This is a genomic window from Bilifractor sp. LCP21S3_A7 (assembly GCF_052118825.1).
Taxonomy (GTDB): Bacteria; Bacillota; Clostridia; order Lachnospirales; family Lachnospiraceae; genus Bilifractor.
Genome location: NZ_JBQKGL010000008.1, coordinates 115,343 through 173,013, shown reverse-complemented (window position 1 = coordinate 173,013; position 57,671 = coordinate 115,343). Strand labels below are relative to the sequence as shown.

Annotated in this window: 53 protein-coding genes and 1 tRNA gene (2 of these 54 running past the window's edge); 43 read left to right on the top strand and 11 right to left on the bottom strand. The window is 50.8% G+C overall.

The genetic code is table 11. The features are described 5' to 3' along the window. The 13 genes from accC to ACTQ1O_RS09165 form a co-directional block, all read left to right on the top strand. Positions 1-647: the 3' end of an acetyl-CoA carboxylase biotin carboxylase subunit gene (accC, locus tag ACTQ1O_RS09225; protein ID WP_441487029.1), read on the top strand. The gene continues 730 nt to the left of window position 1, outside the view; only the last 647 of its 1,377 coding nucleotides appear in the window; the start codon falls outside the window, past its left edge; its stop codon occupies positions 645-647. Positions 648-674: 27 nt separating this feature from the next. Continuing rightward, on the top strand, positions 675-2,474 hold the full coding sequence (locus ACTQ1O_RS09220; protein ID WP_441487028.1) for an acetyl-CoA carboxylase carboxyltransferase subunit alpha: 1,800 nt from the start codon (positions 675-677) through the stop codon (positions 2,472-2,474). A gap of 65 nt (positions 2,475-2,539) precedes the next feature. Beyond that, positions 2,540-3,586, top strand: coding sequence for a beta-ketoacyl-ACP synthase III (locus ACTQ1O_RS09215; RefSeq protein WP_441487027.1), 1,047 nt, complete (start codon positions 2,540-2,542; stop codon positions 3,584-3,586). A gap of 121 nt (positions 3,587-3,707) precedes the next feature. Continuing rightward, positions 3,708-4,673, top strand: a complete 966-nt coding sequence (locus tag ACTQ1O_RS09210) for a nitronate monooxygenase (RefSeq protein WP_441487026.1) — start codon at positions 3,708-3,710, stop codon at positions 4,671-4,673. Positions 4,674-4,939: 266 nt separating this feature from the next. After that, the gene (locus ACTQ1O_RS09205) at positions 4,940-5,917 is read left to right on the top strand and encodes an ACP S-malonyltransferase (RefSeq protein ID WP_441487025.1); all 978 of its coding nucleotides are present in this window, start codon (positions 4,940-4,942) and stop codon (positions 5,915-5,917) included. Positions 5,918-6,072: 155 nt separating this feature from the next. Continuing rightward, a complete protein-coding gene (fabG, locus tag ACTQ1O_RS09200) occupies positions 6,073-6,816 on the top strand; it encodes a 3-oxoacyl-[acyl-carrier-protein] reductase (RefSeq protein ID WP_441487024.1) in 744 nt (247 codons plus the stop codon). A 34-nt stretch (positions 6,817-6,850) separates the two neighbouring features. Further along, positions 6,851-7,000, top strand: coding sequence for a hypothetical protein (locus ACTQ1O_RS09195; protein ID WP_441487023.1), 150 nt, complete (start codon positions 6,851-6,853; stop codon positions 6,998-7,000). Then, positions 6,997-8,229, top strand: a complete 1,233-nt coding sequence (fabF, locus tag ACTQ1O_RS09190) for a beta-ketoacyl-ACP synthase II (RefSeq protein ID WP_441487022.1) — start codon at positions 6,997-6,999, stop codon at positions 8,227-8,229. The genes ACTQ1O_RS09195 and fabF overlap by 4 nt, the downstream gene beginning before the upstream one ends. A 219-nt stretch (positions 8,230-8,448) precedes the next feature. Continuing rightward, complete coding sequence (fabZ, locus tag ACTQ1O_RS09185; protein ID WP_441487034.1) at positions 8,449-8,886, top strand: 3-hydroxyacyl-ACP dehydratase FabZ; 438 nt, start codon at positions 8,449-8,451, stop codon at positions 8,884-8,886. 239 nt (positions 8,887-9,125) lie between these two features. After that, the gene (locus ACTQ1O_RS09180; protein ID WP_441487021.1) at positions 9,126-9,644 is read left to right on the top strand and encodes a MarR family winged helix-turn-helix transcriptional regulator; all 519 of its coding nucleotides are present in this window, start codon (positions 9,126-9,128) and stop codon (positions 9,642-9,644) included. A 499-nt stretch (positions 9,645-10,143) separates the two neighbouring features. Further along, positions 10,144-11,031 carry an AraC family transcriptional regulator gene (locus tag ACTQ1O_RS09175; protein WP_441487020.1) on the top strand — a complete coding sequence of 296 codons (888 nt, stop codon included), beginning with the start codon at positions 10,144-10,146 and terminating at the stop codon, positions 11,029-11,031. Between the two features lie 125 nt (positions 11,032-11,156). After that, positions 11,157-11,594 (top strand): MarR family winged helix-turn-helix transcriptional regulator, encoded by a 438-nt coding sequence (locus tag ACTQ1O_RS09170; RefSeq protein ID WP_441487019.1) that lies wholly within the window; start codon positions 11,157-11,159, stop codon positions 11,592-11,594. 26 nt (positions 11,595-11,620) lie between these two features. Next, positions 11,621-11,806, top strand: coding sequence for a 4Fe-4S binding protein (locus tag ACTQ1O_RS09165; protein ID WP_441099675.1), 186 nt, complete (start codon positions 11,621-11,623; stop codon positions 11,804-11,806). A gap of 275 nt (positions 11,807-12,081) precedes the next feature. Here ACTQ1O_RS09165 and glgD read toward each other — a convergent pair whose 3' ends face one another. Continuing rightward, positions 12,082-13,197 (bottom strand): glucose-1-phosphate adenylyltransferase subunit GlgD, encoded by a 1,116-nt coding sequence (gene glgD, locus ACTQ1O_RS09160; RefSeq protein WP_441487018.1) that lies wholly within the window; start codon positions 13,195-13,197, stop codon positions 12,082-12,084. A gap of 3 nt (positions 13,198-13,200) precedes the next feature. Continuing rightward, positions 13,201-14,340, bottom strand: a complete 1,140-nt coding sequence (locus tag ACTQ1O_RS09155) for a glucose-1-phosphate adenylyltransferase (protein ID WP_441487017.1) — start codon at positions 14,338-14,340, stop codon at positions 13,201-13,203. A gap of 692 nt (positions 14,341-15,032) precedes the next feature. Between ACTQ1O_RS09155 and ACTQ1O_RS09150 the strand changes: the two genes are divergently transcribed. Both ACTQ1O_RS09150 and ACTQ1O_RS09145 read left to right on the top strand, forming a co-directional pair. Beyond that, entirely contained in the window at positions 15,033-16,976 is a 1,944-nt protein-coding gene (locus ACTQ1O_RS09150; RefSeq protein WP_441487016.1) for a glycoside hydrolase family 2 protein, read from the top strand. A 187-nt stretch (positions 16,977-17,163) separates the two neighbouring features. Continuing rightward, positions 17,164-17,397 carry a hypothetical protein gene (locus ACTQ1O_RS09145; RefSeq protein WP_441487015.1) on the top strand — a complete coding sequence of 78 codons (234 nt, stop codon included), beginning with the start codon at positions 17,164-17,166 and terminating at the stop codon, positions 17,395-17,397. Between the two features lie 124 nt (positions 17,398-17,521). Here the strand turns inward: ACTQ1O_RS09145 and ACTQ1O_RS09140 are convergent, their stop codons facing one another. Genes ACTQ1O_RS09140 through ACTQ1O_RS09130 form a run of 3 tightly spaced genes read right to left on the bottom strand, consistent with a single transcriptional unit; the run spans position 17,522 to position 19,631 of the window. Beyond that, positions 17,522-18,301, bottom strand: coding sequence for a DUF4097 family beta strand repeat-containing protein (locus tag ACTQ1O_RS09140; protein ID WP_441487014.1), 780 nt, complete (start codon positions 18,299-18,301; stop codon positions 17,522-17,524). Then, positions 18,298-19,299, bottom strand: a complete 1,002-nt coding sequence (locus ACTQ1O_RS09135; RefSeq protein ID WP_441487013.1) for a permease prefix domain 1-containing protein — start codon at positions 19,297-19,299, stop codon at positions 18,298-18,300. Before ACTQ1O_RS09135 ends, ACTQ1O_RS09140 begins: the two co-directional genes overlap by 4 nt. Beyond that, positions 19,296-19,631: a PadR family transcriptional regulator gene (locus ACTQ1O_RS09130; protein WP_441487012.1), complete on the bottom strand. Its 336-nt coding sequence runs from the start codon at positions 19,629-19,631 to the stop codon at positions 19,296-19,298. The genes ACTQ1O_RS09135 and ACTQ1O_RS09130 overlap by 4 nt, the downstream gene beginning before the upstream one ends. 490 nt (positions 19,632-20,121) lie before the next feature. On the opposite strand from ACTQ1O_RS09130, the gene ACTQ1O_RS09125 reads away from it, so the two are divergent. The 12 genes from ACTQ1O_RS09125 (at position 20,122) to trmB (ending at position 39,020) form a co-directional block, all read left to right on the top strand. Then, positions 20,122-21,291, top strand: coding sequence for a bifunctional lysylphosphatidylglycerol flippase/synthetase MprF (locus ACTQ1O_RS09125; RefSeq protein WP_441487011.1), 1,170 nt, complete (start codon positions 20,122-20,124; stop codon positions 21,289-21,291). Between the two features lie 52 nt (positions 21,292-21,343). Then, a complete protein-coding gene (locus tag ACTQ1O_RS09120) occupies positions 21,344-22,045 on the top strand; it encodes an alpha/beta fold hydrolase (protein WP_441487010.1) in 702 nt (233 codons plus the stop codon). Between the two features lie 393 nt (positions 22,046-22,438). Beyond that, the gene (locus tag ACTQ1O_RS09115; RefSeq protein WP_441487009.1) at positions 22,439-22,906 is read left to right on the top strand and encodes a GNAT family N-acetyltransferase; all 468 of its coding nucleotides are present in this window, start codon (positions 22,439-22,441) and stop codon (positions 22,904-22,906) included. A gap of 304 nt (positions 22,907-23,210) precedes the next feature. Continuing rightward, on the top strand, positions 23,211-25,817 hold the full coding sequence (gene clpB / locus ACTQ1O_RS09110; RefSeq protein ID WP_441474268.1) for an ATP-dependent chaperone ClpB: 2,607 nt from the start codon (positions 23,211-23,213) through the stop codon (positions 25,815-25,817). A gap of 240 nt (positions 25,818-26,057) precedes the next feature. Next, the gene (locus tag ACTQ1O_RS09105; RefSeq protein WP_441099687.1) at positions 26,058-26,231 is read left to right on the top strand and encodes a DUF4250 domain-containing protein; all 174 of its coding nucleotides are present in this window, start codon (positions 26,058-26,060) and stop codon (positions 26,229-26,231) included. A gap of 235 nt (positions 26,232-26,466) precedes the next feature. After that, positions 26,467-27,258 (top strand): class I SAM-dependent DNA methyltransferase, encoded by a 792-nt coding sequence (locus tag ACTQ1O_RS09100; RefSeq protein ID WP_441487008.1) that lies wholly within the window; start codon positions 26,467-26,469, stop codon positions 27,256-27,258. Between the two features lie 151 nt (positions 27,259-27,409). Beyond that, positions 27,410-28,303 carry an Hsp33 family molecular chaperone HslO gene (hslO, locus tag ACTQ1O_RS09095; RefSeq protein WP_441487033.1) on the top strand — a complete coding sequence of 298 codons (894 nt, stop codon included), beginning with the start codon at positions 27,410-27,412 and terminating at the stop codon, positions 28,301-28,303. A gap of 81 nt (positions 28,304-28,384) precedes the next feature. Then, a complete protein-coding gene (gene addB, locus ACTQ1O_RS09090; protein ID WP_441487007.1) occupies positions 28,385-31,831 on the top strand; it encodes a helicase-exonuclease AddAB subunit AddB in 3,447 nt (1,148 codons plus the stop codon). 1 nt (position 31,832) lies between these two features. Continuing rightward, complete coding sequence (locus ACTQ1O_RS09085) at positions 31,833-36,140, top strand: UvrD-helicase domain-containing protein (protein WP_441487006.1); 4,308 nt, start codon at positions 31,833-31,835, stop codon at positions 36,138-36,140. 144 nt (positions 36,141-36,284) lie between these two features. After that, complete coding sequence (locus ACTQ1O_RS09080) at positions 36,285-37,478, top strand: pyridoxal phosphate-dependent aminotransferase (RefSeq protein WP_441487005.1); 1,194 nt, start codon at positions 36,285-36,287, stop codon at positions 37,476-37,478. 674 nt (positions 37,479-38,152) lie between these two features. Further along, entirely contained in the window at positions 38,153-38,275 is a 123-nt protein-coding gene (locus ACTQ1O_RS09075; RefSeq protein WP_441487004.1) for a hypothetical protein, read from the top strand. Continuing rightward, the gene (trmB, locus tag ACTQ1O_RS09070) at positions 38,259-39,020 is read left to right on the top strand and encodes a tRNA (guanosine(46)-N7)-methyltransferase TrmB (RefSeq protein WP_441487003.1); all 762 of its coding nucleotides are present in this window, start codon (positions 38,259-38,261) and stop codon (positions 39,018-39,020) included. The genes ACTQ1O_RS09075 and trmB overlap by 17 nt, the downstream gene beginning before the upstream one ends. A gap of 213 nt (positions 39,021-39,233) precedes the next feature. On the opposite strand, the gene ACTQ1O_RS09065 is transcribed toward trmB, so the two are convergent. From ACTQ1O_RS09065 to trxA, 3 genes are all read right to left on the bottom strand, one after another. After that, complete coding sequence (locus tag ACTQ1O_RS09065) at positions 39,234-40,355, bottom strand: DnaJ C-terminal domain-containing protein (protein WP_441487002.1); 1,122 nt, start codon at positions 40,353-40,355, stop codon at positions 39,234-39,236. A 396-nt stretch (positions 40,356-40,751) separates the two neighbouring features. After that, positions 40,752-41,174: an Hsp20/alpha crystallin family protein gene (locus tag ACTQ1O_RS09060; RefSeq protein WP_441487001.1), complete on the bottom strand. Its 423-nt coding sequence runs from the start codon at positions 41,172-41,174 to the stop codon at positions 40,752-40,754. 365 nt (positions 41,175-41,539) lie between these two features. Further along, a complete protein-coding gene (trxA, locus tag ACTQ1O_RS09055; RefSeq protein WP_441487000.1) occupies positions 41,540-41,920 on the bottom strand; it encodes a thioredoxin in 381 nt (126 codons plus the stop codon). Between the two features lie 632 nt (positions 41,921-42,552). Here trxA and ACTQ1O_RS09050 point away from each other — a divergent pair. The 8 genes from ACTQ1O_RS09050 to ACTQ1O_RS09015 all read left to right on the top strand — a co-directional run bounded on the left by ACTQ1O_RS09050 (position 42,553) and on the right by ACTQ1O_RS09015 (position 49,916). Beyond that, complete coding sequence (locus ACTQ1O_RS09050; RefSeq protein WP_441486999.1) at positions 42,553-44,070, top strand: L,D-transpeptidase family protein; 1,518 nt, start codon at positions 42,553-42,555, stop codon at positions 44,068-44,070. A 179-nt stretch (positions 44,071-44,249) separates the two neighbouring features. Then, the gene (locus tag ACTQ1O_RS09045; RefSeq protein ID WP_441486998.1) at positions 44,250-44,411 is read left to right on the top strand and encodes a hypothetical protein; all 162 of its coding nucleotides are present in this window, start codon (positions 44,250-44,252) and stop codon (positions 44,409-44,411) included. Between the two features lie 28 nt (positions 44,412-44,439). Beyond that, positions 44,440-45,003, top strand: coding sequence for an NUDIX hydrolase (locus ACTQ1O_RS09040; protein WP_441486997.1), 564 nt, complete (start codon positions 44,440-44,442; stop codon positions 45,001-45,003). A gap of 157 nt (positions 45,004-45,160) precedes the next feature. Beyond that, positions 45,161-45,772 (top strand): DUF3786 domain-containing protein, encoded by a 612-nt coding sequence (locus ACTQ1O_RS09035; protein WP_441486996.1) that lies wholly within the window; start codon positions 45,161-45,163, stop codon positions 45,770-45,772. Continuing rightward, positions 45,769-46,704, top strand: a complete 936-nt coding sequence (locus tag ACTQ1O_RS09030) for a M15 family metallopeptidase (RefSeq protein WP_441486995.1) — start codon at positions 45,769-45,771, stop codon at positions 46,702-46,704. The genes ACTQ1O_RS09035 and ACTQ1O_RS09030 overlap by 4 nt, the downstream gene beginning before the upstream one ends. A 36-nt stretch (positions 46,705-46,740) precedes the next feature. Next, positions 46,741-47,355 carry a YesL family protein gene (locus tag ACTQ1O_RS09025; RefSeq protein ID WP_441474254.1) on the top strand — a complete coding sequence of 205 codons (615 nt, stop codon included), beginning with the start codon at positions 46,741-46,743 and terminating at the stop codon, positions 47,353-47,355. Between the two features lie 206 nt (positions 47,356-47,561). Continuing rightward, on the top strand, positions 47,562-48,965 hold the full coding sequence (locus ACTQ1O_RS09020; RefSeq protein WP_441486994.1) for a TrkH family potassium uptake protein: 1,404 nt from the start codon (positions 47,562-47,564) through the stop codon (positions 48,963-48,965). A 297-nt stretch (positions 48,966-49,262) separates the two neighbouring features. Next, entirely contained in the window at positions 49,263-49,916 is a 654-nt protein-coding gene (locus ACTQ1O_RS09015) for a potassium channel family protein (RefSeq protein ID WP_441486993.1), read from the top strand. Positions 49,917-50,155: 239 nt separating this feature from the next. Here ACTQ1O_RS09015 and ACTQ1O_RS09010 read toward each other — a convergent pair. Beyond that, positions 50,156-50,228: transfer RNA gene (locus tag ACTQ1O_RS09010), tRNA-Lys, on the bottom strand. A 461-nt stretch (positions 50,229-50,689) separates the two neighbouring features. Here ACTQ1O_RS09010 and ACTQ1O_RS09005 point away from each other — a divergent pair. The 6 genes from ACTQ1O_RS09005 (at position 50,690) to ACTQ1O_RS08980 (ending at position 54,676) form a co-directional block, all read left to right on the top strand. Further along, entirely contained in the window at positions 50,690-50,911 is a 222-nt protein-coding gene (locus tag ACTQ1O_RS09005; protein ID WP_441487032.1) for a hypothetical protein, read from the top strand. Beyond that, positions 50,908-51,108 carry a hypothetical protein gene (locus ACTQ1O_RS09000; protein WP_441486992.1) on the top strand — a complete coding sequence of 67 codons (201 nt, stop codon included), beginning with the start codon at positions 50,908-50,910 and terminating at the stop codon, positions 51,106-51,108. Before ACTQ1O_RS09005 ends, ACTQ1O_RS09000 begins: the two co-directional genes overlap by 4 nt. Before the next feature lie 117 nt (positions 51,109-51,225). Next, positions 51,226-52,050, top strand: coding sequence for a DNA-3-methyladenine glycosylase family protein (locus ACTQ1O_RS08995; RefSeq protein ID WP_441486991.1), 825 nt, complete (start codon positions 51,226-51,228; stop codon positions 52,048-52,050). 638 nt (positions 52,051-52,688) lie between these two features. Then, a complete protein-coding gene (gene rhaD / locus ACTQ1O_RS08990) occupies positions 52,689-53,537 on the top strand; it encodes a rhamnulose-1-phosphate aldolase (RefSeq protein ID WP_441486990.1) in 849 nt (282 codons plus the stop codon). Positions 53,538-53,717: 180 nt separating this feature from the next. Beyond that, positions 53,718-54,038, top strand: a complete 321-nt coding sequence (locus ACTQ1O_RS08985) for a hypothetical protein (protein WP_441486989.1) — start codon at positions 53,718-53,720, stop codon at positions 54,036-54,038. 227 nt (positions 54,039-54,265) lie between these two features. Continuing rightward, positions 54,266-54,676 carry a hypothetical protein gene (locus tag ACTQ1O_RS08980; protein WP_441486988.1) on the top strand — a complete coding sequence of 137 codons (411 nt, stop codon included), beginning with the start codon at positions 54,266-54,268 and terminating at the stop codon, positions 54,674-54,676. Between the two features lie 106 nt (positions 54,677-54,782). Here ACTQ1O_RS08980 and ACTQ1O_RS08975 read toward each other — a convergent pair whose 3' ends face one another. Further along, positions 54,783-55,778 carry a uroporphyrinogen decarboxylase family protein gene (locus ACTQ1O_RS08975; protein WP_441099710.1) on the bottom strand — a complete coding sequence of 332 codons (996 nt, stop codon included), beginning with the start codon at positions 55,776-55,778 and terminating at the stop codon, positions 54,783-54,785. A gap of 143 nt (positions 55,779-55,921) precedes the next feature. After that, complete coding sequence (locus ACTQ1O_RS08970) at positions 55,922-56,533, bottom strand: manganese efflux pump MntP (protein WP_441099711.1); 612 nt, start codon at positions 56,531-56,533, stop codon at positions 55,922-55,924. A 445-nt stretch (positions 56,534-56,978) separates the two neighbouring features. Here ACTQ1O_RS08970 and ACTQ1O_RS08965 point away from each other — a divergent pair, with 445 nt between their 5' ends. Both ACTQ1O_RS08965 and ACTQ1O_RS08960 read left to right on the top strand, forming a co-directional pair. Continuing rightward, on the top strand, positions 56,979-57,236 hold the full coding sequence (locus tag ACTQ1O_RS08965; RefSeq protein ID WP_441486987.1) for a hypothetical protein: 258 nt from the start codon (positions 56,979-56,981) through the stop codon (positions 57,234-57,236). Positions 57,237-57,490: 254 nt separating this feature from the next. After that, a protein-coding gene (locus ACTQ1O_RS08960; RefSeq protein WP_441486986.1) for a homocysteine S-methyltransferase family protein crosses the window boundary here: on the top strand, positions 57,491-57,671 show its beginning. It continues 698 nt past the right edge of the window; only the first 181 of its 879 coding nucleotides appear in the window; it begins with the start codon at positions 57,491-57,493; the stop codon falls past the right edge of the window.

The following is a 57,671-nucleotide window of genomic DNA, read 5'->3' as shown; positions in this document are numbered from 1 at the left end:
CGAGGATCCTGAATTCCAGACAGAGGGAAGCAATTCACAAGGCCGCGCTCAAGGCCGCTCGTGCTGTTCACTACGTGAGCGCGGGAACGGTGGAGTTCGTTCTTGACAGAGAGAATCATTTCTATTTCATCGAAATGAATACGAGGATTCAGGTGGAGCATCCGGTGACAGAGGAGGTGACAGGCGTGGACCTGATCCGGGAACAGATCCGGATCGCCGCGGGCCTGTCCCTCGGGTACAAGCAGAGTGACATTCATTTGAACGGGCATGCCATTGAATGCAGGATCAATGCGGAAAATCCCGCGAGGAACTTCGCTCCGTGTCCCGGGGATGTACCTTTTGTTCATTTTCCTGGCGGCAACGGGGTACGCATCGAGAGCGCGATTTATTCCGGATGCACGGTAAGCCCGTACTATGATTCGATGATCGCGAAGGTGATTGTTCATGCGCCGGGAAGGCTTGAGGCGATCCGGAAGATGAGGGTTGCGCTTGAGGAAATGACGGTCGAGGGAATCGACACGAACATCGATTTTCTGTATCTGATCCTGTTTAATAATGATTTTCTGACCGGGAATGTCGATACGGGATTTCTGGAGAAAAATACGGATGCCATCATCCGCTGGGGTGAAGAAAGCCGGAAAGCATAGGATCCGATTTAGGAGAGCAGAGAAATCATGAGTAAGAGTATCTTGGGAACAGTATTGCTTGATGCCAGGGTCAACACGGCGGACGGTATTTTTTTCGGCAGAAGAAAAACTCTTCTGGGTTTCCGGAAGATGCGCGAAAAGAAGACTGCCCGCCGTCCGGTCGGTGAACACCTGACAGCCCTCTTTGACGGAGGAAAATTTTCAGAAGAGTTTGCGCCGGATCTGAAGACAGACGATCCGCTGAGTTTTCCCGGGTATGACAGGAAGCTTGAGGAGAACCGGAAAATCTCGGAGAAACAGCAGGGATGTGTCGCGGGAGTCGGAAGGATCAACGGAATTCCGGCAGTCGGAGCAGAGCTCAGCAGAAACTTCATGATGGGCAGCATGGGAAGCGCTGAGGGAGAAAAACTGACGATTGCGATTGAAGAAGCGGACAGGAGAAAACTTCCGCTGATTATTTTTTCTGCAAGTGGCGGAGCGAGAATGCAGGAGGGAATGATTTCCCTGATGCAGATGGCGAAGACGAGTGCCGCGGTGGAACGACTGCGGGAGCACGGAGGGCTGTATATATCGGTGCTGACGAATCCGACTACCGGAGGTGTGAGCGCGAGTTATGCGAGCCTGGGTGATATTACACTGGCAGAGCCGGGTGCGCTGATCGGGTTCGCCGGGCCGCGGGTGATCGAACAGACCATTGGCGAGAAGCTTCCAAAGGGATTTCAGCGGTCTGAGTTCCAACTGGAACATGGCTTCGTGGATAAAATTGTGCCGAAGCAGGATCAGAAGAAAGAAATCACCCTGATTCTGAAGCTTCACGGGTTCAAGCCGGAGAGAAACGGAGACGGAGAATCTGTACAGGAGCGGGAGGACGGGAACCGGAATGCCGGAACTTGCGAGGACACCGTACTCGCAGATACCGAAGCTTCGGAGAAGACTGCCGTGTCAGGGAAGCCGGAAGCTGCAGGCATGGGAGAGTCAGCGGATTCTGCGGAGACGGCATCTTTATATACGGAAGCCACACCGAAGATGGATGAGCCCGGTAAGCCCGGCGCATATGACCGGGTGCGGCTCGTGAGAGACAAGAACCGCCCGAAGATCACGGATTATATCGAGGGGATCTTTGAAGAATTTCTTGAGCTCTCCGGAGACCGGACCGGAAAAGAGGATCCTGCGATTCTCGGGGGTATCGGACTCCTGAATGGTAAACCGGTTACGGTGATCGGACACAGAAAAGGCAAAAATCTGGCCGAGAACATGAAATGCAACTTCGGAATGCCGGAGCCCCAGGGATACCGGAAAGCACTGCGCCTGATGAAGGAAGCTGAAAAGTTCGGACGTCCGGTCGTAACCTTTATCGATACGCCGGGGGCTTATCCCGGGAAAGAGGCGGAGGAAAACGGGCAGAGCGCGGCGATTGCCGAAAATCTTGCGGCTATGAGTGCGCTTAGAGTTCCGGTGATCAGCATTGTCACCGGGGAAGGAAACAGCGGAGGAGCCCTGGCAATCGGTGTCGGAGATGAGATATGGATGCTGGAGAATGCCGTGTATTCGGTGTTATCTCCGGAAGGATTTGCCAGTATTCTCTGGAAGGATGCCTCGAAATGCAGGGAAGCCGCGGAGGTTATGAGGATGACCGCGGAAGACCTTCTGAATCAGGGAATTGCCGATCGTGTGATTCCGGAGCCGGAAGGCGGTGCGCAGCGGGATCTTCCGGGAATGTGCCGGATTCTCCGGGAAAATCTGGAGACGGAGCTTGAAAAGCTGGAAGAAGAGGATCGCGATTCTCTTGTGGAGCAAAGATACCGGAAATACCGTGAAATCGGCTAGAGAAGCTGATATGGAACAGATGGCGGCATGCGGAAAAGAAAAAAGACAGGAAATCATACAGACATATGAATGGTATTGAAATCATTGGTCTGGGAAAGGCAGTGCCGGAAACCAGACTGACTAACGAGGATCTCAGGCAATATATGGATACTTCAGATGAGTGGATCCGCAGCAGAACCGGTATTGTGTCGCGGCATTTTTGCACAGGTGAGGAAAGCCTCACGGATCTGGCGACGGAGGCGTCCCGGAAGGCCATGGAGGACGCCGGCATCGCCCCGGAGGAAGTCGGACTTGTGATCTGTGCAACCTGCACCACGGATTACATGGTTCCGTCCGTAGCCTGTGCCGTACAGGAGAATATTGGAATTCCGGGCGGTGTTCCCGCATTTGACATTAATGCGGCGTGTTCGGGATTTGTGTATGGACTCCAGCTGATTTATTCGCTGATGAATGCGGAAGCCGCCTGCCGGTCAGAGCGGAAGTACGCGCTGATGATCGGAGGAGAACAGCTCTCCAAGATGCTGGATTTCTCGGAGAGATCCGTGAGTGTGCTGTTTGGCGACGGAGCGGCTGCGGCGATTGTGCGCGGCTCGTCTCAAAAAAGATTTTTCTGCCACACTGCAGCGGAGGGAGACCGCAGTGCTCTCTATGCGCATACCGTCGGAAGAAACCAGATCCCAGCCATGGAGTACAGGGGAAAAAGGATTGTATCCGAAAACCCGCTTCAGATTATGGAATCGTATGCGGCAGGAATCATGAAAGACGGCTATCTCAGGATGGATGGCAGGAAGGTATTCCGCTTTGCGGTGCGTGTACTTGCTGCCGAGATCGATCAGATGGCGGAACAGAGCAAAGTCCCTGCGGAAGAGATTGACTACATCGTCTGTCATCAGGCAAACAGCAGAATTATCGACTATGTTCGGAAACAGAAAAATCTTCCGGAGGAGAAGTTTTTTATGAATCTGCAGGAATATGGCAATACGTCCGGGGCCAGCATTCCCCTGGCATTGGCAGACATGAAAGACAGAGGAATGCTGAAGCCGGGAACCAGGATCTTCTGCATCGGATTTGGCGCAGGTCTTACCTGGGGAGGCTGCTATCTGGAATTCTGAAGAATCAATGTATAGTGAACCGGCGGGAAAAAGGTCAGAGGTCAGCCTGGCTGTGGCAGACCGCAGGTGAAAAAGTGGTTTTGTCAGCGGCAGGCATGTATACAGAAGAAAGGCACAGAACATGAAATTTCTGAATGAAATAACAGGAACAAAATATCCGTTTATTCAGGGCGGAATGGCAAATATTGCTACAGGGGAGTTTGCGGCGGCATGCTCGAATGCGGGCGCGCTCGGCATCATCGGCTCAGGTGGAATGAATGCTGAAAAACTGGAAGAAAATATTCACATCTGCCGTTCTCTGACGGATAAGCCTTTCGGAGTAAATCTGATGCTGATGAATCCGGACACCGATCAGATGGCGGATCTGGTCGCACGGGAGAAGATCCCCGTCATCACAACAGGTGCGGGAAACCCCGGAAAATACCTTTCCAGATGGAAGGAAAGCGGAAGCCTGATTTTTCCGGTATCTGCCAGTGTGCTTCTTGCGCTTCGTCTGGTACGGGACGGCGTTGACGGAATTATCGCAGAGGGAACGGAGAGCGGAGGCCATGTCGGTGAGATGACGACAATGACGCTTGTGCCCCAGATGCGGGACGCTCTTCCAGAGGATGTTCCGGTGATTGCAGCCGGAGGAATTGCGGACGGAAGACAGCTTGCGGCTGCTTTTGCTCTCGGTGCATGCGGAGCGCAGATGGGAACCTGCCTTCTGGTGAGCAGCGAATGTCCGATACATAAGAATTACAAGGAAGCAATCCTGAAGGCGGGGGACAATGCCACGGTTGTTACGGGGCGGACGGTGAATTCGCCGACCCGTATCCTGAAAAACAAGATGGCCCGGCAGTATATCCGCAGGGAAAAAGAGGGAGCTGAACAGATGGAGCTGGAAAAATTCACGCTCGGTTCTCTTCGAAAAGCGGTGTTTGATGGAAATACATCTGAGGGATCGCTGATGGCGGGTCAGGTCTGCGGACAGCTGAAGGAAATCCGTCCAGTCGCGGAAATCTTCGAGTCTATCATGCGCGGGGCACAGGAAACAGCACGGAGTCTTTCAAGGAATATCGCATCCGGGAGCGTGGATCATCAATAAGAGATATAAGAGAAATAAGAGATCAACAAGAGAGCAACGAGATAAAACACGCTGCGCGAGTTTTATCTCGCTATCGCGACGCTCGCCGCACACGAATACTTCGCATTCGGCTGCGGCTCACTGTTCGCGTAAATAAGAGAAATACGGGATCACTAAGAAGAATAAGAAATCAGCAAGCGATCACTAGGAAAAATAAGAAATCAGCAAGTGATCACTAAGAAGAATAAGAGATCAGCAGGAGTTCAATAAGAGAAAGGGAGTCAGTCATGAAAACAGCATTTTTGTATGCCGGTCAGGGAAGCCAGCATGCCGGTATGGGCAGGGATTTGTATGAGGCATATCCGGCATTTGCCGAAGAAGTGGACAAGGCGGACGCGGTGCTGAATTTTGATCTGAAGAGAATGATGTTTGAGGGGCCGGAGGAGGAGCTCTCGCGGACTGCTTACACCCAGCCATGTCTGGCTGCCTTTGCCGCGGGAATGACAGCGGTTCTTACCGAACGTGGAATCCGTCCGGATTATGTGGCAGGACTCAGCCTTGGCGAATACAGCGCGCTGCATGCGGCGGGCGTTTTTTCCACCAAGGAGCTGATCCGGATTACGGCATTCCGCGGGCAGGCGATGTCGAGAGCAGGAGAGGGACTGGATACAAAAATGTGCGCCATTCTGGGACTTCCTGCTGAAAAGACGGCGGAGATCGCGCAGAAAGCTGCAAAAGAGACCGGGAGTATTGTGGAAGTATCCAACTACAACGCAAAAGGACAGAATGTAATCTCCGGTTTTGCAGAAGCTGTGACCCGGGCGGAGGAGATTGCAAAGGAAGAGGGCGCGAGAAGATGCATGGAGCTGAAGGTCAGCTCTGCCTTTCATACATCGCTGATGGCTCCCGCTTCCCAGGAGCTTCATGAACTGTTCGGCAGGACAGCGTTCGGAAAAATGAGCATTCCGGTTCTTTTCAACACGCTGGGAGGCCCGTCGGACGCGAGAGGAAGACGGATCGATGATACCTCCCTGAACTTGTCTGCGTACACGGAGGCTGATGGAAAGACGATTGCTGCTCTGCTTGAGAAACAGGTGATGTCGAGTGTGAGGATGGCGCAGACGATCGAGTGGCTGAAGGATGCCGGCGTCGAGAAAATCATTGAGATCGGTCCCGGACATGTACTTGCCGGATTTGTCAGCCGGACGGTAAAAGGAATGGAAACCGTCTCACTTGATACGGCGGAGGATGTGGCGGCCCTGTGAGAGCGCGGCGGCATTGCATCGTTTACAAGGCGGTTTAACAGAGAAGAATGTTGCGTCTCTGTGAGAGCGCGAAGACTACTATGCAGAAGGTTGTCAACTACCAACAACCAAAAGGCAGTGGGTTTCCGCCTGCAGCAAACGAAAGGATTATATCTATGAATTCAGAAAATCAGACAGCAATAGTAACCGGAGGCAGCGGCGGAATCGGCAGAGCGGTCTGCAGAGCGCTTGCTGAAAAGGGAATTCATGTCGTGATCAATTATTCTCATAATGAGGCGGCAGCGAAGGAAACGGAAAGACTCTGCCGGGAATGCGGAGTTCAGACGCTTCTGGTGCAGGCGGATATATCCGACAGCGTGGATTGTGACCGGATGTTTCGGGAGGCGCAGAAGCTGACCGGAAGAATTGATATTCTGGTGAACAATGCCGGAATCACAAAGGACAGCCTGCTGCTGATGATGAAGGAGGAGGACTTCGACAGAGTCATTCACGTGAATCTGTATGGAGCCTTCTACTGTATGAAGAAGGCGTCGAGGATTATGCTGCGGCAGAAATACGGAAGGATTGTCAGTATATCGAGTATCGTGGGAATTCACGGGAATCCGGGACAGGTCAATTACGCGGCCAGCAAGGCGGGGATTATCGGGATGACAAAATCCCTGGCGAAGGAACTTGCCGGGCGGAATATAACGGTGAATGCCGTTGCTCCCGGAATGATCGATACGGAGATGACGGAAGCTCTTTCAGATGCCGCAAAGGAGGCCATGCTTGCGGGGATACCGATGGGACGCGCAGGAAAGGCGGAAGAGGTTGCCGCGGCGGTCGCATTTCTGGCATCGGAGGAAGCCTCCTATATCACTGGTCAGGTGCTCGGCGCAGACGGCGGAATGGGATGCTGAAGCAGGAACGGCGGAATATAAGATTCCGGCACAGATGGCAGAAGAAGAGGCCGGAGAGGTCAGCAGTACAAGATACCGGAGTGGACGGCAGAATATAAAGCTGCCGGCGCAGATGGCAGAAGAAGATACCGGAGTGGACGGCAGAATAGATTCTGAGAAATGGACAGATTGGAGAAACACATGAGACGAAGAGTAGTGATTACCGGGCTCGGAATTGTATGCCCGATCGGAAATGACAAGGAAGAGGTCTGGAGCAGTGTAAAGGCAGGCAGATGCGGGATCGGACCGATCACGCTCTATGATCCTGCAGAGCAGAAGGTGAAGCTTGCCGGCGAGGTAAAGGATCTCAGACTGGATGACTATGTGGATAAGCGGGAGGCACGGAAGATGGACCGCTACACGCAGTTCGCCATGGTGGCGGCGAAGCAGGCGATGACCGATTCCGGTCTTCTCGGGCTCGATGAGCCGAGAGACAGATGGGGCGTCATCATGTCGAGCGGCATCGGGGGCATCGGAACGATCGAGAACGAAAAGGTTCGCGGCATGGAGAAGGGCTATGACCGTGTATCGCCTTATTTCATACCGATGTCAATTGCAAATATGGCGGCCGGTCATATCGCAATCGAATACGGACTGCATGGTATGTGTACCTCTGTCGTAACCGCATGTGCCAGCGCGGCAAATGCGATCGGAGAATCCTTTCGCCATATCCGTGATGGATACGGCGATGTCATGGTAGCCGGAGGAGCCGAAGCGGCAATCACGCCTCTGTGCATGGGAGGCTTCACGTCCCTGAAGGCACTTACGACAGCTGTCGATCCGGCGCGCGCATCAATTCCGTTCGACGCAGAAAGAAGCGGATTCGTCATGGGCGAGGGAGCCGGTGCACTGATTCTCGAGGAATATGAGCATGCCAGAAAACGCGGAGCTCAGATCTACGCAGAGATTGCGGGCTATGGAGCAAATTGCGATGCCTATCACATTACGGCGCCGTCGCCGGAAGGGACCGGAGCAGAGCAATGTATGCGTCTGGCAATGGAGGATGCGGGTATCTCACCTGCAGAGGTAGATTATATCAATGCACACGGGACATCCACAAAGATGAATGATTCCTGCGAGTCAGCGGCGATCCGCCGGATCTTCGGCGACGATGTGAAACGTGTCCGGGTAAGCTCCACAAAATCCATGACCGGTCATCTTCTGGGCGCGAGCGCAGCGGTTGAAGCAGTGATCACAGTGGAAGCAGTTCAGAAGGATTTTGTTCCGCCTACTGTGAATTATAAAGTTCCGGATCCGGAATGCAGTCTGGATGTTGTTCCGGGAAATGGCTATCCGATGAAAATCGGCTATGCCCTTTCGAACTCCTTCGGATTCGGCGGACATAACGTCACCCTTGTATTTCGGAAAGCATAAGACGGCTCCGATGAAAGAAAAAACGGCTAAAACAAACCTTTGTTTGAATATGATGTCGCCGCATTCTCGTGACTTAAGTCATGTGAGGCTTCACTGAGAAAAATCATGGCATCGTGGATCGGAATGAAAAAAACCCGGTCATGGCATTATGCCATGGAAATGAGTGAAAATCAGATACAGACGCAGCTTTACTCAAGTGAGAGAAAAGAGCAGAAAACCATGCAGTTTAATTCAGATGAAATAAAAAAAATACTTCCCCATCGTTACCCATTTCTGCTGGTGGACCGGATCACCGCTTGTGAGCCAGGTAAGTATGCAGACGGCCGCAAATGCGTTTCGGTGAACGAGATGCAGTTCTGTGGACATTTTCCGGTACAGTCGGTGATGCCGGGTGTTCTGGTGCTTGAGGCTCTTGCGCAGACCGGTGCCGTTGCATTGCTGACGGAAGAAGAAAATAAAGGGAAACTTGTATTTTTCGGCGGTGTCAGACAGGCACGGTTCCGGAGACCGATCATACCCGGAGACGTCATTGAGATGCATTGCGAGATAATTGGAAGAAAAGGCCCCATAGGCTTTGGAAAAGCAGTCGCCACTGTAGACGGCAAGACTGCCGTGACGGCAGAACTCTCTTTTGCAATTACAGACCCGAAAGAATAAATCAGAACGCTGAACGCAGAATGATTTTCCATTTACGATGCAGAATCAATTTTCATTCACAACGCAGAGTGAAAGATCCGAAGGCGATATGGACAAATTGCGCAGATGTTTCGGATGTGCTACTATTATAAGGATTGCGGGAGTGCGGAGCACGAAGTGACGCTGGGACTTATACAGTGTATGGCACGATGTATCGTATGGGGGATTATTATTTTTTTCACAGTTCGGGGGAGGTATTTATGAGTTCTGCAGGAGATGAGCTAAAAGAAAAAGCAAGGAAGACGAAGGAGCTTTTCACAGAGGTGTATACAAACTTCAAGCTGCACTTTTACCGGGAGGTGTTCCGAAATTTTGACAACCGTGAGGCAACGCTCACCACGGTGGAAACCTTCTGCATGGAAGTAATCTATGCCATGAAGAATCCGACGATCAATGAATTCGCCAGTTTTATCCAGATCTCGTCGCCTAATGCCGCCTATAAGGTGAACAGTCTGATACGGAAGGGATATCTGCAGAAGATCAGGTCCAGGCAGGATCACAGGGAGTATTACCTTCAGGTCACGCAGAAGTACATCGATTACTATAATGTCAGCAGCTCGTATGTAGACAGAGTTCTGGACAAGGTTGAGGGCAAGATGAGCGAGAAAGAGATCGAGGATTTCTATCATACCCTGACAATTATCCAGGAGGAGCAGATGAAGGATGTACCGTTCTACAGCAGAGATCGGGAAGTAATGCCTGGAGATAATGCAGAATAAAACGGAACAGAAAAGACAGAATAGAAAAGACAGAGTAGAAAAGACAGAGCAGGAAGGACAGAGCAGCTAAAACAAGACAGATAAAACAGAATAACGAGATAAAACACGCTGCGCGAGTTTTATCTCGCTATCGCGACGCTCGCCGCACACGAATACTTCGCATTCGGCTGCGGCTCACTGTTCGCGTAAATAAAACGGAAGTCCTGTATAGTTGAAATTGAAAGGGGGATACTATACAGGACTTCCTTTGATGAAAGTGAAAGGATTTATATGAAAGCCATAGTAAATGGCTGTGGCTGGCCGGTTAGATGCAGTGCAGTGCCGGACATCTGATCATCCAACACACTCCTGCGAAGCATTGCGTCAGGGATTGTAATAACCCCGGATCACCGCTTACGAATAACCTTGTTTCATTTATGTTTGTAGAATACACCAGTATTTGTTATAATACATGCCAGGTACTTTAAAAAAAGAAGACATTTTTTGCGGAGGAGGATGTATGCTTCCATTATATACCGAGACTAAGAATAATTTGCAGATTGAGCTGAGGCAGTCCGTTCATGCTTCTCCACATCTTCACAAATCGCTGGAGTTTGTATATGTCATGAAGGGTACGCTGGAGCTCGGGGTAGGAGATATGCTGTACCACATGGAGGAAGGTGATCTGGGCATTGTCTTTCCGGAGCTGATTCATCATTATCAGGTATTCGACAGCTCTGAGTGCATGGCATATTATCTTCTTGCTTCGCCTTCCATGGCAGACGCTTTCGGGGCTGTCATGCAGCAGAAATCACCGGAATATCCGGTTATTGCAGCGGAGAATGTGCATCCGGATATCCGTTATGCGCTGGATACTCTGTACAAGCTGGACCAGGGAAGCTCTCTTTATTATAAATGGCGGCCGGAAGGCTCTCCGGAAAACAGGATCCGGGAGGTTCTCCAGCAGGCATATGTGAACGTGATCATGGCGAGATGTTTGCCATGTATTACACTGATTGACAAGTCCATGGTAGGCAGCGACGATATCATTTACCGGATGGTTTCGTATATTACCGGAAAGTTCAGGGAGCCGCTCACACTGACGCAGATGGCGCATGATCTCGGAATCAGTCCATATGCGCTGTCCAGAATTTTTTCCGGAACCTTCCATCGGAATTTCAATCAGTATCTGAATGAAGTCCGGCTGGAATATGCCGCCGAACTGCTTCACCGGACCGATGAGCCGATTACGGACATCTGTATGGATGTCGGGTTCGGCAGTCAGAGAACCTTTAATCGTGTATTTATGGAACATTTTCACACTTCTCCCCGTGAATTTCGCAGTCATCAGTGGGCGGCCGATGAGGCGCACGGCCGGGGCAAGGATGATGAAACGAGGAGAGCGTAACCGGAGGGGGAGACCAGCGGGAAACCAGCTGTGAACGGCCGGAAATGCAAGGTTGACAGAATTGTAATATCGGGTATAATCTAATTGCAAGCAATTAATTGCTGCGGCTGAAGGAGTTTTTGAGAATGAGTAAATATGATTGTATCCGGCTGGAAAATCAGCTTTGTTTTCCGTTATATGCAGCCTCGAAGGAGGTTGTGCGAAGATATAAACCGATCCTCGATGAGCTGGATCTTACATATACCCAGTACATTACCATGATGGTTCTCTGGGAGAAGAAGCAGACGAATGTCAAGGAGCTTGGCAAATGTCTGTTTCTGGATTCCGGGACATTGACGCCGCTTCTGAAGAAACTGGAGCAGAAGGGATATATCATCCGGCATCGCTCGACCCATGATGAGCGCAACCTTATGGTGCAGATTACGGAGCGCGGCGAAGATCTGCAGGAGAGGGCGGTTCAGGTTCCGAAAAAGATGGAAAAGTGTGTGAATCTTGAGCCGGATGAGGCAAAGGAACTGTATCGGCTGCTCTACAAGCTTCTTGGAGGAATTGAAGAGGATTGAGACGGGGCGGCTGACGGAGACGTATCATGGATGAGGAGAATGAATATTATATACAGAGCAGCTGCATGGCATGCGGGAAGTGCATCACCAGGTGTCCGCAACACTGTATTGATCTGAAGGGCAGTATGGCGGTGATCCGTCAGGAGGACTGCAGACACTGCGGAGAGTGCAGAGACATATGCCCGGTTGGAGCCGTGGCAGTGTTTGATTGAGCGGGCTGTAAGACCGGGCGGACCGAAGCCAGATTTGAATAGGATACCGCCGCATTCTCGTGACTTTAGTCGGGTGAGGCTTCACCGGGGAAATGAACAGAATAAAAAGAGGGCTTTCACGCGATGAAATTCGTGTGAAAGCCCTCTTTCTATGTCAGAGAGTGCTTGCCAGACCGAGGATATGCCCCATGCCGTGGGGCACGTTTTGCCGGCCGGACACAGCCGGCCCCATGTTTCAAGACGTTTGTCAGGCGCTGCGCGGCCTGCCTCTCATGTCAGAGGATGTCGTCGCGCTTAATGTATCCGGGCTTTTCAGGAGTTCCGATGATCTCCTTCGCGTGGATGATCTGCGCCCATTTGTCGACAACCTGATTCTCGATATGTACATCCTTGCCGATCCTGGAATATGCGAGGATGACGCAGTTCTTCACGACGGCACCGTCCTCGATGGTTACACCACGGCCGATCACGCTGTTTTCCACAAGGCCTTTGATGGAGCAGCCGTTGGAGACAAGGGAGTTTCTTACCTCAGCCTGCTCGTAATACTTTGTGGGTGCGGCATCACTGGTAACGGTGTAGATCGGCCAGTTATCGTGGAAGAGGCTGTTGGCATTGTCGACATCAATCAGATCGAGATTCGCCTCAAAATAGCTTTTGAAATCGGTAACGGTCGCGAAATATCCGCGGTGAGCGACACCTCTTACATCCAGATCATTTACCTCAGAGTTGATGTATTGCGACAGGGTGTAGATCGAGGAGAGCTTCTGGGCTTCCCGGATCAGAGAGATGAACAGATCCTTCTTCATCACGTAGGTGTCCATGAAGATGTTCTTCGCGTTGGCGGTTCCTGTGTTGCGCTCGATGGAAAGAACGCCCTTCTGCTTGTTGAGGTCTAGGGTGTCGCAGTGCAGATAGGATTCCTTCGCGTTATTCACATGGTGATACAGAAGAGTAATGTCTGCGCCGGAAGCAACGTGCTGCTCGAGGAGCTCATTGTAGTCCTGTGTATACACCATATAACTCGGCGCGATAATGACATACTCCTGTCCCTTCCTGGCAATGATGTTCATGTTCTCGGCAAATGCCGCAATATCTGTATTATATACATCATTGGCGGTGCTGTTGTCAGAGAACAGAAGCTGGAGCTGGCCCTTCTTGGAGTTAATGTTGAATGAGCCTTCATTGCCCAGATGCTCAGCCAGAGAACGCGGATTCTCTCTTACATAAACCTGAATATTATCGATGCCGCTGTTGCTCATATTGGAAATCGGAAAGTCGATGACACGGTATCTTCCGGCGAAGGAGAACGCGCCCATAGGCCGATAGTCCTGCATTCCCGCGACTTTGATATGATTGGCGGACGAAGTAATAATTCCAAATGCGGTTGCCATGATTTATTCCTCCCCCTTTACATTCTTTGCGACAAGCTCAATGCTTTCGCTGTTGGCGTCACCGACAACGGCGTTCGGGCCGATCTTGACATTGTTTGCTACGAGGGCGCGTGTGACAACAGCACCTTCTTCCACGACGGCGCCGGGCATCAGAACCGTATCTGTGACCTTCGCACCGGGCTTCACGACAGAACCGGTGAAGAGAACAGAACGCGTCACAGAACCATCAATCTTGCATCCCTGTGTGATGAAGGCGGTTTTGATCTGCGCGTTCGGTCCGATATACTGCGGGAGTGCGGAGGCATCCTCCGTGTAGATTTTCCATGCGGGATCCTCCAGGTTCAGACCGCTCTTGTCGTCCAGCAGATCCATATTCGCCTCCCAAAGAGAGTCGATGGTCCCAACATCCTTCCAGTAGCCCTTGAACTGGTACGCCCACAGGGACTTGCCGTCATTGAGAAGAGTGGGGATGATGTCCTTTCCGAAGTCGTGGCTGGAGTCCGGATTCTTCATGTCCGCAACCAGAAGCTTGCGGAGAAGCTTCCAGTTGAAAATGTAGATGCCCATCGATGCAAGATTGCTCTTGGGCGCCGCCGGCTTCTCTTCGAACTCCAAAATTTTGCCGTTTTCATCGGTATTCATGATACCGAAACGGCTGGCCTCCTTCATCGGTACGCCGATGACCGCAATGGTGGCGTCTGCGTTGTGCTCCTTGTGGAAGGCAAGCATGTTGTCGTAGTTCATCTTGTAGATGTGGTCGCCGGAGAGAATCAGAAGATATTCCGGATCATAGGAATCGATAAAATCGATGTTCTGGGAGATGGCGTCTGCTGTTCCGCGGTAGACATCGAGATCCGCATCGGCCTTCTCACGAGGCGGCAGTACGAATACGCCGCTTCCGTTGGAATCGAGACCCCAGCGGCGGCCCTGTGCCACATAGCTGTTCAGAAGCACAGACTCATACTGTGTCAGGACACCGACAACATTGATGCCGCTGTTGGCGCAGTTACTCAGAGGGAAATCAATAATGCGGTATTTCCCGCCATAAGAAACGGCAGGCTTGGCAACTTTGTTCGTCAGATCTTTCAGACGGCTTCCGCGTCCGCCGGCCAGGATCATGGCCAGCATATTATTTTGACTCATATAATGAACCCCGCTTTCTTTGGAAATTTCGTGAACATCCATCTCATATGCAGTGTACATCTGTGTTGGTAAGTCGGAAGGATGCTTTCATACAATTATACAATATTTACAGTGTGCGGTAAATGTTTTTGATACAAAATATTAATGTGTATGTGTATGAAAACTGTGTTAATTGTGCATAACAGATAATAAATAGAGAAATACGAATTAAAATCAGAGCATAACTTACAATTTTTCAAGAATGTATTGCTGCGAGGATGTGCACAATTCACAAATGTTAGTGCTTATTCAGGAAAGTTAACCACAATATTTCATTAACAGCAAGTTGTTCGTGCCTTTTATCTGAAAAAACAGACGCAGGTACAGGAAAGCCGGGGTTGGACATCCTTGAATTTGACGCGGCTTTTTTCATGCAGGTTTCGTGCAGGACGTTTCCCCGGGATTATGTCAGGCTTATTCCGAATTCCGGTGATGCTGACCCGGAGGGCTCTGCGCAAGGGGACCGGGGGATGCTCAGGTATCGGATCAACTGCATTCAGGTGATGGTAAACAGAGGGTGATTTTGGTATAATATACCGGCGTGTAAGCGTTTGCATTGATAAGCGTTTAGCATGTTTGTATTTACGTGCGATTATTTTATTGTCGATTAAAAATATATAAAAGAGATGTTAATAAGGGAGAAGAAGGGTAATATGAAGCAGTTATATACGCCATGGGGGATGGCGCTGAACAGGGATCATGTGCTGGAGGAGTATCCCAGGGAGCTTCTGAGGCGGAAGAGTTATATGAATCTGAACGGGTACTGGGATTATGCGATCACGAGGGGAGAGGAGAAGGTTGAGAAGTTTGTGAGCCGGATTCTGGTTCCTTTTTCGCCGGAGAGCGTACTTTCCGGCGTGTCCCGTCAGCTGATGCCGGATGAAACGCTGTGGTATCACAGATATCTGCCGGAGCTTTCGGGGCGAGACCCCCGACACAGGATCATTCTGCATTTCGGAGCGGTGGATCAGTGCTGCGAGGTGATGATAAACGGAAAGAGCGTCGCAAAGCATATGGGCGGATACCTGCCGTTCTGGCTGGATATCACAGACTATCTGAAGCCGGTTTTATCGGAAAAAAATCATCACACAGACGGCTGTTTTACGGAACGTCAGGAAACAGCAGGAGAAGAGTTTCGGGAAAGAAGGGGACGAGAAACTCAGGATGATGGTGTATTTCAGACAGAGAGCGACAGAGATCTGTACAGCAGCGGAAGCACCGAGGGAGACGGGGCGGATGAGCTGATCGTAAAGGTCAGGGATTTCAGTGATACCTCTTTTCACGCCCGCGGGAAGCAGAGACTGAGACGCGGGGGAATGTACTATACGGCGGTCAGCGGCATCTGGCAGACGGTATGGATGGAGGAAATTCCAGGTCAGCACATTGACAACATTGAAACAGTCCCGGATATCGAACACGGATATGTGAGCATTCTGGTGGAATCGGACAGTGACCTTCCGGTGCGGGTGAGAATCCGGCGGCCGATCATCGCGCAGGATGAGACCTGTGAGATTGAAGAGGATACGCTTCTTCAGGGAGTGATCGTCGCGGGCATGTCCAATCACTGGATGAATGTGAGAATCCCGAAGATGAATCTGTGGAGCTGCGAGGAACCCTGGCTGTATTTTTTTGATGTGACGATGGGTGAGGATCTGGTCTCCAGTTATTTCGCAATGCGGAGAATTTCACTGGAGAAGGATGAAAGGGGAATCCCCAGGATTTACCTGAACAACCGGGAAATTTTTCTTCGCGGCGTTCTGGACCAGGGGTACTGGCCTGACGGCATATATACAGCACCGTCAGACCGGGCTATGATCTTTGATCTGACAGAGATGCGAAGGTTCGGTTTTAACTGCGTCAGAAAACATGCGAAGATCGAGCCGGACCGGTGGTATTATCACTGTGATCGTCTCGGCCTTCTGGTCTGGCAGGACATCGTCAGTGGAGGAGAAGCATACAAGGACTGGTTCGTGACCGAAGGCGGCACGTTGCTTTCATGGATGAATGTGCGCGTCAGTGATCAGAAGGAAAAACTGCTCTCGCGGGAAAATGAAGCGGGCAGGCAGGAATTCCGGAGAGAGATTGTTATGACCGCGGAGATCCTGAAGGAGCATCCGTGCATTTTTGCCTGGACCATCTTCAATGAGGGATGGGGGCAGTTTGAGACAAAGGAGTGCACCGACCTCCTCAGGAGGACGGATCCGCACCATCTGATTGATTCTGCGAGCGGATGGTTTGACCAGGGGTGCGGAGATTTCCGAAGCGTGCACTATTACTACCTTACGTTTCATGTGAAGCCGGAGGCAGACAGAGCGTTTGTCCTGTCTGAATTTGGAGGACTTCCCTTCCGGATCCCGGATCACAGTGCGGGCGAGGGAGCCTACGGTTACGGAACCAGATATCAGGACCGGGAGGAGTATCTGAGGGCCTTCCACGCTCTGATTGATCGGATGGAATCCTGCCGCGGAGAAGGACTCTGCGCGTATGTATACACACAGTGGACTGATGTTGAAGATGAGGTAAACGGAATCTACACCTGGGACCGGAAGATCCGAAAGGCGGATACCCTGCTGGAGGCCGGGTACAGAGAAATCTGAAGATAATGGTTTAATTACGGCGAATCCGGGCGACGACTGAATGCTTTAATTGCGGTGAATCCGGGCGGCGACTGAATGGTTTAATTGTGGTGAATCCGGGCGATGATGGTATGCTTTCATTGCGGCGAATACGGGCAATGATTGTGATGTTTTTACCGGAATAAGAAAAAGAAAGAAGGTATGAAAAATGGCAATGAATCCGATGATGTTGATGAAACTGAGAGAGAGACTGCAGCTGTTTCAGAGCCAGCATCCGAAGTTCCAGATGTTCCTGAGTGCGGTGGGACAGCAGGCGATTGAGACGGGTACGATCATTGAGGTGAAGGTGACCCGTCCCGACGGGAAGGAAATGGTGACAAATCTGCGGCTGACAGAGGACGACGTGGAGAGCATCCGGATGGTTTCTGAAATGCAGAAGTGATGTTAATTACAGCCGGACAGATCATTGTGCGGAGAACATCCGGATGCCATTTTCAGACCGGCGATGGTACCATGAAATCCCTGTCTGAAAAGCTCCGGCTGAGCGGTGAGAAGAGAAGCGGGGTTCAGTCGTTCTCGATTTCGATATCTCCGTTGTCCGTCTGTGCATTCATTTTCTGAGAGCCGCTGCCGACGCTGATAGAACCTGCATCGTAGTCGCTGTCGCCGATCGAGGTTTCACCGGAATCGGTGTATGCGGATATGGTATAATTCCGTATATTGTCGGCCAGATTGACATCGATGTCACCATTCGCCGTCTCCAGAGTAGAGGTGGCGAAAGTGATTCCTTCCATATTAATATCGCCGTTTGAGGAAGACGCGGCAAGGCTTTTCCCTGTGCAGCGGTCGAGCTCCAGATCCCCGTTGCTGCTGTTGAGGGTCAGGGAATCGACGTTCAGTGTGCGTCCGGTGTCTATGGTGATGTCGCCGTTCCCGGATGAGAGAGAGATCTCCTTAAATTTGGAAAGATCCTTCGGAACGGTGAGAACCAGAGAAGCATCTGAGGAACGCGAATCCTTTGATTCCGGTTCTGTCGCGGTCAGAACGCCGTCTTTTACAGAAAGAGACGGGCATTCCTCTTTCACCCCGCGGTAGACCATGGAATATCCGCTTCCGTTCTGAAGCTCAATGTCCGCCTTGCTGAGATTAAGATCAATGCTGTCAAAGGCGTCGAGATTTCTGCGAATGGTGGTCTGGTTCGGCGGAACGTAGGTGAAGTAGAAGCTGTCCCCGGTCATGGTGAGAGACAGGTGGCCCGGACTTACATGCTTCCAGGTTCCGAAGCAGATGGCAGCCACCGTTGCGGCGGAAATCAGTGCAAGATAGATGCTGCGCTTTTTTTTCATTCGTGTGATTCTCCTTTCGTTCCGAAAATTGATTCCAGCAGATTGCGGATGACGGCAGCGATCGGCCAGATGATCCAGCTGATGGCCCAGGTGAAGGTCAGGAAGCTGATGATCAGATACAGGCAGGTGATGGTCGGCCAGTAGACAGACATGATCGCCCGCACGGCTGGATTTCTGAATTCGATTCTTCCGCTTTTGGCGGAGGAATATCCGGAAGCGGTGAAGGTGCCGCTCAGATCGAGAAGCCGGCTGCAGCTGCTGACTCTTGAACTGCTGACGGTGAGCAGAAGGACGGCAAGAGCAACCATGAACAGCAGGATGATGACGCCGGAGGCGGAAGCAATGGCTCTTTTGTCCAGAAGAGCCAGAAAGACAAGCGGGATGTAGCAGGTGCAGAACAGCAGCACGGCGATGGTCCGCTGAAGAATAATGCTGTCGTGGGTGCTGCGCCGGAGATCGTTAACCATTCCGGCTGTTGCGTAGTCTATGGTGCAGGGCTCGTTTTTCAGAAAGCTCCATGTGCCCATGCGAAGGCTGCTGTATACATGGAGTGTGACACAGGCGGCAATCGCACCGAGCAGGAAGAAGATTCCGGCGGCCATGAGAGCGAGGGAACCCGTTCCCGCTGAGGCTGTCAGAATGATACCGCAGGGGCTGATAATGGCAAAAAAGGTTGCAAGTCCATGCAGCAGGGCGTAATGGGAGCTGTCGTCGAGATAGCGTTCCGCGTCTTCAGCGGATACCTGGCGTGCCTTCTGCATCGCCTGATTCTGTTCATTCAGAATCTGGCTGATTCCCAACGCGTCTGCCAACTCTTCGAGATTGCCGAACTCTGAAATAACCTGGGCGACGGCTTCATTATCTGATTTCCCATCATTGATCAGTTCCGTATATTTGTCCTCCATCATCTGGCCGAGCTCGCACTTGGCACGGATGACTTCGGGAGTGTTCGGAAGATTTGCAAACATCGATTCGAGATAGTTGCGAATAGTATTCATGATTCATTCTCCCTTATAAAATGTTCGATCACATTCTTGGTAAGTTTCCATTCGTCACACTTTTCCCTGTAATATTTCCGACCGGTTTCTGTGATCCGGTAGTAGGTCCGGCGTTTTCCGTTGTCCGCGAAACCCGGATAGGATTCGATATAGTTGTTCTTCTCCATGCGGGTAAAGGCGGAATACAGGGTGGTTTCTTTGATAATGTAGGCATCTGCGGTTATCGTGCGGATTTTTCTGGAGATTTCGTAGCCGTATGATGGCTCGTCCAGAAGCAGACACAGGATGATCGTGTCGTTGTAGCCGCGGATGACATCACTGCTGATTCCCATCGGCACCTCCCTTCTGTCAGGAAAAATATCATGCATCCCGGGGATTGTTCGGAGGGGTGAAGATACATTGTCTGACGTATTACGACTGTCGTAGTATCTTTACAAGGTAAATGTACTACGACAGACGAAGTATGTCAAGATGAAAGATAAAACCAGCGAATCTTTTGCTCACGGTATATCCGGAAGTCTTGTCCTGCCGGTTTTTGCGCGGCGGTTTTGTGCGGATCAGAAGGGACGTGAAAAGGCGGAATGCGGATTCGGCAAAGAAAAGGAACTGCGGATTCGGCAATGAAAAGGAAATGCGGATTCAGCAATGAAAAGGAAAATGCGGATTCGGCAATGAAAAGAAATTGACAGTCAGCATAAGCATGTTATTCTTTATGTCGGATATCGCACAATCGAACACCAGACTTGAGTCGTGGGAATAAACCGGGTACTGCGGGCAGAAATTCTGACAGGGATCGCAGGCGGAGAGAAGAGGATGATCAGTATGTATGGGATAGAATCACCAAGGAACAGGTATAAGACAGCATCAGCGGCATCTGCATCGACGGAGGAATGGAATCGGGCATTGTCCTATCTCAGGAGATATGCGGAGAATTCCCTGGCGTATCTTTCTCTGGAGCCGGACAAGGAGTGGCTTTTCTCCGAGGAGCCGGAGGGAATGATCAGCTTTGCCAGATCAGGGAACACGATTGTCGTCTGCGGTGATCCGGTCTGCGCAGATGAGGACTTCCCCGAAATGCTCCGGGTGCTCCGTTCCTTTGCGGCGGCGGAGAGAAAGCATCTGGTGTTTCTCATGACGGAGGAAACACATGTCGCGGAATATCAGGCGGAGGGCTTCGGCTGCTTTAAGAGCGGCGAAGAGGCGGTCTTTGATGTGCAGTCCTGGTCCATGCGGGGCGGGAAATGCGCCAAGGCAAGATCCTCCTGGCATACGGCGGTGAATTACGGGCTCAGCGTGCAGGAGTACAGGCCGCAGGAGAAGCGGGATGCGGAGATTGAGCGGCAGTTCCATGAGATCACCGATGCCTGGCTTGAGGAAAAACATACGGCGAGGCTTCAGTTCGCGGTCGGGAGTCTGATGCTGGATCACCCCTGTGATAAGAGATACTTTTACGCTTCCGATGCGAAAGGAACAATCCAGGGGATCAACGTGCTGAATCCATATCTCGGCGGAAAGGGATGGATTGTGGATATCATGCGGAGGCGGGAGGGATGCCCGCACGGTGTGATGGAGCTGCTCTTTCATGATATCATGGAGATCCTGAAGGCGGAGGGTGTGTCACAGGCAAGCCTCGGGGTTGCCCCTTTTTTCAACACGAATGACGGAGATCATCCGCGGCTGATTGAGAGGGCGGAGCATTATATCTATGAAAATATGAATTATATCTACGGCTTCAAACCTCTGCATGCCGCGAAGGATAAGTTTAATCCGCAGTGGAAGAATATCTATGTCGTCTGCTATCCGAAGCATATGTCTTTCTGGATGGAAGAGGCGGCCTTTGCCGTGCTGGATTCCCAGGGATTCAGCGACTACGTGCACGCATTTCTGGAGATGCGGAAGGTGCAGCACGAGGAGAAGGTGGACCGCAAGAAGGAACAGCGCAGGGAGAAGGTGGACCGCAAGAAGGAACAGCACGAGGAGAAGGCAGAGTGAAAGAAGGAGCAGTGTGGAAAGAAAGTGGAGCACAAGGAGGAGCAGCACAGGGATGACAGAATTGAAAAAGCTTCATGTAAATAACATTGATATATCCTATGAGGAGGCCGGGCAGGGGCGTCCCATGATCCTGATCCACGGTAACGGGGAGGATCATACGATTTTTGACCGGACGGTTAAGATTCTGGAGAAAAAATTTACCTGCTATCTTCCGGATTCGCGGGGCCACGGAAAGAGTCACTGGATCGGAGAGCTTCATTACAGGGACATGGCGGAGGATCTGGTGCAGTTTCTGGAGAAGCTGAATCTTCATAATGTTGTGGTGGTCGGCTTTTCCGACGGCGGCATTATCGGTCTGATCGCGGCGAGCAGGACGAGGCGGATCTCTTCACTGATTGCGTGCGGCGCGAATACGCGCCCGGAGGGACTTCACGGACTGTTTCTTCTCGGATCCCGGATTCTTCATTTTTTCGGAAGAAGTCCTTTGATTCGACTGATGATAAAAGAACCGGATATCCGTGATCAGGAGCTCCGGCAGATCCGTGCGGACACGCTGATCGTCGCGGGAGAGCATGATCTGATCCGGAAGAGCGAGACCGATCACATTGTCGCAGAGATTCCGGGAGCCGCGAAGCTTATATTGCGCGGAGAATCCCACGGAAGCTACATTGTACACAGCGAAAAGCTCGCAGCCATCATTCTGCAGTTTTTGAATAAGCGGAAGGGCGTGAACGAAAGCCGAAACAACTGCTGAAACGAAAGCTGAAGCGGCAGCTGCAACAGAAGCTGAAACGAAAGCTGAAACGAAGGCTGAAGCGGCAGATTCGGTCAGATGGCCGGATATGTCCGATTGACAAACGAAATCCGCCCGATATAATCAAAAAATAGAAGACAATATGAAAATGCACCGGGATATAAGTATACGGAAGGCAATATTGTCAGAACTGCCGCCCATATTGGACGGCAATGAATAAAAATATAACAGGAAGAAAGAACTGCCATTCCATATCAGCTCTTTGAAAATGCAGACAGGATTCTGGCTCGCGAAGCGCTCATAAAAGCCGGAATTGATTTTGAGGGCACAGGTATGGGCGCGGAGCCGCCTGATCAGTGACAGCAGCCGTATCTTCCGGAAAGGAGACGTAACATGGAAATCACGTATAAGCGTGCGTCGATGAAAGACATTGACGTTCTTGTGGACACCCGACTTGAAGCGCGGGATCATTCTGATAAAACGGAGGATTCTTCGGCCATGATGCGTCGCCGCCGGCAGGCCTACAGTTATTTCCGGAGAAATCTCTCCGAGAATCAGAACGTGGCGTATATTGTCTACAATGGATCTGAGATAGCTGCCTTCGGGGACGTCATTTTCTATCATCGCCGTCCGTTGTTCAATCAGAATAAGGAACGGGCATATATCTCCAATCTGTATACAAAGCCGGAATACCAGGACACGGAGATTCCGTTCCGGCTGCTCGATCTTCTCGTGCTCGCTTCCCTTGAGAACGGAGCGGAGGAGATTACAGCTGACAGGGAAATCGCGGCGGATCCACTTTACAGAAAGTACGGCTTTACCAGAAGGGATTCCGGGTGGAGCCTGGTCGAGTATGCGTGAGATCATATGAAAAATATCTGCACGAGAGGCAGCAGAGGCAACCGTGTAAAAATAGATATGCGTCAGATGGCGGAGTCAGTTGTGAAAGCCGCGGGTTGCCGTGTGCCTTTCACTTCCGCACGCGTGCAGGCATTCCCCGGAGCAAAACCCGGGGAAAATTTTTTTAAAGAAATTAGCACTCACTTATTGACAGTGCTAACAACAGGTGCTATATTAGCTTCGTGAGAGGAAAAGGTGACATAATACTGAGGTATCAAAATCCTTTTTCCCGACTTAAATACTGCATTTCAAGGGAGGTGTGAGTATGCAAGCTGACAGATTTACACAGAAATCACTGGAAGCCGTGAATTCGCTGCAGAAGACAGCGATGGACTTCGGCAATCAGGAAATTGAACAGGAGCATCTGCTCTATGTGCTGCTGAATCAGGAGAACAGCCTGATTCTTCAGATGATCGAGAAGATGGGCATTGATGCCAATCTTTTCCGGAATGAAGTCGAAGCGGCTATAAATAAAAGAGTCAAGGTTCAGGGGGGACAGCCTTATGTCGGGCAGTATCTGAACTACACCTTGAATTACGCGGAAAATGAAGCAAAGAAGATGGGAGACGAGTATGTGTCCGTCGAGCATCTGTTCCTTGCCATGCTCCGGCATCCGAGTCCTTCGATGAAGGAACTGTTCCGCCAGAACGGTATTACCGTGGATCGTTTTCTTCAGGCGTTGCAGAGCGTGAGAGGAAATCAGAAGGTAACCTCCGATAATCCGGAGGAGACCTATGACAGTCTGAGAAAATACGGCGAGGATCTGGTGGAGAAGGCAAGAGATCAGAAGCTGGATCCCATCATCGGCCGTGACGATGAGATCCGGAATGTAATCCGGATTCTTTCCCGTAAGACGAAGAACAACCCGGTGCTGATCGGTGAACCCGGTGTCGGCAAAACCGCAGTCGTGGAAGGACTTGCGCAGCGTATTGTGAAGGGCGATGTTCCGGATTCTCTGAAAGACAAGACGATCTTTTCACTGGACATGGGTGCTCTCGTGGCCGGTGCGAAATACCGCGGTGAATTTGAGGAGAGACTGAAGGCGGTTCTGAACGAGGTGAAGAAGAGCGAGGGCAGGATTATCCTCTTTATCGATGAGCTGCATCTGATTGTCGGAGCCGGAAAGACGGAGGGATCCATGGATGCGGGCAACCTGCTGAAGCCGCTTCTGGCCAGAGGTGAGCTGCACTGCATCGGCGCGACAACGCTGAATGAGTACAGGGAGTATATCGAGAAGGATGCCGCCCTGGAGCGTCGTTTCCAGAGAGTTATGGTAGATGAGCCGACAGTGGATGAGACAATCACCATCCTTCGTGGTCTTCGTGAGAATTACCAGACGTACCATGGCGTGCGCATCACGGATAATGCGCTGATCGCGGCGGCTACGCTGTCGAACCGTTATATCACGGACCGTTTCCTTCCGGACAAGGCGATTGACCTGATCGACGAGGCGTGCGCCCAGATCAAGACAGAGAAGGATTCCAAGCCTGAGGAAATTGATGAGCTGGAGCACAGGAATCTGCAGCTTCGTCTGGACAAGATGTCTCTGGAAAAGGAGACGGATACCCTGAGCAAGGAACGTCTGGAAACCGTTAAGAAGGAGCTGGCGGAGAATGAAGATAAGCTGAAGGTTCTCAATGCCAAATGGGAGAATGAGAAGAATGCCGTGAACCGTCCGGCGAAGATCCGTGATCAGATCGCGGAGGTTCATAAACAGATGGAGCTTGCGGAGCGTCAGGGCGATCTGGCGAGGATGTCCGAGCTTCAGTACGGCGAGCTGCCGAAGCTGGAGAAGGAGCTTCAGGATGAAGAGAACAAGATCAATAACGACGATCTGAAGCTGGTGCATGAGGCGGTTGATGAGGATGAGATCGCGACAATCGTGTCCCGCTGGACCGGAATTCCGGTGGCCAAGCTGACACAGGGCGAAAGAGAGAAGATTCTTCATCTGGATGATGAGCTGCACAAGAGAGTCGTGGGTCAGGATGAGGCGGTCGAGAAGGTTTCGGACGCAATTATCCGTTCGAAAGCCGGGATCAAAGATCCCACAAAGCCGATCGGATCCTTCCTGTTCCTCGGACCTACCGGTGTCGGCAAGACCGAGCTTGCGAAGACGCTTGCGGAGAAGCTGTTTGATGACGAGAACAACATGGTTCGTATCGATATGAGCGAATATATGGAGAAATATTCCGTCTCCCGTCTGATCGGAGCTCCTCCGGGATATGTCGGATACGAGGAAGGCGGTCAGCTGACCGAGGCTGTGCGGAGAAAACCTTATTCGGTTGTGCTTTTCGATGAGATTGAAAAGGCGCATCCGGATGTCTTCAATGTGCTGCTTCAGGTTCTGGATGACGGCCGGATCACGGATTCCCAGGGCAGGACCGTAGACTTCAAGAATACGATTCTGATCATGACGTCGAATATCGGTTCGCAGTATCTGCTGGACGGCATTGAGCCGAACGGCGAGATCAGCGAAAAGGCACAGGAAATGGTTCATAAGGATCTGAGGGCGCACTTCCGTCCGGAGTTCCTGAACCGTCTGGATGAGATCATTATGTTCCGTCCGCTTACAAAGGACAACATCGGCCACATCGTGGATCTGCAGATCGCGGATCTGAACAGAAGACTCGCGGATCAGCAGCTCAAGATAGAGCTTACCGACGCAGCGAAGAAATACGTTGTGGACGGCGGCTACGATCCGGTTTACGGTGCGCGTCCGCTGAAGAGATTTGTACAGAAGAATGTCGAGACACTTTCGGCGAAGCTGATTCTCGGCGGAGACGTTCACGAGGGAGATACCATTGTGATCGACGTCGGCGCCGACGGAAAGCTGGCGGCAAGTGTGCGGCCTCAGGTCGAGGTCGTGGACTGATTTACGAATGATTTACGCAGGCGATGAGAGAGCGGGATAAAATCACAAAACCGGGTTTTATCCCGTTCCGCAGGCAGGTGCAGCCGAAACAGGGCAGATTCTGATGAAACAGGAATCTGCAATGTGTACAAAAAAAGATGCGATTTTGAGGCAAGATTGTCGAACCGGTCTGATGATATTCTTTCTGCGATATTTTATAATGAAAGAAAACAGTTCATCAAATAAGAGAGGATGATAATAATGATGCCAAGAGATCCTGCTATGTTGTTAAGCTTCGTAAATATGCGTCTGCGTGATCAGTATTCCAGTCTTGATGAATTCTGTGAGGCGGAAAATGTGAATCGAAAACTTCTCATGGAGAGACTGGCTGAAGTGAACTACTATTACGACGAGAAAACCAACCAGTTCAAATAACCGCGATGAGAAAATCGGAACAGGCCGGTGTGAAGAAAGCAGTCCCCGTGTCTGTCATTGCCGTGAGACAGTGACAGATACGGGGATTTTTTTACGCGAAAAGTGAGCCGCAGCCGAATGCGAAGTATTCGGAAGAAATCGTTTTGCTTTTTGGCTTCCGGTATGTCATGTGGTATACTTTCTGACAGGTGATATGCCGGTTGTGCGGGGAGATCAAAACGGAGGTTATGGAACGATGAGTGCATATGAGAGCTTTGCGTCGGTATATGATATGTTTATGGACAACATCGACTATCCGTCATGGAGCCGGTATCTGATCGGGCTGCTGAAGCGGCACGGGGTTTCCGACGGACTGGTCTGTGAACTGGGGTGCGGAACAGGAAGCATGACGGAGCTGCTGGCGGATGCCGGATATGATATGATCGGGATCGACAGTTCCGTGGAGATGCTGGAGCAGGCACAGGACAAAAAATATGAGTCCGGCCACGATATCCTGTACCTGAATCAGGATATGCGGGAGTTCGAGCTGTACGGAACCGTGCGGGCGATTGTGAGCGTCTGTGACTGTATGAACTATATATTGACCGAGGAAGATCTTCTGAAGGTTTTCCGGCTGGTGAATAATTACCTGGATCCGGGCGGGGTTTTTATTTTTGATATGAATACAGAGGCGAAATACCGGGGGATCGGGGAGTCCACGATTGCGGAGAACCGGGAAAACGGGAGCTTTATCTGGGAGAACAGCTATGACCCGGAGAAGCGGATCAATGAGTATGTTCTCACGTTGTTTATCCCTGAGGAAGAGGGAGAGGATCTGTTCCGCAGGTATGAAGAGGTTCATGTTCAGAGAGCTTATCCTCTGGAAAGAGTGGCGGAGCTGATCCGGGAGGCCGGCATGATCTATGAGGGGGCCTTGGAGGCGTTTACCGATCACGCACCGGATGAGAAGTCCGGGAGGATCTGTATCATCGCGAGAGAAAACGGCAAAAAAGCAGAGGAAAAGAGGAGTGATAGAAATGCCGAGTGAGAAAGACAGGAAGACAGCAGGCAGCGCCGGGAGTGCAGAAGACATCGCTGGGAGAGCAGAAGGCGCCGCCGCGAGATCAGGAGGCGAGAATACGAAAGCAGAAAAAAAGGACGGAAAGATAACCGATATGACAGAGTGGAAGAAGGATCATATGGACTATATTGTAAGAGCGACAGCATGCGGCGGCCAGATACGTGCTTTTGCCGCGACGACGAGGAGCCTGGTGGAGCAGGCCAGAGAGATTCATCAGACCAGCCCGGTATGCACGGCGGCACTCGGAAGACTGATGACGGCGGGCGCTATGATGGGCATTATGCTGAAAGGCGAGGATGACCTGATGACCATGACGATCCGCGGAGATGGTCCGATGCAGGGACTGACGGTTACCGCGGATGCCAGAGGGAGGGTAAAGGGATTTGTATACAATCCGAACGTCTGGAATGCGCCGAAATACAAGGGAAAACTGGATGTCGGAAACGCGATCGGGAGAGGAACCCTGACAGTTGTGCGTGATCAGGCTTTCGGTGAGCCTTATTCCAGCCAGGTGGAGCTTGTGTCCGGAGAGATCGCGGAGGATCTGACCAGCTATTTTGTGACAAGTGAACAGGTCCCGTCCTCGGTGGGGCTGGGCGTTCTGGTCAATACCGATCAGTCGGTTGAGCAGGCCGGCGGATTTATCATTCAGCTCATGCCCGGATACACCGATGAAACCGTGAACCGTCTGGAGGAAAATCTGAAGAAGATCCATTCCGTCACGAAGCTTCTGGAGGACGGCCTTTCGCCGGAGGAAATCCTTCAGACCATCCTGGCGGATATGGATCTGGAGCTTCTGGACACCGTGCCTGCGGAATTTTACTGCAACTGCAGCAGGGAGCGTGTGACGAAGGTGTTGCTGAGCATCGGCGAGAAGGACCTGCAGGAAATGATCGACGAGGGAAAGCCGGTAGAGCTTGCCTGTCACTTCTGCGGCAAGAAATATTCCTTCAGCGTGGACGAACTGAAGATCCTTCTGGCTGCGGCAAGGGCAAGGAAGCAGAAAAGCTGAAGCATGGAGGAGAGTTAATACGCTGAACATGCTGTACGGCATGATAAAATGTGTTTGAATATGGATCAAGGGAGGATGCGCATGTCTCTTGAATTTGTAGCGGGAAGAAGCGGAGCCGGAAAATCATATCAGGTTTACCATGAAATCATCCGGGAGTCCATGGAAGAGCCGGAGAGACAGTTTCTCGTCATAGTCCCGGAGCAATTCACCATGCAGACGCAGAAGGAAATTGTTCAGATGCATCCGAGAAAGGGAATGATGAATCTGGACGTGCTCAGCTTCAACAGGCTGGCGTGGCGGGTCTTTGAGAAGGTGGGAGGCAATACGCTGCCGGTTCTGGATGATCTCGGGAAGAGCCTGATTACCCAGAGGGTGATCGGAACAGAACAGAAGAAGCTCAGGGTTCTCGGCAGAACCTTGTCCCGCCAGGGCGCGGCGGAAGAAATGAAGTCTCTGATCTCCGAGCTTCTGCAGTACCGGGTGGAAGAGTCGGATCTGGACCGCTGGATCGAGGAGTCCGGGGAAAAAAAGCAGAACCGTCTTGCCATGAAGCTTACGGATATTCGGACCGTCTATCACGGGTTCCGCACCTTCATTTCGGATCACTATCTGACGGCAGAGGAGGTTCCGGGCGTGCTCTGTGACGTCATCGGCAGGTCGGATCTCGTGAAGGGAAGCCGCATCGTGCTGGACGGCTTCACCGGCTTTACTCCGGTACAGCTGGAGGTCGTGCGGGAACTCCTTCGACTGGCGGACCGTGTCACGGTGGTTCTCACCGCAGATACGCCGGAGAACCTTTACGGCAGCAGAAATATTCACCGGCTTTTCCATATGTCGTGCGAGACCTATCGGAAGGTCAGTGCGCTGGCGGAGGAGACGCGCACGGAGATCCGGCCGGTGAAATGGGTTGATCCCGGAGATAAAAGCCGGTTTGCGAATAGCCCGGAGCTTCAGTTCATGGAGAAGAATCTGTTCCGGTACTGCCGGGACGGCTATCACGGGAAGAAGGAGGATGGTCATCAGATTCATATAACCGAGGCAGGAAACCCGGAGCAGGAGATACGCGCCGCGGCAGGTCAGATCTGCCGGCTTGTCCGGGAGAAGGGCTATCATTACCGGGACTTTGCGGTTGTCACCGGCGATCTCGATACCTATGGAAGAGAGGCTGTCAGGATCTTCCGGTCGGCGCAGATTCCGTGCTTTCTGGATCAGAAGAAAAAAGTGATGTCCAATCAGATGGTTGAATTCATCCGGGCGGCTGTGGACATGGTCCGGGACAATTATTCGTATGACAGCGTCTTCCGGTATCTTCACAGCGGGCTGTCGCTTATGGGTGAAGAGGAGATTCAGAATCTGGAGGACTATTGTCTGGCGCTCGGCATACATGGAAGAAAGAAGTTCGAAGAAGCATGGACCCGCACATCCCGCAGCATGAAGCCGGACATGCTTCTTTTTTACAATGAGCTGCGTGAAAAATTCGCGCGGGAGACGCAGGCACTTCACGACGGACTTCATGAAAGAAATTCCACGGTGCGCCGCAGGACAAGGCTGCTCTATGAGTTCCTGGTCCGTCAGGATGTGCAGAACCGTATGCGGAAGAGAGCAGATTCGTTCCGGGAGATGGGAGATGTCTCATCGGCGAGGGAATACGACCGCATTTTCGAGCAGGTCATGGGAATGTTTGACCGGCTGGCAGAAGTGCTCGGCGATGAGAAGATGAAGCTCTCGGACTATCAGGAAATTCTCGACGCTGGATTCGGGGAGATGAGCATCGGTCTGATACCGCCCGGAGAGGATCAGGTCCTGGTCGGCGATATCGAAAGAACCAGGCTGAAGAAGATTCGGGTGATGTTTTTCGTCGGCATTAACGAGGGGATTATTCCAAAGCCGATTCCCGCGGGAGGCATCCTGTCAGAGCCCGACAGGGAGAAGCTATCGGACCAGAAGGCAGAGCTTTCGCCCACATCACGCGAGCAGATGTACAGACAGCGGTTTTATCTGTATCTGGCGATGACCAAGGCATCAGACGCGCTCTGGCTGTCCTGGAGCAGAAGCGGAAGCGGTGGAGAATCCCTGCTTCCCTCGTATCTTGTCGGGACGATCCGCCGGATGTTCCCGGATGTACCTGCCCTGGTTCAGGAGGAACTCGAGAATAAGGATACCACGCTCCGCATGGAGACGCGCGATGGTCAGATGGAATATCTGCTCGAGGAGCTGCAGCAGATGCCGGAGAAAATGCCTTCCGGAGCTTCCGTCGAGCTTCTGCGCCGGATGCTGCGGGATCCGGAGGGAAAAAAGAGGGCGGAAGCTCTCCTTGAAGCGGTTCGCGCGCGCAATCCGGAAAAAGGTCTGGGATATCTTCTGGCGGAGAAGCTTTACGGAAAAGAACTGCTGAATTCCGTCACCCGGCTGGAGGAAATGGCTTCCTGTGAGTTCCGGCATTTCCTGGACTATGGGCTTCGGCTGAAGGAGAGGGATGAGTATGTCTTCACGCCGGCAGACTTCGGAACGGTGATGCACGATTCCCTTCAGGTCTTCTCGGAAACGCTTGCCAGGAGGGGACTCGACTGGGGGTCTCTGCCGGACGGTGAGCGTGACCGGATTGCGGATGAATCGCTCACCCGCGTGACAGACGGCTACAATAACCGGATTCTGTTCAGCACGAAACGAAACGAGTATATGATGAAGCGGCTCCGGGAGATCCTGCGCCGGACCGTGTGGGCGCTTCAGCAGCAGGTGAAGAAAGGACAGTTCCGGCCGTCGGATTTCGAGTTTGATTTTGGCGATGATCTTAGCGCGGTTCATTTTCGGCTGGATCATGGCGCCTCGATGAGGATGATCGGAAGAATCGACCGCCTGGATACCTGTGAGACGAAGAGCACCAGATATATCAAGATTATCGACTACAAGACCGGAAGTACAAAGCTGGATCTGGAGGATATGTATTACGGGCTTCAGCTTCAGCTTGCGGTCTACATGAACGCGGCACTGGAGGCGGATCAGAGAAAGCATCCCGGAAGCAGAACCGAGCCGGCCGGGATCTTCTATTACCATATCGAAGATCCGGTCATCGAAGAGGAGAAGGCCAGTACCGAGACAGAGAGGCTGGAGGAGATTCTGAAACAGCTCCGGCCCCAGGGCCTGTGCCGGTCAGAGATGGAGGTTCTGAAGCTGTTAGATCAGAGTCTGGAAAAGGGTGTATCCTCTGATGTGATTCCGGCAGGGGTGAAGAAAGACGGTTCACTGACGAAGTCGTCTCAGACGGAATCTCTGGAGAATTTTGGCCGGATCCGGGATTACACAAACCGCAAGGTGAAGGACCTCGGAAACCGGATCGTACAGGGGCATATCAAGGCGGATCCGTATGTGCGGGAGGGGAAGGACCGGAATGCCTGTACCTTCTGTCCGTATCAGGGCATCTGCGGTTTTGACCGTCGGATTCCGGGCTTTGAGTACCGGAGACTGCCGAAGCTGAAACGGGAGGATATTCTGGAGGCAATCGGAAAGTCGGAGAAGGAGGAATTGTGAGATGGCGGTTAAGTGGACGGCGGACCAGGAACTGGTAATTCGTCAGAGAAATACAAATATTCTCGCTTCCGCAGCGGCGGGTTCCGGAAAAACAGCGGTTCTGGTCGAGCACATTATTCGCCGGGTCACAGATCCGGATCATCCGATCAATATAGACCAGCTTCTGGTGGTTACCTTTACGCGGGCGGCAGCAGGAGAGATGAAGGACAGAATCGGGCGTGCACTGGAGGAGAAGCTCAGGGAGAACCCAGAGAATGTTCATCTGCAGCGGCAGGGGGTTCTGCTTCATCATGCGCAGATCAATACCATTCACGGCTTCTGCACATATGTCATCCAGAACTATTTTCATCGGATCCATATGGACCCCGGCTATCGGATCGCGGAAGAGGGCGAGCTGAAGATGCTGAAGGCCAGGGTCCTTCAGGACATGCTGGAGGAACAGTATCAGCTTGCCTCCGGGGAAGGCGGAGCACAGGAATCTGCGGAAGAAGACGCGAAAAGAGCGGGCTATGTGGAAGAAGCGGACAGCGCGGATAATCCGGAAGGGGCAGACGGCGCCGGACATACGGAAGAAGCGGACAGCGCAGACGGTCTGGAAAAATCGATGGTATCTGGGGATACAGAAAAACAGGACAGCACAGATGATTTGGAAAAGCAGACCGGAATGTTCCGCCGTTTTATGGACGCGTATGCGCCGGGAAAATCTGACAGCCGCGCCGAGGATCTGATCCTGAAAATCAGTAAATTTGCCATGAGTGATCCGGATCCGCGCCAATGGCTGAGAAATGCAGCGGAAGCCTGCCGTGTCGATACGGCGGAGAAGCTTTCGGAAACGGATTGGATGCAGGATATCGTAAGGGAAGCCAGCATGCTTGTGGAGGATGCCGTGAGTCTCGCAGAGCAGAATCTTGAAGAAGCCGGGAAAGCAGGAGGACCGCTCGGATACATCCCGGCTCTGGAGAGTGATCTGGAGCTGGCGGAAAAGCTTGAGAGCTGCCGCAGCTACGGCGATTTTTATCAGGTATTAAGCGGGAGGAATTTTGCAAAGCTTTCCTCCCGGAAAACCGAGGGTGAGGATCCGGTTCTCCGGGAACAGGTCAAAAACAGCAGGAATCTGTTCAAGAATATGATTGACTCGCTGCGGGCGGAGAGCTTTTCCCGTTCGGAGGAGGAAATCCTCGGTGAGCTTGTCCGGATAAAACCCTATGCGGAGGAGCTGGCGCGGCTGACGGAGCTGTTCATGGACCGGTTTGCCGCGGCAAAAAGACAGAGAAATATTGCGGATTTCAGTGATCTGGAGCATTTTGCCCTTCGAATTCTGCTGGAAAAACAGGAGGATGGTACATACCGGAGAACGGATGCGGCGAGGGAACTTGCCGAGCAGTACGCAGAGATCATAACCGACGAATACCAGGACAGCAACTACATTCAGGAAGCAATCCTGGAGGCAGTCTCCGGGACGGAGGAGAAAAGATATGACCGGTTCATGGTCGGAGATATGAAGCAGTCCATTTATGGCTTCCGTATGGCACGGCCGGATCTGTTTCTTGCGAAATACATGGAATATCCGCTCCTGTCGGCATCTTCAGCATCTGGAAACATGCAGAAAGCAGCCGGGAAGAACAGCAAGGCAGCTGTGGGAAACAGCGGGGCGGCCGGAGAGAACAGCAAGGCAGCTGTGGAGAACAGCGGGGCGGCCGGAGAAAGCAGTGAGACAGCTGTGGAGAACAGCGGGATAGCCGACAGAATGCGGAGTGTACGGATCAATCTGGACCGGAACTTCCGAAGCAGAAGAGAGGTGCTGGACTGTACGAACGCGATCTTCCACAGACTGATGATACCGGAGCTCGGCGGGATCCGCTACGACGACGCACAGGCACTTCATTACGGCGCGGATTATCCGGAAGGCGAGGATCCGGATTTTCCAAAGGCAGAGCTGCTTCTGATTAACAAGGCTGCTCCGGAATTTGAGGATGACAGGAGCAGTGAGGCAATGGCAAGAGCGGAGGCGCTTGCCATCGCCGGAAGGATACGGGAGCTGACGGCCTCCGGGAAGGTCTGGGACAGGGACGCAGGAGCATTTCGTCCGCTGACATACCGGGACTGCGTGATTCTGATGCGTTCACCGGGCCGGTGGGGGGACATTTTTGTCAGCACCCTTCAGGATGAGGGGATTCCTGCCTATATGACTTCAAAGGATGGGTATTTTTCCGCGCTTGAGGTCACGACCGTCCTGAATTACCTGAATATCCTGGACAATCCGGGCCAGGACATTCCGCTGACAGCGGTTCTGCGCTCACCGATCGTCGGATGTACCGATGCGGAGCTGGCGGAGCTTCGGATTTCAGATCCGGAAGGAAGCATGTATCAGATCGTGAAGGAATATGCGGACGGCGGTGAAAAAGAGCAGAATCCGGCGCTTGCGGCAAAGCTGCGTGCCTTTCTCGGGCAGCTCTCTGATTTCCGTGAGAGGATTCCCTGTACAGAGGTTCATGAGCTGATCGGACAGGTGATCGAGGAAACCGGGTATGGAAGGTATGCCTCGGCGATGCCGGCGGGCGCGCAGCGGGAGGCAAACCTGAAGATGCTCGTTGAGAAGGCGGTGGATTATGAGAAGACGAGCTATCACGGGCTGTTTAATTTCATCCGTTACATCGAAAGGATGAAAAAATATGAGGTGGACTACGGGGAAGTAAACCTGTTCAGTGAAGCCGAGAATACGGTCCGGATCATCTCTGTGCATAAGAGCAAGGGCCTGGAATTTCCAGTTGTATTTGTGGCGGGGCTTGGAAATCATTTCAATTTCAAGGACGCGCAGAGCAGGATCGTACTGCACGCGAAGTACGGAATCGGGATGGAAATGGTGGATCCTGACCGCCATACCAGATGCAGCTCTGTGATGCAGACTGCGATCCGGAAGGCGATCCGGCGGGATACACTGGGGGAAGAAATCCGAATTCTCTACGTGGCGATGACACGCGCGAGAGAAAAACTGATTCTCACCGGAATTGTGTCTGATAAAGACAGAATAGAAGAGACAATGCGTCTGCAGGAGGATACCGAGATCCGGACAGCCGCCGGAGAGACACCAGAGGCAGCAGTTCGCGATCAAAGGATACAGCTTCAGAAACCGCTTTCCTATCACCGGCTGGTAAGCGCCAAATGTCCGCTGGACTGGGTGATGATGGCGGCGCCGTCCGGGAAGGTTCTCACGATCCGTGAAGTGAGGGCGGAGGAGATGGCGGACAGAACGATGCAGTCGAATGTTGAAGCGGACCGCATGGTGGACGCCCTCAGGCAGATGATTCGTTCTGATGCGGTCTGCGACGGACAGGTCCATGATTTCCTGGATCGAAGAGAGAACTTCCGCTATCCTTATCAGAGAGCAGCTGAGCTGCCGGCGAAGATGACTGTGACAGAGATCAAGATGCGCTCCATGGAGGTCATGGAGGAGGAAAAAGGAGCGGAGCCCTTTGCGGAGGAGCCGGAGGTTCCGTATGTTCCGGAGTTCATGAGAGAGGAAGGACACAGAGAAGCTGCGGGAGCAGCGAGGGGAACCATTTACCATCATGTGCTGGAGTGTCTGGATTATCTGTCCGTGGACCGGATTTTCCGGAGAGAGGAAACCGGAGGCGAATCGTCCGGGGATCCGGAACTTCAGGAAGGATTCGCAGAGAATCCGGAAGTCAAGGAAGGACTTGCGGAGGATCCGGATTTTCAGGAAGGATTCGCAGAGAATCCGGAAGTCAAGGAAGGACTTGCGGAGGATCCGGATTTTCAGGAAGGATTCGCAGATAATCTGGAAGTCAAAGGAGGACTCGCGGGGGATCCGGATCTTGAGGAAAGGCTTGCAGAGGAGATCCGAAGGCAAGTGCGGGATATGGAGTCGCGGGGACTTCTGTCAGAGACTGACGCGGTATGTGTGATGCCGGAAGATATAGTGAGGTTTCTGAAATCGGGAATCGGAATCCGGATGCGAAGGGCGGCGCTGGAGGGAGTCCTGCGCAGGGAGCAGCCCTTCGTCATCGATATTCCGGCAAAAGACATTGACAGCAGCTGGCCGGCGGATGAGAACATTCTGGTGCAGGGTACGATTGACGCATATTTTTCCGAGAACGGAAAATATGTGATCGTCGATTACAAGACGGACAAAGTTCGCACCGGTGACGGCAGAGATCTGGTGGAGAAGTATCAGAAGCAGCTGGAATATTACAGCCGGGCTCTTTCCGGAATCACCGGAGTCGAGGTGGCGGAGACGTATATTTATTCGGTTGCGCTGGGGAGGGATATCCGCGTCAGTGGATACTGATAAATCAGATGTTCTGTCAGGCTGCGGAGAAATCTTTTAACAGCCGTAAAGCTCTGACAAAAGGAATCGGAAAATTCTGCATATAATAAATAAGAATTCGCGTATATTAAAATGTGTGTATACAAGAAAATGGAGGTCAGCACAATGATTAACACACAGATGGAAAAGCTGGGGAAAGCACCTTCGAAGATTCGTGAGATTTTTGAGTATGGAAAGAGAAGAAAGGCTGAGATTGGAGAGGAGAATGTGTTTGATTTCAGCATCGGGAATCCGAATGTTTCGGCTCCGGCGGATGTAAATGTGACGTATAAGAACCTGATTGATACGCATGATGATATCTGGCTTCACGGTTATACCTCGGCATCGGGTGATCCGGATACGAGGCGCGCGGTCGCGGAGGATCTGAATCGACGATTCGGTACCTCTTTTAAGGCGTCCAACCTGTATATGACGTGCGGAGCGGCGGCGTCGCTGAAGATAACGATTACCGCAATGGTGCAGCCGGGAGACGAGTTTGTTACCTTTACCCCGTTTTTTCCGGAGTACCGTGTGTTTGTCGAGACTTCTGGTGGAAAGCTGGTCACCTCTCCGACCGATCCGGAGACTTTCCAGATCGACTTTGCTCATCTGGAGGCAGTGATTACGGACAAGACGAAGGCGGTTCTTGTCAATTCCCCGAACAATCCTTCCGGTGTTGTGTTCCGGGAGGAATCCGTGAAAAGGCTGGCTTCTCTTCTCGTGGAGAAGGAGCAGGCGTACGGGCATACGATTTACCTGATTACAGACGAGCCGTACCGTGAGCTTGTGTATGATGAGGAGATCATGGTTCCGTATATGACAAAATATTACCGGGACACTGTGGTGTGCTATTCCTACAGCAAATCTCTCTCCCTGCCGGGCGAGCGGATCGGCTACATTCTGATTCCGGATGAGGCGGATCAGGCAGCGGATCTGTATGCGGCAGTCGCGGGGGCGGGCCGTGCGCTGGGATATGTCTGTGCGCCGAGCCTTGCCCAGCATGTGATCGAAAGGTGCGTCGGACAGGTCGCGGATCTGTCTGTGTACAGGACGAACCGGGATCTTCTCTATGACGCTCTCACGGAATATGGGTACACCTGTGTTCATCCGGACGGCGCGTTTTATCTGTTTGTGAAGGCTCTGGAGGAGGATGCGGCATCATTCTGTGAGAGGGCAAAGGATTTTGAGCTTCTGCTTGTTCCGGCTGACAGCTTCGGCACGCCCGGATATGTGCGGATTGCCTACTGCGTGACGACGGATCAGATCCGCAGAAGCCTGCCGGCATTCCGGAATCTGGCACACGCCTACGGCAGAATCTGAAAATATATTGCCACTTTTGTATATAAAATTCTCCTGATAAACGCATGATAAAAAAGTGCACAAATTGAAGAAGCTGCGATGAAAAATTTCTTTGAGCTGAGATTTTCATTCACAAAATAATCAACATTTCAGAAGGCCGGAAAGGCGCGTAAAATCGAGTTATCCACGAAGTTATCCACATTATCAACAAAAATGTGGGGAAAATTACATGGTTACATAAGAGAAAATCGTGAACAGATGTTTTGTGAACAATCTCCAAAATATCCAAAATACGGAAAAAACCGTGAAAAAGCCTTGACTTTTCTATAGTGAAACTATTAGATTCTGTATCTCTGAATTGTGCGGTGATCTTCGAAAAAATCTGACAAAATGTGGAATCGTTTCTGTAATTCGTACATATACATGGTGTCTCTCTTTTGAAACCGGATACGTCCGAAGGTTCACACACATGTAATTTGTACATATATATGGGGCTATATGTAGTGTATATGGAGTTACCTCCCGGCTGGAGAACTGAGGCAGAGCTGGATTGCGCGGCGGGGTTCACCGGGAGAACCGGACGATTCGATGCAGGGCAGGTGGATGCCGGATGCGGTCAAAGCGGGTATGGATAAAGATGAAGCAGATCAAGACGAAACAGATGAAGACGAAGTAGATAAGGTGAAGCAGATAAGGTGAAGCAGACAAAGGTGAAGCAGATAAAGGTGAAGCAGATAAAGGTGAAGCAGATAAAGGTGAAGCTGATGAAGTGGATACAGAAGATAATGGAGGAGAAAACAGATGAGCAGGCTGCGTAATATACCGGGTGCTGCGGATGTGATCCGCACCAGTGAGTACTGCATACAGAATCCGGAGAATTTCCGGGGCAGGTGGAACTGCGTTTTTGAAAAGAGACAGCCGCTGTATATTGAGATCGGGATGGGAAAGGGTCATTTTCTGATGGATATGGCGGAGGCGTACCCGGACCGCAATTTCATCGGCATCGAGATGTATGACAGCGTTCTGTTCCGGGCGGTTCAGAAGGCGGAGATGCGAGCGAGAATTCGGGAAGGGGAAGATCCGGAGAATGTTCATGGCCTATCGGCAGATGTGAAGGAAAGGCCGGGGTTGATGAGGAACTGCAATTTTCGTTTTCTCCGGATGGACGCAAGACAGCTGACAGAGGTATTTGGCGAGGGGGAGATCGACGGGATCTATCTGAATTTCTCGGATCCGTGGCCGAAGGACCGTCACGCGGGGAGGCGTCTGACATCTTCCGGATTCCTGAAACTCTACGAGAAAATCATGAGCAGGGAAGCACGGCTGGAATTCAAGACCGATAACCGGCAGCTTTTCGATTTTTCGCTGGAGGAAATTCGTGAAAATGGCTGGAAGCTTCTGCAGTATACCTTTGATCTTCACAATGACCCGGAGATGAATCAGGGAAATATCATGACGGAATATGAGAAAAAATTCTCGGCCAGAGGAAACCAGATCTGTAAGCTCATCGCAGTGCCCCGGAAAGAGGAAAACTCTGAATGCGACAGAAAGATCCGGGTGTAACGGAAAGATCCGGGTGTATCTTCGAGGAGTAAAAACGAGATAAAACACGCTGCGCGAGTTTTATCTCGCTATCGCGACGCTCGCCGCACACGAATACTTCGCATTCGGCTGCGGCTCACTGTTCGCGTAAATTAAAGGAGACAGGACGGATGCGGATCCGGTCTGTCTCCTTTGTTCTGTGTGCATGGATAGATTTTTTCCCTGCGGGTTGGATTAGTCACCGGAAGCGGCTGTGCTGCTCCGGTTCTCCGCGGCCTGATATGCCTTCAGTGCTTTCTGTTCTTCGCGTGAGAGGGCCTTCGGAACCGCAATCTCAATGGTGACATATTCATCTCCGCAGACGCCTTTCATATCCTTTACACCCTTGCCCTTCAATCTGATCTTGCTCCCGGACTGCGTGCCCTTCGGAATTCTGCACACAACTCTGCCGTTGAGTACGGGAACCTCGGCCTCGCCGCCGAAGACTGCCGTCGTGTAGGAAATCTTTGCGGTTGTATACAGATCATTTCCCTTACGTTCGAATCCGGGCATATTCTGAACGTTAACCTTGATGATCAGATCACCGCTGGTGCCGTTCGGTTTCTGATGGCCTTTACCTCTCAGACGTATGGATTTGCCATCTTCGATGCCTGCCGGTATGCGGATCTCCAGAGTGCTTACATGACCATCTGGGGAAGAAAGCTGAACCTTCCGGCTGCATCCGTTGACCGCATCCATGAAGCCGATGGTAATTTCTGAATGAAGGTCGTAGTCTGCATTGTCCATGTTTTCATAGAAGCCACCGGTTCCTCCCTGTCCAAAGCCGCTGAACCCTGATCCGGATGAATAACCGTCAGAGGCGCGGCTGTGTCTAAAGGAGTCTCCGGTTTTACCATGGAACATATTTCCGAACATCTGGCCGAAGATGTCATCTGCGCCGTCTCCGTTAAAATGGAAGGACTGATATTTCCTGCCATCCGGGCCGTAGGATTGATAACTATAGCTCGTTCCGCCGTTTCCCCCTGTGAAGTTGCGGAAGAAATCTCCGGCCCCGGCCTTGCCACTGCCAAAATCACTTCTGCCGCCGTACGCGTCATACGCCTCTTCATATTTCTTCGGGTCCATGCCGTTCTCAAATGCAGCCATGCCGCATTTATCATAGATCCGTTTCTTTTCGGGATCACTGAGTACAGCATATGCCTCATTGACCTCCTGGAATTTTTGCTCGGCCGTTTTATCGCCGGGATGCATATCCGGGTGATAGCGTTTCGCCAGCTTACGGAATGCTTTTTTAATTGCATTTTCATCGGCTCCCCTGGAAAGGCCAAGAACCTCGTAAAAATCCTTCTTCATCATTATCTCACCTTCTTCCTGTTCTGGATTTCATACCCCTTCTGTTAAATGCTATGCTCATAGATAATGTGCCTCTGATTATTTATTCCCTCTGTCTGTTCATCCCGATGCGGCTGTGACGCAATATCTCGTTCGGATACATTACCTCATGCCTGCATGGATGACAATTTTATTCTGTATTCTCAAAAAGCTGTCACGCCGACTGAATCTCTCAGTGACATGACAGCTTATAAATTTACGCGAACAGTGAGCCGCAACCGAATGCGAAGTATTCGTGTGCGGCGAGCGTCGCGATAGCGAGATAAAACTCGCGCAGCGTGTTTTATCTCGTTTCCTTGATTTCCGAGTGTCGCTTGACCCTGTCTGACACTGCTTTCAGCTGTCTGAACGGATCAGTTATCAGCCTATCGCAATCTTCTTCGGTTCAGGAGTCTGCGGTTCTTTCTTCGCGATATGAATATTCAGAACACCGTTCTCAAACTTTGCAGTGATGTCGTTCTCGGAAACCTCATCGCCGACATAGAAACTGCGCTCCATATTCCCGCTGTATCTCTCGATCCGAACGATTTTGCCGTCTTTTTCCTTTTCGTCCTTTTCCTTTGAATCCTTCACGGCCTTTATATTCAAAACACCCTCATTCAGGTTCAGGGAAATATTCTCTTTGCGGAATCCGGGAAGTTCAACTGTAAAGTCATAGCCCTTCTCGTCTTCCCTGATGTCTGTCTTCATCACTCCATTTTCCTCAAAAAACGGTACCTGGAAGAAATCATCTGTCCAATCATTTACAAAATCATTTCTGAAAATACTTGGCATATACATCATAAGTCATTCCTCCTTCTGCTCATTCGTTCCGTTTCGAAAATGCCTGTTTCTCTGAATGAGTTCATGTAATTTCACATTTATTTTCCAACAGAAGAGCGGCAGTGGATTGCCTGCAGCACTTCTCAGAATCGGATGGTTTTTCTTCATCCCCCTCTCAGCCACTATGCTGTTTGGATTATCATCTGCTTTCTCCTGACATTATGTATACTAGCACCTGTTATTAGCACTGTCAATAGGTGAGTGCTAATTTTTTTAAAAAACTTTTTCAGACATCCATCACAGCTTGTTTGTGGCCGCGAAGCCTGAGACAAAAAAACGCCGGGCTGTGATGATCACAGTCCGGCAAAAGTTCCAGATCCGACTTATTATTTATTCCTGTCGATGATTGCTTCAAAGCTCTCAGAGTCTCTTGCGCCGACCACCTGATCGACCTTCTGGCCGTCCTTGATGAATACGAAGTTCGGGATACTCTGTACGCCGAATTTTGCAGCGACATCCGGATTATTGTCTACGTTGATCTTTACAAACTTGACATCATCATAATCCTCGGAGAGGCTGTCCATAACGGGAGCCATCATTTTGCAGGGACCGCACCAGTCCGCGTACATATCTACAACGACAAGACCCTTTGCCTGCATTACCTCCGCGTCGAAATCGTTCTGATTGATCATTTTCACCATGGTGTTATTCCTCCTGTGGTTTATCTGTATTCGCTGATAAGTTTTTGTACTGCCTGTATTGAACAATTACAATGTATCACAAAATTAAATTGTGCGCAAGTATTTTTGAAAAATCGTATCGGGTATTTTGTAAAAATCGTATCGGGTATGTTTCGGGTATTTCGTCCACGCCTGCTTATGTTCACACATTGTATCAATAATTCCTCCTGTCCCGATCACGTATTTTGCGCGTGCATACTTTCCATATATAATATAACACACAGCGAAACTGCGAATGGAAAAGGTTTCATTTGTGTATTTAAGATATGATGTTGATGTTGCGATCGTTGAATTATTGAAAAAGAAAGTTCATGACACGGGCTTGACATAATGTGTACTACACTGTATAGTACACGCTATATAATAACAATTAAAGGTACATTGAGAAATACATTATGTATAAAAAGTGTCTACAGGATAGACGGGAAGACTGAAGAGATTTATAATGGTGAAAATAGGTGTTTCAGGACGCAATACAGAAAGACCCTGAAGCTGGTGAGACCTGCAGGAGTGCGAAGCACGGAGCAATCCGTCGCTTATACAGTATGTGGCACGACTTATCGTATGAGGTTTACTTATAAGGAATAGTTTTATAAGGAATAGTTTTATTAAAGAAGAGCTTTATAAAGAGGAGTTCAGAACGGATAAGAGGAATTCATATGAGGACAAACAGAAGAAAATCTGGCGGGCGGTATCGCAGACTGGTTCTCCCGCTTGTGTGTCTGATCGCAGCGATAGGAATTTTGTGTGGTCTGTTCGTTATCGGAGGAAAGGGAGCGGGGAGCTCGAATCACAATCATAAATCTATTGGAAGCGTGGCAGCTCTTTCTGTTGAAACTTCGGGCACACATTCGGCGGATCCGGAAGAGATGGAGCTGAAGAAAACACCTGGTGAGGACTACAGTCTTACCGTGAAATTCCGGAACGGACAGGAAGTAATCCGGGGTATTTTCACAGACAGGGCGAGTTCGGATGCGGACAGCACGGATGAGTCGGAGCAACGCACCGTTACAACTCCAAACGGTGATTTTCTCTACAAGGTGTCGGACCTCCAGAACATGGTGAACAACTTTCCGGAGATGCAGGATGCAAATATGACGCAGCCGGTCAACGCGAGAATCGAGAAAACGGACAGTGGCTTTGCGATCGCGCCCCAGTCGGACGGCACGGTACTGGATAAGCAGGCAGTTCTGCGCGCGGTGGAGAACGCGGTGTCCGGCTGTCAGAAGGAGCTGGATTTGACGACAACAGACGGGATCTATCAGAGCGCGGAGATTTCTGCGGACAATGAAGCTCTGAATCAGCAGCTCGCTGCCCTGAATCAGACGGTCAGCGCAAGCATCACGTATACCCTTCCGACATCTACACGCACACTTGACGGATCAACGACGGTGAACTGGCTGACGCAGAATGCGGATGGCTCCTGGACGAAGGACGACGCGGCGTGGAACCAGCATATCGCGGATTATGTGGCCCAGCTGGCGGCGGATACCGACACGGTCAACTCTGATCGGACCTTCCATGCAACGGGAATCGGGGACGTCACCATCAAGGGTACCGGGTACTACGGCTACGAGGTGAACCAGTCAGCAGAAATATCTCAGCTGACCGACGAACTGAACAGCGGGGCAGTTACGACCAGGGAGCCGGTATACAGTGTAACGGCGTATGCATCTCCGGATGACAACAATGGATTCGGACAGAATTACGTCGAGGCGGATCTGAGCCGGCAGCACATCTGGGTATACGTCAATGGCCAGGTGGCTTACGAGACTGACTGTGTATCTGGAACAATGAATGAATCCTATCACACACCGGAGGGAGCATTTATGCTTCTGAATAAGGAAAAGGATGCCACGCTGCTCGGAGATCAGATTGCCGGTAAGGAAAACTACTATACCTACACACAGCCGGTAAGCTACTGGATGCCGTTTACATATTCCGGATGCGGCATGCATGACGCATCCTGGAGAGGGGCATTCGGAGGAGATATCTACATCGCAAACGGCTCTCACGGATGTCTGAATCTTCCGCTTGACGCGGCTGCCCAGATCTATAATCTGGTATCGGTGAGAGAGCCGGTGATCATTTATTATTCGGCGGGGTACACGCTGGCACCCGCTCCGGCACCGGTGCAGACCGAGGGCGTTTATTACGACAAAAACGCTGCAGGCTAAGGCCTGTCAAAGTCACGAAAAGTCAAAGAAATCCAATAAGGAAGCCCTTGCCTGGAGAAGATTCAGGCAAGGGCCTGTTTTTACCCTGCTATTTGGCTTGCGGGCGGTTCAAGTTTACGGTATGATATGCGAAAAATGTGTTATACTTTTGTTCCGGGTAACTTTCGGGGACCAGGCAGATGAAATCAGGTATCGGTGAGAGAAAACCGCCGGATTGCGAACCCGTAGCCGGAGACAGAAATCTGCCGGATTACAAATGCGTAGCCGCAGACAGAAATCTTTCGGATTACGAACCCGTAGCCGGAGATAAAGAGCCGCCGGAACCGGAGTCCGCAGGATAAGAACGCACAGAGCATGGAGCGGAGGGATATGGAATACATCGACATTTATAATACAGACAGGGAGAAAACCGGACGACAGGTTCCCCGCAAAGTATACAGGTTACAGCCTGGTGAATATATGCTGGTTGTGATTGCACTGGTCGAGCGGCCGGATCACAGATTTCTGATTACGCAGAGGAAGAAGAACAAGAAATGGGCAGCCGGCGACTGGGAGGTTTCCGGGGGAGGCGTCCGTGCCGGGGAAACGTCGTTTCAGGCGGTGTGCCGTGAGGTGAGAGAGGAGACCGGTCTGGACGTCTCCCAGGCAGATGGCGGATGCGTATATTCCTATCAGAACACGGATCCGGAGGGCGGTGATAATTATTTCACCGATATTTACCATTTCCACATGGACTTCTCTGAAGAGGATGTCGTGCCGCAGGAGGAAGAGACAGAAGGATTCCGGGTCGTTCCGTTTGATGAGATCCGCAGAATCGGCGAGTCCGGACACTTTCTTCATTACAGCAGAATCCTTCAGGCACTGGACGCGGAAAAACGGCATGCGGACGATGACAGTGAGGCTGAGAAAAAGTATGCGGATACCCCCCGGTGAAGTGACAACTCTGTGCGCGCGGGAAAAGCAGAGAGGAACCGCATTCGGAGGAAGAGTGAGCGGGTAAAAACCGGTGAAGTGACAAACCTGTGCGCGCGGGAAGACAGAGAGGGATCGCATTCGGAGGGAGAATGGATAGGAATAGAAAGGAATAGAAATGTGCGGTAATTATGACGCGATGTCTGAGGAGTCCCGAAAGGAATTCCTCACGCTGGATCAGGAAAAGCTGATTCACAAATATCAGCTGGAAAGCGATGAGAACTATCTATATATAAAGGTGTTGGGACAGGATTATCAGATCAGCCGGCAGCTTGGGACGGTTACGTGCCGGGGAAGCATGAAGCCGGCGGAGCATGATATAGTCATGGCGATTTACGATGTTTTCTGCTGCTCGGACGTGAATGAAAAATTTCCGGAGATGGCCGGAAACTGGGAGACGCTGGCGCAGATGGGAGGAATTGTCGGTGCCGGACATGCAAGAAAGCTTCATCAGCCGGATGTGATTCGTCCCCTTGAGGGAAAAACGGAAGAGATCCGGAAGGCGTGTGAGTCGCTCGGAGGGCTGGCCTGCAAGGGCGGTGATGTGAGTTACCTGCTTCCGGTTTTTCCGTTTCTGAAGGTCTGGTTCCAGTACTGGGATTCCGATGAGGAGTTCCCGGCAAGCATCCGTTTTCTCTGGGACAAAAATTCTATTAAAATTCTCCATTATGAAATCATTTTTTACACGACAAAGTATATTGAAGATAAGATAAAGGAACTGATCAGGTGAGGCATAACAAACTGGATACAATACTAAAGATGGTGCTTGTGGTTGGAATTGCACTGATTATCATACTCGGAGGGTACATTCTTATTCAGATTCATGGAGAACGGACTGCTGAGGTGAATGGTAGCGGAGGCAGCAGCGCAAAGGAGGAATCCGGACCGCAGGTGATCTCCGGATCGGCGCCGCAATCGGTATCGGATACGATGGAAAACAGCGCGGCAGAAGATGCGGAAACGACACCGACAGAGGCAGCGAAGCCGGACCCTGCCAAGTACAATACGACAGACAACTGGGCGTTGATTCTGGTGAACAGCAGTCATCCTTATCCGAATGGATATACAGCGCAGGTTACGATGGTTGATAACGGGCAGGAAACCGATTCAAGATGTGCCGAACAGCTTCAGCAGATGCTGACCGACTGCAGGGCGGCGGGGTACGATCCTCTCGTGGTTTCCGGGTATCGGACACACAGCCAGCAGATTCTGGATTTCGAGAGCATGACAAACGTGTATGTCAGTGGCGGATACTCCGAGGAAGACGCACAAGCCATGGCGGCGGAGAGCGTTGCAGTTCCGGGAACAAGTGAGCACGAAACAGCGCTGGCGGCGGATATCGGATGTGAGCACAACACTGCGATCGACAGCTCTCAGGATCAGGAAGAGGTTCAGAAGTGGCTTCATGAAAATTGCTGGAAATATGGCTATGTACTCCGGTATCCGGAGGGAAAACAGGACATCACTAAGATTGTCTATGAATCCTGGCATTACAGATATGTCGGGATGACCGCGGCAAAGGTTATGTATGATGAAAATCTCTGCCTGGAGGAGTATCTTAAGAAATACGTAGAGCCTTATACAAGTCTGGAAGAACTGGATCGTCAGGCGATGAAGACGCTGGGGCTTACCTATACAGGCAGCGCGTCGGCGGATTCATAAGTACGAGCGGCATGACGCTTATTAGAGGATGAAGGTATGGACAAATTTTTTAATATGGACGGACCGGTTATGAGAGGATTGACCAGAGTGTTTGACCTGGTGCTTTTGAATCTTCTGACGGTGCTGTGCAGCATTCCGCTGATCACCATCGGGGCTTCTCTTGCGGCGATGCACAGCGTTCTTCTGAAGATGGTCCGGAATGAGGAATCCTACATTATTAAATCCTTTTTCAGAGCGTTTAAGGAGAATTTTAAACAGGCGACCGGGATGTGGGCACTCGATCTTTTTTTCGGTGGGCTGATCGCGCTGGAATGGACGCTGCTGAAATCATTCGGGTATGATCAGATGATCTTCCGCGTGATCATCGCAGGGCTGACGCTGCTTCTTCTGGCGCATATGTCCTACAGCTTTGTCCTGATCGCCCGGTTTGAAAATACGTTCGGACAGATTTTCCGGAATGCGGCGGCACTGGCTGTCGGATATCTGCCGAGGACGCTGGGAATGGTGGCTATTCATGCGGCCTGGCTCTATGTGATCTGGAGAGTCGGTTTTCGGATCGGATTTCTGGTTATTCTCATCGGTTTCACGCTTCCGGGGTTCGCGTGCGCGTACCTGTACACTCCGGTTCTGAAAAAGTTGGAAAACGGCTAACAGATTATCTGTTTCGGCTATTTTTTCCTCTTTATGGCGTTGTAGTATAGCTTGTCAGACATAGGAGCGGAAAGGGGTACTCTGCTTCAGGCATATAAGCGGAAGGACGCTCTGCTTCTGGCATAGGAGCGGAAAGGGGTACTCTGCTTCAGATCTGAAGGATATAAAAGTGGAAAGACCACTCCGCTGAGGAGGAAACTGAGAAAATGGGTGAGGGTATACGTCACTATGATATGGAAGACAGTGAGTCGCTGTCTGCAAAGCTGGGAAGATTCTGGAACATGCTTACACCGACGCAGATCATACCGGTCGGCTTTGTCCTTGTGATTCTGGTTGGTGCGTTTCTGCTCTGGCTGCCGATATCGTCGAAGACCGGTGCCAGGATACCGTTTTCGGACTGCTTTTTTACGGCAACATCGGCAACCTGTGTGACGGGCCTTATCCGGTTTGATACATTTAGCACCTGGACGTTTTTCGGACAGCTTGTCCTGGTGATCCTGATGGAGATCGGAGGCGTCGGATTCATGACCTTCGCCATTGTGATGATGATGGCGGCCCGTCAGAAGATCGGACTTCATTCCAGAAGGCTGCAGCAGGACTCGATTGCGGCACCTGCCGTCGGCGGAATCGTGCGCATCACCCAGTTTGTGGTAAAGGGAACAGCGCTTGTGGAAGGAACCGGAGCTGCGCTTCTTTCCATTTATTTTGTGCCGAGGCAGGGATTCTGGGACGGCATATGGAGCAGTATCTTTCATTCGGTTTCGGCGTTTTGCAATGCCGGTTTCGATCTTATGGGAAGGTACACGCCGAATTCCTCACTGGCCATGTGTGAGAGCAACTGGTACGTTGTGATCATTATTATGGCCTTAATCAGTCTCGGCGGCTTCGGATTCCTGGTGTGGAGGGATCTGATTGATCACAGATTTCATTTCAGAAATCTTGCGCTGCAGAGCAAAATCGTTCTTACGACATCCGCAATTCTGACCTTCGGGGGAGCCATCGGAATTTTTCTTCTGGAGATTGGCAATCCGGATTTTGAGTCCATGTCTGTGAGTGGAAAAATCGCAGGCAGTCTGTTTCAGTCTGTGACCTGCAGAACGGCAGGCTTTTCCACGATGGATCTCGGCGCGATGTCGACAGCGGCTCAGTTTCTGATGATCATGCTGATGCTGTCCGGTGGTTCACCGGGTTCTACTGCCGGCGGTATGAAGACCACAACGGTGGCGGTACTTTTTCTGAGTGTCAGGACGACCGGAAAGCGGAGAAAGAAAGTAGAGGCTTTCCATCGATCCGTAGATTCTGAGACAATCAGTACGGCGGCGACGGTAGCGATTCTGTATATTTTCAGTGCAATAGCCGTCGCTATGATCATCTCCTCAGTGGAAAGGGGCGTAGATTTTCAGACGGCGTTTTTTGAATCGGCATCCGCGGTGGCAACAGTGGGATCCACCCTTGGCATTACGCCCAGGCTCGGTATGCTGTCAAAGCTGCTGCTGTGTGTGCTGATGATCTTCGGCCGCAGCGGAACGGTGACGGTGCTGACCGCGATGACAAGAAGAGACCGGAGAGCGGCATCGAGATATCCGGCGGAAGAAATATCCATCGGCTGATCCGTTTTTCGGGGTTGTGACAGTCCGCTTGCGGGGCTAATGTAGATTGCTGCCCGTCTGGCCGGGGGAATGCGGTTTTGTGGCCCCGTTTGCGGAGAGTAATGCATTATGAGCCCCGCTTGCGATGAACTATGCATTTTGAGCTAGGCTCGTGGTGAAGTAATACAGCTTGTGGCAAGGTTATCGTATAGGGCTGTAAATGGCCTTTACAATAAGGAGATCGGCCTGTAATTGTTGTAATATATTGCGTGACGCAGGAAGGCGGGGAGGATCCCGCAGACAGAAGGAGCAGAGGCAATGAAGAATGTGCTGATTATAGGACTCGGACGCTTTGGCAGACATATGGCAATACGGCTGCAGGATCTGGGAAATAACGTGATGGCTGTTGAGGAAGATGAAGAGACGGCAAATGATGTGGTAGACAGAATCCCCAATATCCAGATTGCGGATGCCACCAATCCTCAGGTGATCAAGTCGCTCGGGATCAATGATTTCGATTTGTGTGTGGTCACGATCGAGGAAGATTTTCAGGCGGCACTTGTTGTTACCTACCTTCTTCATGAGGCAGGTGCAAAATATATCATAGCGAGAGCGGCGAGGGATATGTACCGCAAACTTCTTCTGCATAACGGTGCAGATTATGTTGTGTATACGGAAAGAGATGAAGCGGAGAAGCTGGCAGTCCGGTTTGGCGCGAGAAATGTTTTTGATTACAATGAGCTTAGCAAAAATCTTGGCATCTATGAGATTGCCGTTCCTTCGGCCTGGGTCGGAGAGAGCATTCTGGACCTGAAGGTAAGATCGGAGTATGGCGTCGAAATTCTTGCCTTTCAGCTGGGAGGCGACGTCGAGCAGATTCTCGACCCGGAGTTTGTGTTTGAGAAGGATATGCATCTCTACGTGATCGGAGCTCCGGATGCCATCCGCAGGATTACAAGAAACAAGGCGTGAATTCCGGGGATAGCCGTGGATAATCGTCACTGACAAGAGCCGGCGGTGCCGCAATTATGCGGTGCCGCCGGCTCTGCGTGCATATCGGTTCTTACTCTGATGCGCTGCTGTTTTACTTTGCTGGGCATGCTTTTTGCCTTTTACTCATAGGTTTTCGTTCGATCGCTTAACGTTCACTGGACAAAATAAGAAGCGCCGTCCCCGGTATCCTTTCGATACCAAAAACAGCGCTTCATAAGTGCGCCATCAGGGACTCGAACCCTGGACAAATAGATTAAGAGTCTACTGCTCTACCAACTGAGCTAATGGCGCTTGGTTTGTATTGAATTTGTGTTGCTGTTCCGTAACAACGAAGATGATTATACGTTACCTCTGAGAAAAAATCAACCCCTTTTTTAAATTTTTTTGAAAAAAATTAGTACGCATGAATTGAACATTTTTGGCACGGTCAGAAGCTTTGAAAGCGTTTTTTTGCAGGCCTGCAGTAGATCCGAAATTTTCGGGTAAGTATGGCAGAGAGCCTGCGCATTGTAAGGTGAGCACGCCCGCATTGCGCGGGAGTTCCCCGGTAAGTTTGGCAGGGAGGGGGTACAGCCGCGATGAAACCCAGGACAAATCGATACCATTCGTGAACCGGTGATGTCGGATTGTGAATCACAGTGTTATGTGATATAAAAGGATAAGAACTATATAAGAAGTGCAGGCGGGTGTCTCCCACTGACCGGAGACTCAATGGGAGAGGTTTGTAAACCCGGATGGAATTAATAGGAGGAATGGCCATGAAATCGATTTTAATAAAGGATACAACACGGGAGGAAAGAATTCGGATTGTGAATCAGGCACTTTCAGTCTGCGGGCAGACCTGTGAGTTCTGCAACGGCTGTGATAACCTGGGAGGCGGGGATGTAGATGCCTATTATCGGCCATATATTGAGGGAGAAAAGGAAATCAGTGAATTGAATGCCGCCTACCAGGGTGGGAGAGTTAAGGGGTGAATGTGATGCCGCCGGAAATTCAGAATTCCACGAGAGAGGAAAGAGAAGCCTTTATTCGGGAAAAATTCAAATGCATCAGTGACTGCGACAGCTGCGGAATCTGTCTTGTGTATCGTGGGAAAGATCCGGTGCTTGTGTATAAAGACTATATCGACGGAAATGCAGAATATCTGGATATCGCTCGAAAATACCGATAGTTGCTGTATTGTCGGCTGTGGGGGAAATTTGTTGGGCAATCGGTACAGATGTCCCCGGTATGAGCGGAAGAATATCAGAAGAATATTATTTGAGGGAATCGGAGCGTATACAGGCAGATGGTGACAGAAATCTCGGATGACTTTGACCTGAAGAAAATAGCGGACAGTGGGCAGTGCTTTCGATGGACAGAGACAGAAGACGGGTATGAGATCATAGCCGGCAGTCACTGGGTGCGGATCCGGGAAGAAAGTCGTGGAAATGAAGAAGGAAGACATTGTCTTGAGCTATCCTGTTCCAGGAAAGAGTTTGAGACATTCTGGAGGCAGTATTTTGATCTGGGGCTGGATTATTCGTCGGTTCGTCGAAGGATAGATCCGGAAAAGGACCCCTATCTGTATCGGGCTTCTGCCTGCGGGACAGGAATCCGCATCCTCAACCAGGACCCGTGGGAGACGTTGATTACGTTTATTGTTTCTCAGAGGAAGAATATCCCGGCCATTCGACTTTCCGTGGATAAGCTGTGCAGAATGGCCGGAACACGGCTGGCAGAGGAACAATATTCCTTCCCGGGTCCGGAACAGATGTGTTCGCTTTCCGGGGAACAGCTCGCAGAGTGCGGTCTTGGATATCGGGCAAAGTATGTGCACAGAGCTGCAGAAGATGCCGCGGATGGCAGGATAGATTTCGGCAGGCTGAAAGGGCTTCCGGACGATGAGCTGAAGGAAGAACTGATGGCACTCTATGGCGTTGGAATTAAGGTGGCGAATTGCGTGATGCTGTTTGGCTTTCACCGACTGGATTCCTTTCCGGAGGACGTCTGGATTCTGAGGCTTCTGGAGGAAGAGTATCCGGGAGGGTTTCCTTTCGATGCATATAAGCCGTACAACGGGATCATGCAGCAGTATCTGTTCTGGTATCGCCGGACAGTGCAGAAAAAATAAATGCTCATACCTGTTGTCGTCGCTAATGTTCTTGCCCACCGGTGAGCAAGCTCCCCGTGGGCCAAGAACATTGCGACTGGACTTATACAGTATGTTCATATTTTGTTTTCAATTTATTAACGGGCGGAACAAGGTCTCATCACATTTAAGCTCTATACTGCTTAGTATAGAAACAAATAAATATGCAAGGCATTGTTATCATTGTTTCTTTTTCATATTAGGTATGTGAGCCTGGAAAGGGCGCATACCGATTCTCCTTCCTATAAAAAGGAGCCGCATGCTGGAGCGGCTCCTTTTTGTGTGTCCGGAAAGTTGGATGCCGGATTTTGAGGAGGGTTACTTTCGTTACCGGGTGGGACCAGAGCAACTCTTTTTTTGTAAGGAAAATTGCAATAAATGACGAGTTGCAGATTGAAATGTGGCGGTTAAAATGGAAAATTAACCAAAACAAATCGTATCTATCCCGAAAAATGAGGCAAACCAACAAAAACAACACAAAACAACGTAATTGCATTGACAAAAACAAAGAATACAACTATCATATAGGCATAAAAACAATAAAAACAACATTCAAATACCACATAAAACGACTAAAATGCAGCGGCAGAAAGTGCCGCATGATGGGGAGGCGGGATTTTATGAAAATTCTTGATACAAAATTTGTCCGTGGATTTGTAAAGATGGCAGATGACGGTTTCAAGCAGGGATGGCATGAGAGAAACGGTGGAAATCTTTCCTATCGTCTGAAACCGTCTGAGGTAGAGGAGATTCGGCCGCGTCTGAATGATCACGGGGACTGGGCACCAATCGGAACCAGCGTTCCCGGACTTGCCGGGGAATTTTTCCTGATCACAGGAAGCGGAAAGTATTTCCGGAATATTGCTGTAGACCCGGAGGCCTGCCTTGCGATCATTGAGTTGGATGACAAGGGAGAGAATTACCGGATCCGCTGGGGCCTTGTAGAAGGAGGACGGCCGACCAGCGAGCTTCCTGCACATATGATGAACCATGAAGTGAAGAAGAGAGTGACAAACGGAAGACATCGTGTGATCTACCATGCGCATACAACGAACATCATCGCGCTTACCTTTATACTTCCGTTGAAGGATGAAATCTTCACACGGGAGCTCTGGGAGTCCGCGACAGAATGTCCGGTTGTTTTTCCGGACGGCGTAGGTGTCGTGCCGTGGATGGTTCCGGGAGGAAGAGACATCGCTGTCGCGACCAGCCGTCTGATGGAGAAGTATGATGTCGCGATTTGGGCGCACCACGGGATGTTCTGCTCGGGAGAGGACTTCGACTTGACATTCGGACTGATGCACACCGTTGAGAAGTCTGCAGAGATCCTTCTCAAGGTTCTGGCTGTGACCCCGGTGAAACGCCAGACGATCACCCCGGAGGATTTCCGTGAGGTGGCAAAGGGATTCCACATCAGTCTTCCAGAGAGATTTCTGTATGAGAAGAAAAATCCGGGCGGAATCGAGTGAACAGCGGGAAGAAAAATGATGGAAGACGTGGATACCCCGGAACTTAATATTTGACGAAGATGCCTTCTGCCGGTAAAATGGTGGAAGGCTTTATTTATGGGTGGGACAGAGGTCGTATGGCGCCTGTTATACGACTGTTTAGTTGCAGGATGGAGAGAAGAAAAGTCGGAGCGGGACGGTATGAGTAATCTGAAAAAGGGAAAAATATTTATGGGAGTCGCGGCGGTGCTTGTCCTGGCAGATGCTTTTATGATGATACTGGATACGGTCATCGCCTATTCAGTGACTGCGTCATATATCGCCATGCTGACGCTTTTGATCAGTCCGTTTGTGGGACTGGCGTGCTCAATTATGTCGTGGATATTTCTGGGCAGGGCAAAGCTGGAGGGAAAAGATCGCATTGTAATCTGGCGCTTGATTGCGTTTGCGTTGATATTGCTGGATGGATTTCTGGTGGTGACGGTTTTGCTGCTTCTCCTTCCGGGGATATCGATCACCTGACACCACCTGCCTTCAGGAACAAGAGAGCGTCAAGGCGGCATTTTGTCATGCATATGAGAATGCGTATCTTATGTGTACTTGATGCGTATTATCTGCGTGTGTATACATCTGCATGCAGGTGTGAATATGTATCTTAATATATGTGAAAATGTACCTGAGTACAGGCTTGAATGTTATCTGGATGGCTTTGCGTAGCTGACAGATTAAAGAGAAGAGAGGGATAATCAATGAGTCATATATCGGATGCCATGAAGGCATTTCATGAGAATACGATGTGGATCGTAAATAACGGAATGATGGCGGACCTTGCTATCGAGGATACCAACAACAAGGTGATCAACTGGTTTGTGATGCACAAGCAGGAGTGGAAGCACGGAGAAATCGTGGATTTTATCAGTATGGATGAGGGAACGGGCATCTACACGGTCTACGCGCTCTGCACAGATGATACTGTTCTGGCGATCCCGGAGGAGGAGTTGGACAATCCGGAGGAGTTTGAGATCAACGGACATCATACCTCTATGGTTCGGACCCGACCGCAGGAGATCACCGATGAGGATGCCGATCAGCTTGCTGATCGGGTGTTAGATGAGCGTGAGAGAATCATGAAGGCACGGGTTTCCGGAATTCGAAAATGAGATGGTGAGGTTTGTCACCGTCAGAAGACTGTGACACATCGAGGGCCGGCAGTTACCAGGACTGCCGGCCTAAATTTTTGATGTCTGTTTTTCTCAGATGCAGAGGTTATCCGAAAATCTCCCTGCTCATTTTATCAATTTCCTTGTCTACCATTCCATAAACTTGCGGGAAAACAGAAAAATTCAGGCCATGCGTTGTGCACGGAATGAAATAATGCTTTCCGCAGTCTCTGCAAAGCTGATCTGTCTCCTTTGCAATCTCTTCCTGTGTCACGTCAGGCTTGTCAACCTTGCCGTTATCAATTCCGCCCATGAAGGATATTTTTTCACCATATTCTTTTACCAGCTGCGGCAGATTGTTGACAGACATGCAGCCCTGCCATACATCAATTCCCATGTCAATCATGGAGGGAACAAATGGCGCGCAATAACAGTCGTTATGATGGATAACGAGGACGCCTCTCTCCTTGAAATATCCGTAAATTCTCTGATAGGGTTTCAGGAAAAATTCCCGGAACATATCGGTACTGATAAATGTGGATCTCTGTGTTCCCCAGTCATCATGATGAAAGATGACATCCGGCTTCATATAATCACAGATCTGCTCCGCGTATTTCAGTTCCCATTCTGTAATATAGTCAATCAGATCATGAACCGCCTCCGGCTCCTCATAGAAATTCATCATGGCCGGTTCTACATCGCAGAGATAATGATGCATTTCAAAAAGGCCTGGAGCCATAAATGCGGTAACCATTGTCTCGTTGCGGTCTACAGCTTCCGCAGCCTTGACCGTTGGTTCCCAGTCCTCGGCGGTATAATTGAGCTCCGGAGCTTTCACGTAACGCCTCCACTCTGTGATATCCGGACATACAAGATGCTCCGGATCATGCATCGGGAATGCGCCGGGCTGTCCTTCCGGCCAGGCATTGTAATAGCCCCAGCCACATTTCACCGCAGGGTCCCCCGGCTTCGCAGGCATAATCGGGAACTGATTCACGTAAGGTGTGTTCATGACAAAGGACAACGCCTCATACTGTTTCACAAAACGATCCGGTGTTCCGCCATGAATGGTTTCCAAAAAATTTTCTCTTTTCGTCAGCATAGTTTTTCCTCCGCAATAAAAACTATCATCAGGTTACTCACCCTGTTATTATACCATAATTGGCGGAAGATATATATGTTTTGACGGACAATTCACGGATTCTATATAAATTATTAGTTAAAAATACATGATAATGGATGCGTTCAGATCCCTGTCACGAAGATCTCAATTCCGATTGCGATCAGAATGATACCGCCCAGTATCGTTGCCTTTTCCGAGAGCCTCTCACCGAATTTTTTCCCGAACAGAAGTCCGATCATGCAGATCACGAATGTTACAACAGCAATGATCAGCGAGCTCGAGAAAGCAGCTGCTGTTCCGTACCGTGCTGTCGTAAAGCCTACGGAAAGTGCATCGATGGAGGTCGCAATTCCCTGTATGAGCAGGGTTTTCCTGGTTAGGACTGTTTTTGTTCCGCATCCGCAGTTTTCGGGATTTTCTTCGCACTTATTTTTTATCCTCCGGATTCCCTCGAACAGCATCTGACCTCCGATATACAGAAGAAGAACCAGCGCAATCCAGGGAATGAATTTCTGAAATACCTTGAAATATGACGCAATCGTGTGTACGCAGAACCATCCGATCATCGGCATGGCGAACTGAAAGAATGCATAGCATGCAGCTATCCAGTAGGTTTTTTTCCTGGACATCCCGGGTTCGTTCAGCCCGTTTGCAATCGATACCGAAAAGGCGTCCATTGCCAGACCCACCCCGAGTAAGATACTGTTTAAGACAAAGCTCATCATACTTCCCATCCTGACTTCCACTCCTCATTTCTATCCGTCCGGCCGTTTTTGTTTCTCTTCATCCCATCAGAAAAACGCCCGGATACAGTTCGCGCTGTACCCGGGCGTATATACCTGCAGTCTGACCCATGTACAGCAACATCGCTTACATGAGTCTCGCCGATTAAAGCAAGCCAGGCCGAAACGGCCAGTATGTTGACTTGCTGCATGGGATAAGATAAGTATCCGCGGTCCATCAATTTCCGCAGTCACAGCCCATGCCAACTACTCCCTCACGGTTTTGTGTTTTGTAGATACTATCATTCTGTCACGCGATTAGTCAATTCTAATATATATGGCCGGACTTTCTTTCACTGCTTGCAGAAAATATTTGTATGGAATATGATGGATTAATATCGATGATGTCATCGATGCATTATATTGACGCATGATTATTGAAGAAAGGATTTCAGACATGAATGAGGAAAAGACCATCCTTCTCCCTTATGAATCCTGGGCTTACCTGAAGGCCCGCTCCCGCGAGGAACGGATCGGCAGGAAGACCTCCGACGCGCTTCTGAAGAATATGTGGTCGGTTCTGGCCAAGGAAGACGGAAAGATCCGAGTGAACGGAAAAGCACTTGGAGGCCGGGAAAACGGTGAGATCACCTCGTGGTCCGTTGAGGATATACGGAGAATGCTGGAGGAGAAGGGGCTCACCTACACCTTGTAAGGCTTTTCTGTAATTGTTGCAGGATTTCAGGCTGTTGCATTATCATGGCTGTAATTGTGGTTATGTTGAGGCGATAGTAATAGTTGTAGTAATGGAAATGCTGCAGTTAGGGTCATAGTTGCAGTAATGGAAATGTTGCAGCTATGGTTATTGTTGTAGTTACAGTTATTAGCAGCTGCTGGTTTTCCAGCGAGTGTCGCGACAGGGAGGAACCCTGTAGAGCGCATATATCTCGTTCAATGAATAGAGGAATTATGACAGAGAATGATTTTACACGGATGACACAGAAGGGCATCGTTATATTGGACGGTGCAATGGGAACGAATCTCTACCGCATGGGGATGCCTCATGGATGCTGTACGGAGGAGTGGGCGCTAAGACATCCGGATGATGTGGAAAAACTTCAGAGGGAGTATGTGGAGGCGGGTTCTCAGA

What these genes read in the sequence shown, in the direction of transcription:
- ACTQ1O_RS09115 (WP_441487009.1), top strand. Translation starts at nt 22,439, where the DNA reads ATGGAAATCACGTATAAGCGTGCGTCGATGAAAGACATTGACGTTCTT.
- ACTQ1O_RS09005 (WP_441487032.1), top strand. Translation starts at nt 50,690, where the DNA reads ATGGCCATGAAATCGATTTTAATAAAGGATACAACACGGGAGGAAAGA.
- clpB (WP_441474268.1), top strand. Translation starts at nt 23,211, where the DNA reads ATGCAAGCTGACAGATTTACACAGAAATCACTGGAAGCCGTGAATTCG.
- ACTQ1O_RS09120 (WP_441487010.1), top strand. Translation starts at nt 21,344, where the DNA reads ATGACAGAATTGAAAAAGCTTCATGTAAATAACATTGATATATCCTAT.
- ACTQ1O_RS09205 (WP_441487025.1), top strand. Translation starts at nt 4,940, where the DNA reads ATGAAAACAGCATTTTTGTATGCCGGTCAGGGAAGCCAGCATGCCGGT.
- ACTQ1O_RS09040 (WP_441486997.1), top strand. Translation starts at nt 44,440, where the DNA reads ATGGAATACATCGACATTTATAATACAGACAGGGAGAAAACCGGACGA.
- ACTQ1O_RS09045 (WP_441486998.1), top strand. Translation starts at nt 44,250, where the DNA reads ATGAAATCAGGTATCGGTGAGAGAAAACCGCCGGATTGCGAACCCGTA.
- ACTQ1O_RS09210 (WP_441487026.1), top strand. Translation starts at nt 3,708, where the DNA reads ATGAAATTTCTGAATGAAATAACAGGAACAAAATATCCGTTTATTCAG.
- ACTQ1O_RS09145 (WP_441487015.1), top strand. Translation starts at nt 17,164, where the DNA reads ATGGCAATGAATCCGATGATGTTGATGAAACTGAGAGAGAGACTGCAG.
- ACTQ1O_RS09140 (WP_441487014.1), bottom strand. Translation starts at nt 18,301, where the DNA reads ATGAAAAAAAAGCGCAGCATCTATCTTGCACTGATTTCCGCCGCAACG.
- ACTQ1O_RS08985 (WP_441486989.1), top strand. Translation starts at nt 53,718, where the DNA reads ATGAGTAATCTGAAAAAGGGAAAAATATTTATGGGAGTCGCGGCGGTG.
- fabG (WP_441487024.1), top strand. Translation starts at nt 6,073, where the DNA reads ATGAATTCAGAAAATCAGACAGCAATAGTAACCGGAGGCAGCGGCGGA.
- ACTQ1O_RS08970 (WP_441099711.1), bottom strand. Translation starts at nt 56,533, where the DNA reads ATGGGAAGTATGATGAGCTTTGTCTTAAACAGTATCTTACTCGGGGTG.
- ACTQ1O_RS09085 (WP_441487006.1), top strand. Translation starts at nt 31,833, where the DNA reads ATGGCGGTTAAGTGGACGGCGGACCAGGAACTGGTAATTCGTCAGAGA.
- trmB (WP_441487003.1), top strand. Translation starts at nt 38,259, where the DNA reads ATGAGCAGGCTGCGTAATATACCGGGTGCTGCGGATGTGATCCGCACC.
- rhaD (WP_441486990.1), top strand. Translation starts at nt 52,689, where the DNA reads ATGAAAATTCTTGATACAAAATTTGTCCGTGGATTTGTAAAGATGGCA.
- ACTQ1O_RS09065 (WP_441487002.1), bottom strand. Translation starts at nt 40,355, where the DNA reads ATGATGAAGAAGGATTTTTACGAGGTTCTTGGCCTTTCCAGGGGAGCC.
- ACTQ1O_RS09165 (WP_441099675.1), top strand. Translation starts at nt 11,621, where the DNA reads ATGGATGAGGAGAATGAATATTATATACAGAGCAGCTGCATGGCATGC.
- ACTQ1O_RS09155 (WP_441487017.1), bottom strand. Translation starts at nt 14,340, where the DNA reads ATGAGTCAAAATAATATGCTGGCCATGATCCTGGCCGGCGGACGCGGA.
- ACTQ1O_RS09025 (WP_441474254.1), top strand. Translation starts at nt 46,741, where the DNA reads ATGGACAAATTTTTTAATATGGACGGACCGGTTATGAGAGGATTGACC.
- ACTQ1O_RS09130 (WP_441487012.1), bottom strand. Translation starts at nt 19,631, where the DNA reads ATGGGAATCAGCAGTGATGTCATCCGCGGCTACAACGACACGATCATC.
- ACTQ1O_RS09080 (WP_441487005.1), top strand. Translation starts at nt 36,285, where the DNA reads ATGATTAACACACAGATGGAAAAGCTGGGGAAAGCACCTTCGAAGATT.
- ACTQ1O_RS09035 (WP_441486996.1), top strand. Translation starts at nt 45,161, where the DNA reads ATGTGCGGTAATTATGACGCGATGTCTGAGGAGTCCCGAAAGGAATTC.
- ACTQ1O_RS09195 (WP_441487023.1), top strand. Translation starts at nt 6,851, where the DNA reads ATGGCAGAAGAAGAGGCCGGAGAGGTCAGCAGTACAAGATACCGGAGT.
- ACTQ1O_RS09060 (WP_441487001.1), bottom strand. Translation starts at nt 41,174, where the DNA reads ATGATGTATATGCCAAGTATTTTCAGAAATGATTTTGTAAATGATTGG.
- ACTQ1O_RS09105 (WP_441099687.1), top strand. Translation starts at nt 26,058, where the DNA reads ATGATGCCAAGAGATCCTGCTATGTTGTTAAGCTTCGTAAATATGCGT.
- glgD (WP_441487018.1), bottom strand. Translation starts at nt 13,197, where the DNA reads ATGGCAACCGCATTTGGAATTATTACTTCGTCCGCCAATCATATCAAA.
- ACTQ1O_RS08980 (WP_441486988.1), top strand. Translation starts at nt 54,266, where the DNA reads ATGAGTCATATATCGGATGCCATGAAGGCATTTCATGAGAATACGATG.
- ACTQ1O_RS09125 (WP_441487011.1), top strand. Translation starts at nt 20,122, where the DNA reads ATGTATGGGATAGAATCACCAAGGAACAGGTATAAGACAGCATCAGCG.
- addB (WP_441487007.1), top strand. Translation starts at nt 28,385, where the DNA reads ATGTCTCTTGAATTTGTAGCGGGAAGAAGCGGAGCCGGAAAATCATAT.
- ACTQ1O_RS08975 (WP_441099710.1), bottom strand. Translation starts at nt 55,778, where the DNA reads ATGCTGACGAAAAGAGAAAATTTTTTGGAAACCATTCATGGCGGAACA.
- ACTQ1O_RS09170 (WP_441487019.1), top strand. Translation starts at nt 11,157, where the DNA reads ATGAGTAAATATGATTGTATCCGGCTGGAAAATCAGCTTTGTTTTCCG.
- ACTQ1O_RS09100 (WP_441487008.1), top strand. Translation starts at nt 26,467, where the DNA reads ATGAGTGCATATGAGAGCTTTGCGTCGGTATATGATATGTTTATGGAC.
- fabZ (WP_441487034.1), top strand. Translation starts at nt 8,449, where the DNA reads ATGCAGTTTAATTCAGATGAAATAAAAAAAATACTTCCCCATCGTTAC.
- ACTQ1O_RS09180 (WP_441487021.1), top strand. Translation starts at nt 9,126, where the DNA reads ATGAGTTCTGCAGGAGATGAGCTAAAAGAAAAAGCAAGGAAGACGAAG.
- ACTQ1O_RS09220 (WP_441487028.1), top strand. Translation starts at nt 675, where the DNA reads ATGAGTAAGAGTATCTTGGGAACAGTATTGCTTGATGCCAGGGTCAAC.
- ACTQ1O_RS08995 (WP_441486991.1), top strand. Translation starts at nt 51,226, where the DNA reads ATGGTGACAGAAATCTCGGATGACTTTGACCTGAAGAAAATAGCGGAC.
- ACTQ1O_RS09215 (WP_441487027.1), top strand. Translation starts at nt 2,540, where the DNA reads ATGAATGGTATTGAAATCATTGGTCTGGGAAAGGCAGTGCCGGAAACC.
- ACTQ1O_RS09015 (WP_441486993.1), top strand. Translation starts at nt 49,263, where the DNA reads ATGAAGAATGTGCTGATTATAGGACTCGGACGCTTTGGCAGACATATG.
- ACTQ1O_RS08965 (WP_441486987.1), top strand. Translation starts at nt 56,979, where the DNA reads ATGAATGAGGAAAAGACCATCCTTCTCCCTTATGAATCCTGGGCTTAC.
- ACTQ1O_RS09020 (WP_441486994.1), top strand. Translation starts at nt 47,562, where the DNA reads ATGGGTGAGGGTATACGTCACTATGATATGGAAGACAGTGAGTCGCTG.
- ACTQ1O_RS09135 (WP_441487013.1), bottom strand. Translation starts at nt 19,299, where the DNA reads ATGAATACTATTCGCAACTATCTCGAATCGATGTTTGCAAATCTTCCG.
- hslO (WP_441487033.1), top strand. Translation starts at nt 27,410, where the DNA reads ATGGACTATATTGTAAGAGCGACAGCATGCGGCGGCCAGATACGTGCT.
- ACTQ1O_RS09175 (WP_441487020.1), top strand. Translation starts at nt 10,144, where the DNA reads ATGCTTCCATTATATACCGAGACTAAGAATAATTTGCAGATTGAGCTG.
- ACTQ1O_RS09050 (WP_441486999.1), top strand. Translation starts at nt 42,553, where the DNA reads ATGAGGACAAACAGAAGAAAATCTGGCGGGCGGTATCGCAGACTGGTT.
- fabF (WP_441487022.1), top strand. Translation starts at nt 6,997, where the DNA reads ATGAGACGAAGAGTAGTGATTACCGGGCTCGGAATTGTATGCCCGATC.
- ACTQ1O_RS09150 (WP_441487016.1), top strand. Translation starts at nt 15,033, where the DNA reads ATGAAGCAGTTATATACGCCATGGGGGATGGCGCTGAACAGGGATCAT.